Source organism: Nocardia sp. NPDC004278 (assembly GCF_053602975.1).
In genome coordinates, this window is the sequence record NZ_JBSGEQ010000006.1 from 56897 (window position 1) to 97857 (window position 40961).

The following is a 40961-nucleotide window of genomic DNA, read 5'->3' on the forward strand; positions in this document are numbered from 1 at the left end:
CAGAACATTATTCGGCTGTTACTTGGCGGGCGGCGGTGTGGAAGGCGGTTAGGACGGTGGCTATGGCGGGGCGGGTGGGGGCGTGGGGGCGGGTGGCCAGTTCGTAGAGGCGGGCGGCGCGGACGCCGGAGAGGCGTAGGACCGCGAGGTTGGGGTGGGCAACAGCCCAGCGGGGCATGAGGGCTACGCCGTAGTTGGCGGCGACCAGGGTTTCGATTACGCGGAAGTCGTTGAGGCGCTGGGCGATACGGGGTTGGACGCCGGTCATGGTGACAATGGAGCGCAGGACATCGTCGACCGGGAAGCCGCCGCGGACGCTCAGCCAGGTTTCCTCTGCGAGTTCGGCGGGCGTTACCTCGGTGCGGCCAGCGAGCGGATGCGTCAGGGCGACAACGACATCGGTGGGTTCGCGCATGATGACGGTGGTACTGACACGCGGGCCCGCGATACCGGGCGAGCGCTCGTCGCGGTGGGTGAGGACGATGTCGTAGTCGGCGAGCAGACGCGGCACTTCGCTCGGCGGAACATCCTCGTCGCGGGCGATGACCTCGACGCCACTGTCGGCGAGAGCGGGCAGCACCCGCGGCAGCAATAGTGCGGCGCCGGATGGAAACAACGCGACGCGGACGCGACCGCGGGCAGAGCCGCGATAGTTGGCCATCTCGGCCACGGCGCGGTCCATCGCGGCGAGCACCTCGTCGGCGCGCACGACGAGGGCGTGCCCCGCATCGGTGAGGCGCACCCGCCGACCATCGGGCTCGAGCAAGGCGACGCCCGCCTCCTTGCCGAGCACCTTGAGCTGCTGCGACACCGCAGACGGCGTCATCGAAAGCGCCTCCGCGACAGCCGCGATCGTCCCGCGATCCGCGAATTCGCGCAGCACCCGCAGCCGCTCAACCGCCATCGGCGGCCCTACTCGAACGTTCTCCGACGCTGTGCCCCGGACCGCGCCTGTGGCAGGGGCTCGACGGGATTCAGGATTGGAGACCATTAAGTGATGCTACATTGATAGTGCATATTTATTCGATTGTTCTTATTTGTTTTATTACTCACGATAAAGAACGTGACGAATCGTGATCGACTGCTCGGGCTCGCTGTTGTGGTGCTCTGGGGGCTGAACTTCATTGCTATTCGGGTGGGGCTGGACCACTTTCCGCCGTTCTTTTTCGCTGCGCTGCGGTTTGTGGTGATCGCGGTGCCGGTGGTGGTGTTCGTTCCGCGTCCGGAAGTACCGATGCGATGGTTTCTGCTGTACGGCATCGGATTCGGGATTCTGCAGTTCGCGTTCCTGTTCACGGCGATGCGGGCGGGGATGCCGACCGGGTTGTCCTCGCTGGTGCTGCAGTCCTCGGCGCCGTTCACGGTTGTGCTCGGTGCGCTGTTGCTGCGGGAGCGGTTGCGGGGGACGCAGCTGTTCGGCCTTGCGGTCGCGGTGGCGGGCATCGTGGTGATCGGGGTCGATCGGGCACAGCATGCCGCACTGCTGCCGGTGGTGCTGACACTGGCGGGCGGGCTCGGTTGGGCCTTCGGCAATATCGGGTCCCGGCTGGCCACCACATCAGGTGGCGTCAACCCGCTGCACCTCACGCTGTGGATGACGGTTGTGCCACCGATCCCGCTCTTCGCACTCTCCGCACTCACCGAGGGACCGACAACCGGTCTGCGCGCACTCACCGACGCCACCTCCCCCAGCGGCTGGCACGCACTGCTCGGGCTCGCCTATATCGTCGCGCTCGGCACCATCACAGGCTCCGGTCTGTGGACCTACCTGATGAGCCGCTACCCGGCCAGCACTGTTGCGCCGATGTCCCTGCTCGTCCCGGTGGTCGGCATCCTCGCCGCCTGGGCCGCATTCGGTGAGGACCCGACGCCGCTATCGCTGCTCGGTGGAGCAATCGTGATCGCAGGCGCGTTCGCGGCAACGAAAGCCGGGCGCCGCGCTGCGCCCGCGACAACGGAATCGGTTCCAACCGTTCCGGCATCGGATCGGCCTCTCGGCGGGCAACCCCGATTGGTCGAGGCCTGACCCACCAGCGACAACGAACCCCGGCCCGGGTCCGTTTCGGTTTGCCGACGCAGCCACGACACCCGCGAGCGAGCGGCACCTCGCCCAGCGCCACGCAAGTGCCGACTCGCGGCGATCTCGCCGAAATTCCCACCGAAGGAATCGAATTCGGCCACCAACGCGGCGTAGACCTTTCGGCGACGGCAATGTGCAACAGCGCACCGTCATCACGGCAATGGGTTGCCGCACCGCGTCGCACGCCGGGGCGAACCGGTTACGCCGAGCCATCGGCATAGTTGAGAGTGACACGCAGCACACCATGGCCTGCAACAGCACTGCCACAGCCAGTCGCGCCATGACGAACCGGTTACGCCGAACAGCACTCGACACAGCCTGCGATAAGCAACACACGCCCACCGCAAGCGAGCTACCTGGCGCTTTCGCCGAAGACCGAAAGCACCGCCCACCGCAACGCCTCGACCTGCGAAGGTTGCGTACAACCTCGGTTCCAGGAACTAACTCGGGTCGCTCGCACAGCCCGGTAATGTCTGCCCCGCTGTAATCGCGCACCTGCCGAAAGTCAGACCGATCGGGGTTCGGGTGGCGGCGTCAGGGGTGGGTCGGGGTGCCCGCCGGTTGCCGCTTTACAGTGTTTGCGGCGGTAGAGGTCAGGTCCCGAGGCTAGGCACAAACAAGCGCATGGCAGATCAACGGTGGGCCGTTTCGCGGCGGGCAATGCTTCGCGGGACGGTCGCGATGGGGGTAGCGACGGCGGGGACGCTGTCGGCCGGTGCGCTGAGACCGGCGCCTGCCGCGGGGAGTCCCGGCGGCAGGCGGGTCGCGGTATTCGGCGGCGGGGTCGCGGGTTTGACCGCGGCGCACGAATTGGCCGAGCGTGGATTCCAGGTCACCGTATACGAGAGACGCGCGCTCGGCGGCAAGGCGCGCAGCATTCCGGTGCCGGGCACCGGATCGGGGGGACGGCCGGACCTGCCCGGTGAGCACGGCTTCCGCTTCTTTCCCGGCTTCTACCAACATATTCCGGATACGATGCGGCGAATTCCGTACGCGGGCAATCCGAATGGCGTCTGGAACAATCTTATCGGCGTGCCCGAGGCACGTTTCGCGCGACGCGACGGCGACGATTTCCGACTACCACTCGGCCCGAAGGCCCGCACGAGTTTCACTCCGGAGTCGTTCCGCGAAACCGTGGGCGCGACGATTTCCACGGCACTGAAAATGCCCGCCGATGAGGGCGCCTACTTCGCCGATCGACTATTGGTCTTCAATTCCAGTTGCGACGCCCGCCGCTACGGCCAGTGGGAATACACCTCGTGGCGCGATTTTGTCGGCGGGCACGAGCGCTCCCACGAATTCCGTGCACTGCTCTCGCGCACGTTGACCAGCATCATGGTGGCGGCGAAGGAGGATGTCGCCAGCGTCCGGACCATCGGCACTATGGGCGAACAGTTCCTGGGCAACCCCTTCGAGGTCGGCAACGATGGCGCACTGGACCGGGTATTGAACGGCCCGACCAATTCGGTCTGGATCGATCCGTGGGTGCAGCGGTTGCGCGAACTCGGTGTGCAATTCGCGATGGGCACCGAGGTGCGCGGGCTCGATGTGCGCGATCGGCGCATCGCCTCGGCCCGCGTCGTCGATGAGACCGGTACCACGCACGGTGTCGACGCCGACTATTTCGTGGTGGCGCTGCCCGCCGAACAGGCCCGCGCACTGTGGTCGCCCGACGTGCTCGCGGTGCGTCCGGAACTGGCCGCGATGGATCGACTGTTCGTCGATTGGATGAACGGTATCCAGTTCTATCTGCGCAGGCCGATGGATATTTCGCGCGGTCACACCGCCTATATCGATGCACCGTGGTCGCTCACCTCGATCACCCAGAATCAGCTCTGGACGCGCAAACTCACCGAATTCGGCGACGGCACCGTGCAGGATTGTCTTTCGGTCGATATCTCCGACTGGAACACCCCCGGAATGCTCTACGGCAAACCCGCCAAGGAGTGCACACACGAGGAGATCGCCCGCGAGGTATGGGCCCAGCTCACCGCCCATCTCAACGATCGCGGTGAGCTGCTGCGCGATAGCGATCTGCATTCGTGGTTCCTCGATACCGGCATCAGCTGGCAGGAATCGCAGCGGCGCAATGCCAATGCCGACCCGCTGCTGATCAATACCGCCGGTTCCTGGGATTGCCGACCGGAGCCGCACGGCGCGCTCGAAAATCTTTTTCTGGCAGGCGATTACGTGCGCACCAATGTCGACCTCGCGACCATGGAGGGCGCCAACGAATCCGCGCGCGACGCCGTCAACGCCATTCTCGAGGTATCCGGCTCGAATGCCGAGCGCTGCCGCAAGTTCACCCTCTACCGGGTCCCCGAGTTGGAACCACTGCGCCGCATCGACGCCGAACGCTACGCCGCGGGCCAGCCGAACCTGTTCGACGTGCGTCTCTAGCCCTGGACTCGCTACGCGAATCACCTTAGAGTGCCAACGTAATCACTGATTTCGTCAGCACATGGGTAACTCGTCGGGTACGCCCAAGAGTCGTTCAGCATGTATCCGGCGGCCCGGAACAGGAGTCTGCACGTGCTCAACGACCGGCAAAAGTTCCGGGGAGGCGGGGGAGTGATCACCGAACCGGCCGACCTGCGGCAGCTGCTCGGGGAGGTGCTGCCGCGAGCCGCGACCAAGGAGCGCATCGCACTCCATCCGCGCGACCGCGACTGGATCGCCGCCACCCCGTTCATCGCCCTGAGCACCAGTGATGCCGCGGGCAACTGCGATACCTCGCCGAAGGGCGATCCGCCCGGATTCGTGAAGGTGCTCGACGACACCACCATCGCCATCCCGGAACGACCAGGCAACCGCAGGGCCGACGGCTATCTGAATATCCTCAGCAATCCGCATGTCGGGCTGCTGTTCATGATTCCGGGCCGCCGCGAGACGCTGCGCATCAACGGCCGGGCCCGGCTGGTCCGCGACGCTCCGTATTTCGATGACATGGTGGTGCGGGGACACCGCCCGATCCTGGCCATCGAGGTCGATATCGAGCAGATCTTCTTCCACTGCGCCAAGGCGTTCATCCGCAGTCACCTGTGGGAACCGGAGCTGTGGCCGGAGGACAACCTGCCCAGTCCGGCCTGCCTGGTCAAGGAGGTCCAGACCAACGTGACGGAGTCGGTGGAGGAACTGGAGCGCCACTACTCGCCGGAGAATTACAACGCCAAGCTGTACCAGGAGTGAGCGCCGTCACTGCCGGCCAGCGTGCGGCCCGCAGCGAATGCGTCGGCGAGCAGAACACATAGACTCGCGGCGTGGCAGACATAACGGTGCGCGGGCGGCTCGCCCTGCGGGCAGCGGCGGCGGCGTCGTGGGCCTCGCAGAAGGCGGGACGCGGTAAGGGATCGATGATCGGCGGGCTCATCGCGCTGCAGATCGATAAGACGATCATGGATCAGCTCGGCCGCGGGCGGCGCACCGTGCTGGTGACCGGCACCAATGGCAAGTCGACCACCACCAGGATGACCACCGCCGCACTGAGCACACTCGGCAAGGTCGCCACCCAGGCCGACGGCGCGAATATGGACGCGGGCATCGTGGCCGCGCTGAGCGCACACCGCGGCACACCGCTGGCCGCGATCGAGGTGGACGAGCTGCATCTGCCGCATGTCACCGATTCGCTGAACCCGTCGGTGGTGGTCCTGCTGAACCTCAGCCGCGACCAGCTGGACCGGGTCGGCGAGATCAATATGATCGAACGCAGGCTGCGCGCGGGGCTGGCACGGCATCCGCAGACCGTGGTGATCGCCAACTGTGACGATGTGCTGGTCACCTCCATTGCCTACGACCATCCGAATGTCGTTTGGGTGGCGGCGGGCAGCGGCTGGTCGATGGATGCGACGAGCTGTCCGCGCAGCGGTGAGCCGATCGTGTGGGAGGGCGCGCACTGGCGCAGCACCGGCACGGATTTCGAGCGGCCCGAGCCGAATTGGTGGCTCGATGGCGATGAACTGGTCGGGCCCAACGGTATCCGGCTGCCGCTGAAGTTGGCGCTGCCCGGACGGGCCAATAAGGGCAATGCCGCACAGGCGGTCGCCGCGGCGGTCGCACTCGGTGCGGATCCGGCGGCAGCGGCGACCGCGGCGGGTACGGTGCGCGAGATCGCGGGCCGCTACCGGACCGTGCAGGTCGGCGAGCATGCCGCCCGGCTGCTGCTGGCGAAGAATCCGGCGGGCTGGCAGGAGGCGCTGTCGATGATCGAGCCCGATTCGGCCGGTCTGGTGATCGCGGTCAACGGGCAGGTGCCCGACGGCGAGGATCTGTCCTGGCTGTGGGATGTGCGGTTCGAGCATTTCGAGGGCGTGCAGGTGGTGGCCGCCGGTGAGCGGGCCACCGACCTCGCGGTGCGCCTCACCTATGCCGGGGTCGAGCACACCATGGTGCCGGATCCGTTGCGCGCCATTGCATCCTGTCCGGCGGGACGGGTCGAGGTGCTGGCGAACTACACCGCGTTCCGGGATCTCAACCGCGATCTGGAGGAGCAGGCATGAGCGCATCGCGCAGCGAATCGACCGTACGTATCGGCTTGGTGTTGCCCGATGTGATGGGCACCTACGGCGATGGCGGCAATGCGCTGGTCCTGCGCCAGCGGCTGCGCATGCGCGGCCATGACGCGGAGATCGTCGAAATCACCCTCGCCGACCCGGTTCCCGAATCACTGGACATCTATACCCTTGGCGGAGCGGAGGATTCGGCGCAGCGGCTGGCCACCCGGCATCTGCAGCGCCACCCCGGTCTGCAGCGGGCCGCCGCGAAAGGCGCTCCGGTACTTGCCATCTGCGCCGCCATCCAGGTGCTCGGCCACTGGTACGAGACCTCCTCCGGCGAGCGTGTCGACGGTGTCGGCCTCATCGATGTCACCACCTCGCCGCAGCCGAAGCGCGCGATCGGCGAGGTGACCACGACCCCGCTGCTCCCCGGCCTCACCGCCGCCCTCACCGGATTCGAAAACCACCGTGGCGGAACCAAACTCGGCGGCGACGCGACCGGTCTCGCGCACGTCACCCGCGGCGTGGGCAACGGTGTCGGCGACGGCCTGGAGGGTGTGGTCCAGGGCTCCACCATCGGCACCTACATGCACGGTCCAGCCCTGGCCCGCAATCCAGAACTCGCCGATCTGCTCCTGCGCCGCGTCCTCGGCGTCGACGAACTCCCGCCACTGCACCTGCCCGAGGTCGACCAACTGCGCCGCGAACGCCTGCGCGCCTGATCACCGCTGCGCGGCCGGCCGTGGGTGATCGCTCCGCGCACAGCGGGACAGCCTGCGTGGCCGGGTGGTCGCCCGGCGTGCTATGGGCGCAACACAAGGCGCTTTTCGCCTAGGGCTTCAGCGGAATACCGAGTAATGCACGATACGCTCCCGCTATGGCGACGATCACATCAGCGAGATCGGATCGGCTCGAGGAGCATTCGGCACCGGAGGACTACCGGCTGTCGCTGGTTACCCGACTACGGGCTTGGCGGCCGCGTCCGCTACATGCCTCGGCGATCGTCACCGGCATCGTCGCACTGACGTCATTCGAAATGTCGTTTGCCGCATTGCACGACCTGTCGGTGCGAAACCTGGTGGCGCCGGCGCTCGCCGCGAATGTGCCGATCGCCATCGACGGCTTGGTCATCGGTTCGATCATCGCCACCGCCACCTTCCGCAGGGGTAGTTCGGCCTGGTGGTACGCGACGGGACTGTTCGTTGTCTGGACCCTGGTTTCGGTTGCCGGAAATATCGAGTACGCGCGCGAAATCGGGGGTAGCCCCGTGTCTTTGTCGCTGTACGCGGGCATGCCGCTGACGATGCTGTTCGCGGTGCATCTCACCCTGATGCTGTTCGGGCGCGGACGCGAGCGGGCACGGGCCGCGGATCCCGCCCCGACGCACGAGGACCACGACCCGGCACCGCACGAGGACCACGCCCCGGCACCGCACGAGAATTTCGACCGAGCGCAACAGGATCACGACCGAGCACCGCTACCGGATGAAGCCGAAGTGGCGGAGGAGGATTGGGACCCAGCGGAAGCGGAGGATTGGGACACCGAGGACGATTCGGACCCGACACCGCCGCCCGAGCGCGTCGTGCCGACGCGGATTCCCGTGATCCTGGCGACGACCGACCCGCTGCTCGTCGCTCCCAAGAAGATGCTGACCAGCGCACAGCCCGGGACCGTCCACTCGGCATCGCCGCGAATCACGCCGACGTTCGCGACCGCCGGGCCGAACGGCCAGACCAAGATCGACCCCATCTAGCACAGGCGAGAGCGGACCGCTCGTCTGGGCGGTAGACCGCGCCTGAGCTGCTCACCCTGCTCGAACTGCTCCAGCCACAATCGGACACGTCGATGGAGAAACGATGGCTTTCCACGTTTGGCAAGACCAGGGCATAGATCAATTCCGGGAGATCGCAGGCCGACTCGCGTCGGTGATCCAGAGCGGTATCGATCGATCGGGCGCATTGAACCAGTTCGCCGAATCGGTCAACAACGGCGAAGCATTCACCGAGCTGATGATCGAATACTCGTCCCGGTGGTTCACCGAAACCGGCGGACGCTCCATTTTGATCGGGCCGGAGCTGTTCTGGCTGCTATCGGAGCCGAGCCCGCGCCGGGCATCCGGCACCGGCCTGCGAGCCCAGGAATCCTATTTGGATACCGAATTGACGGCCGGACAGCGGGCCCGGATTCTGCTACTCGTCTGCGTATACGAGGCGCTGGCGCAAAACCAGTGGGCACCGGAAGGCATTGCGGAACATATGATCGCGACCAATGGCGTCGGCTAGGTAGCGCGCAGCACGGCGTAGAACCGCGCGCGCACGGTGCGCGCGGTCAGCGGGGGTCGGCAGTGGCACAGAGGTCGTGGACCAGCCGCATTTTCTCCAGCACCGGGTCGGGCAGGACGAAGGGGTAGAGGTCGTCGTGACCCATGGAGCGGTTCACCATATTGAGTGACCAGGCCAGTGGGAGCCAGAGGTCGATGATGCGGTCGAAGCCGGCGCGGCCCACCTGGGGCCGGTCCAGCGTGGCGCCCGCCGGAGCGAACCCGAAAGCGGCCGCGGTGTCGAGGGTGTCGCGGATGTGCAGGTAGTGGGCGAAGGTTTCGGCCCAGTCCTCGGCGGCGTGCATGCTGGCGTAGGACGAGACGTAGTTGATCTCCCAGCCCGCCGGCGCGCCCTCGGCGTAGTGGCGGTCCAAGGCCGCTTGGTAGTCCGCGTTCGGATCGCCGAACAGGTTCCGGAAGCGTTGCCCGGCATCGTCATCGGCGATCAGCACGTCGAAGTAGTAGTGGCCGATCTCGTGGCGGAAGTGGCCGAGCAGGGTGCGGTAGGGCTCATCCATTTCGATGCGCAACTGTTCGCGATGGGGGTCATTGGCCTCGGCCAGATCCACCGTGATCACACCGTTCTCATGGCCGGTGATGACGTGGTCGGTGGCGCTGGAGAGCAGATCGAAGGCCAGGCCGGTCTGCGGATTCCTATCGCGACCGACGATCGGCAGACCCAGTTCGACCAGTTCCATGATCAATCGTCGCTTGGCCGCCTCGGCTTCGGCGAAGGCCTGCATACCCGCGGCGTCGAGATCATTGGGCCGGGTCCGGGTCAGGCGGCAGGACTCGCAAAGTCGCGGTCCCCCAGTGTCATCGGGTGCCGGTGTGGCGGTGCTCTGCCAGGCATTGGGTGCCGCACCGGATTCGGTCCCGGGCGGCGGCTCGACCGCACCGGCCGAGACGCCCGACTCGCCCGGTAGCGGCACCAGCCAATTGCACTCCGCCACATGCAGGTTGTCGCAGAGACGGAAGCGCTCGCGATCGACAACCCCGGCCGACCGGTCCACCGCCGCGTCACCGGGCGGATCGCCGATCACCACCAGCGCGCGGTCGGCGAGACTGAAACCCAGTGGGCTGAAACAGGACAGGCATACGGAGTTCTCGAAGGCCAACTGCTGTCCACAGTTCGGGCAGGTGAAATCGCGCATTTCGCTACACCTCCACCGGCGCGACGTCGACGGATACGGTGATGGAGCTCTCCTTGGCGTCGGTATAGATGATGCCACGCAGCGGCGGCACATCGGCGTAATCGCGGCCCCAGGCGACGGTTACGTACCGCTCGTCGGCGAGCTGGTCATTGGTCGGGTCGAAGCCGATCCAGTGACCGGTCCGGTCGTGCGCGGTATCACCGGGCATCCACACCGCCGACCAGGCGTGCGTCGCATCCGCGCCGATCATGCGCTCCTTACCGGGCGGCGGATCGGTTGCCAGATAACCGGATACATAGCGCGCAGCGAGGCCGTGTGAGCGCAGGCAGGCGACACCGATTCTGGCGAAGTCCTGGCAGACGCCCGCACGGACCGCGAAGACGTCGGCGACCTTGGTGGATACCGTCGTCGAGCCGGACTTGTAGGTGAAGTCCCGGTAGATGCGGGTATTGAGTTCGGTCACCGCGGCCAGCAGTGGCCGACCGGGGGTCAGAGATTCGGCGGCGTATGCGGTGACCTCGGCGGTGATTTCGGGCGGATGCAGGTCGAGGGTGAATTCGACCACCAATGGGCCGTTCGCGGTGTTCGGACGCGCCTGCTCCCACGGTTTGTCGGTCGCGCTGATCGCGCTCCGGTCCGGTACCTGCACCTCGACCGTCGAGGCACCGATGACCACCAGCTTCGTATGTTCTGCCGTGACATGGAAATACGAGGTGGTGTTGCCGTACACGTCGGTGCCGATCGACCGGTCCGATGGCATCGGATCGATATGGATCTCGTGGGCGAGCAGGCGCTGCCCGGGAAACTCCCGCGGCGTCAGATACGCGCGACCGTAGGAGCTGCTGACCTCGTCGGAATATTTGTAATTAGTGCGATGCTCGATCCGATAGCGCCGGACCGCGTCATTGGGCGCCATCATCCAACGACCCTCGTGCTACCCCACAGCGGCTGGATACCAACCGGCAGGGCCAGTCTCGTCGTCTCGAACGATTCGGAGACCTTGCGCAACCGCAAGTGCACACCCTCCAGCAGCTCGGCCAGTTCGGTACGCCTGCCCTCGGCGTCGGTGCTATCCAGATCGGCCGGGTCGACGCGGCTCAGCATGCGCTGTGCGTCGGCAAGTAACCGTTGCGGGCGTGCGGATCCCGACGCGCCGGGCAGCGCCTGGAAGTCGGCCTCGAGCTGATCGAGTTGATAGGCCAGCGAACGCGGGTTGCTCGCATCGAAGAGCAGCAGTCCGGCCACGGCCGATACCCGCACCGAATCCCGGTACCGCCGACGGTAACTCACCGATGATTCGGTGGCCTCCAGCACCGCTTCGGTGACCACGCGCTCGGCCGCCACCGGATAGGTCTTCGTCAGCGCGGCCGCCAGCAATGCGGTCAGCGACAGCCCCCGTTCGATGCGCTTGCCGATATCCATGACATACCAACCGGTATCGCGCACCAACGATTCGGCACCGATTCCGGACAGTGACAGCAGCGCCGCCAGTGACAGCGAATGCACCGCCGACAGTGCCGACTCCTGATCGTCGCCGGTGAATCGATATTCGGACAGCGCCCGTTCCATCGAACCCAGGATCATCCAGGTATCGGCCGACAACTGGTCCCGCACGGCCCGCGCCGCCGACCCGTACCGATCGATCGCGAAGGCCATCGAACCGGACATATACCGATCGACGGTCAATTCCACCAGATAGTCGTGCCCCTCTCGGCCCGCCCCCGGCACAACCTGCTCAGCGGCAGCAGCCTGATCCGTATCCGCCCCTGCGGCAACATCATTCGTCCCAGCTGGCTCGGATTCACCAGCGCTGGACTCGGGCCTCGGTTCATCCGGATGTTGTTCGGACCCCGAAGTAGGTTCCGTACCGGGCGCGCCCGCCGCCTGTGACCGCGCCGCACCCGAACCTGTCACTCCCACAGCAGAACTCGGCTCGATCTTCGCCACCACAGCGGGCCCGTGTACACCGCCGGGCAGCTCACTCAGTGGCGCCGAGGTACCGGTGGTGCGGGCCAGGGCGGCCATGAGCGCAGGCAACGCGTCGGCGCCTTCCAGCCACGGCTGGTAGCGGTAGTCCTGATAGCGGATGTGGGTCGCGATCAGCAGGCGCACCACGGCTTCGGCGCGTTCGCTGTAGCGGCCCATCCAGAACAGGTCATTGAGCACGCGGGGTGAGCTGACCGGTTCGAGTGCGGGGGCACGGCGTTCGCGTTCCTCGTGCGCGAGTTCGGTGCCGATCGCGGCGACGGCGGTGGGAGCCGCGCGGACCCAAATGTCCTTGGCGCCAACCTTGATGACCACTCGCTCGGGCAACAACCGCTGACGCAACTGCCCCAGACCACCCTCCATCGCGGTATAGCCGCCGCGCCGGGCCAGCGAGAACAGCCGCATACCGACCGGAGCCGAGGCCAGCCCGCCATACCCCTGGACGGCAGGTGCGACCGAGAACTGCGCCGGCTCCTGCCCGACCCACTGCCAGCCGCTGTCCTCGATCCGGGTGGCGAGTTCGGCGCGCTGGGCATTGGACAGTTCCGGCCCGAACAGCGTCGCCCCGTCGACCGCCGAACGGATGATCAGCCGATCCAGATTGGCGATCAGATGCGAGCGTTCGCTGTCGTGGCCGCCCCAGTAGGTCGGCGCGCTCTCCAACGCCAACTCCTCGCCGAGCAGGGCCCGCGATATCCGGGGCAGGAATCCGGCCAGCGCCGGATTCTCCAGCAGCCCGCTGCCGAGGGTATTGACCACGGTCACCGCACCGCGCCGCAGCACCTCCACCAGGCCGACCACCCCGAGCCGCGAATCCGGCCGCAGATCCAGCGGATCGGAGAATTCGGCGTCCACCCGGCGCAGCACCACATCGACCCGCTTCAAGGTGCCGAGCGAGCGCATCCACAGCGCGCCGTCGCGCACCACCAGATCCGCGCTCTCCACCAGCGGAAAACCCAGTGTCGAGGCCAGATGGGCCTGATCGAAGGCGGTTTCGGAGTGCACACCTGGACTCAGCACCACCACGACCGGATCCTCGTCATCGGCCATCGGCGCGGATTCGATCAACATCAACCGCATGGCCCTGGCGAACGGTGTCAACGGCCGGGGATTGGAGCGCTCGAAGGCCTCCGGAATCGCCGTCGACACCACCCGGCGGTCGGCCAGCGCGTAGCCGGCGCCCGACGGGGCCTGTGCCCAGTCCGCGATCACCCGGAACTGTCCGTCACTCCACCGGCTCAGATCGCAGGCGTGCAGGAACAGCTGATGCCGTCCGGGAATCGTGATGCCGTGCGCAGCCCGCACATATCCGCGGTTGCCGAATACCAATTCCGGCGGCAGCAGGCCGGTGGTGATGGTGCGGCGCGCGCCGTAAATATCGGTGAGCACCTCGTCGAGCACCCGTGAGCGCTGCACCAGTCCGGCCTCGAGCCGGGTCCAGTCGTCCGCGGACACCAGCAGCGGAATGGGATCCAGGCGCCAGGCCGTCGGCGGGGCCGGTTCGCCCGCCGCGCCCACTTCGGTGTAGTAGATGCCATCGTCATCGATCAGCCTGCGCACCCGGCTGTCCAGCCGCCCGAGTCCGCTCGTGCCCAACTCGACGAAGTCGGCGGACAGCTCCGACCAGATATGCCGCACACCGCCGTTGGCATCGACCAATTCGTCGTAGTGGCCGCCCATCGGTCGACCGCATTCGTCGAAGGACCCGCTATCGGCCCCCTCGGCGCGGTATATGGCGAACTGTTCGGCGATCTGCTCGCGCACGCCGAGACGTCCGGCATTCGGCGGCGTCGACTCCCCCCGCGCGCCGGATTCCCGGGCGCCCGAGCCGCGCGCCTCGTCGCGCATAGTCACCGCGCCGACCTCGCTTCCCCTGTCAGACGTTGTCCAGTGCGCCGCGGACACATGTCCGACCTCGCCTTACCGATCGCTGACCAGTCCCCACACCGTCCGCGCCCGGCGCAGATCGAGAATGCCCGGCGCTCCGATATCAGTGGACTGTGCTGTCATCTTCGCACGTAGTTCCCCCAGGTCGACCCGGGCCGTGGTGTGCCCGGCCGCCTCGAACCTGCGGTTGCGGCGCGATTGCGCGACCACCGCGTTGACCGGCGGCTCGTCGAAGGCCATGCCGCCCGGATGTGAGACGTGATACGTGCAGCCGCCGCGGGACAGCCCGGTCTCGGCGTCGATGAGATCGAAGACGAGCGGCGCGTCGACGGTGATCGACGGGTGCAGCGAGTTGGGTGGCTGCCATGCGCGATAGCGCACCCCGGCCACCTGGACGTCGGCCTTATCGGTGGCCAGCAGCGGCACCGGCATCCCATTGCAGGTCACCACGAAGCGGTCCCGGTCCGCGCCGACCACCCGCACCTGCAGCCGCTCCACCGAGGAGTCGACATAGCGGGCGGTGCCGGTCGCCGCGGTCTGCTCGCCGAGGGTGTTCCACGGCTCGATCGCGCCGCGCAGTTCGAGTTCGACATCGCCGAGCACCACGGTGCCGATGCGTGGGAAGCGGAATTCGGTGAACGGGTCGAGCCAGGAGGTGTCGAAATCGATACCGTGCGCGCGCAGGTCGGCGGCGACATCGGCGATATCGGTCATCAGGAAATGCGGCAGCAGATAGCGGCCGTGCAGATTCGCACCGTGTCGAATCAGCCTGGCCCGCAACGGCTCCGACCAGAATCGCGCGACCAGGCCGCGAACCAGCAGCGACTGCACCAGCGCCATCTGGAAATGCGGCGGCATCTCGAAACCGCGCAGCTCGACCAATCCCAGTCTGCCCCTTGCGGTTTCCGGGCTGTACAGCTTGTCGACGCAGAATTCGGCGCGGTGGGTATTGCCGGTGAGATCGGTGAGCAGATGCCGCAGCGCCCGATCGATATGCCATGGCGCGGACCGCCCATCCGAATGCTTGCTCAACCTCGCGATTTCGGCGAAGGCGATCTCCAATTCGTACAGTGCGTCCTCGCGCCCCTCGTCCACCCGAGGGGCCTGCGAGGTCGGCCCGACGAACCGACCGGCGAACAGATACGACAGCGACGGATGCCGCTGCCAGTACGTCAGCATCGACACCAGCAGATCCGGACGGCGCAGCAGCGGTGACCGCGCGGGGGTCACCCCACCGAGGGTGATGTGATTGCCGCCGCCGGTCCCGCTGTGCGTACCGTCCACATCGAAGGATTCGGTGCTCAGCCGGGCCAGCCTCGCCTGCTCGTACAGCGTCGAGAGCAGGTCGGACTGTTCGGCGAAGGACGCGCTCGGCTGCACATTCACCTCGATAACGCCGGGGTCCGGCGTCACCGAAAGGGTGCGCAGCCTGGCATCGACGGGCGGGGCGTAGCCCTCGAGTACCACCGGCTGTCCCAGCGCGATCGTGGCGGCCTCGACGCGCCGGAGCAGATCGAGGAAGTCGTCGAGTTGCTCCAACGGCGGCAGGAAGACGTGCAACCTGCCATTGCGCACCTCACCGACGAGTGCGGTGGTCGGCTCCCAGTCCGCGTCCGCCACCACCGCGGGTGGTTCGGTGCGTTGGGCCCGCAGCGGTCCCATGAACAGCGGGTCGCTGTCGGGCCGTGGCCGCGGCGGCTGCCAGGAGATGGTATCCAGCGGTAACCGCAATCCGGCGGGCGAATCGCCCTCCGACAATACGATTCGCCCCTCCGGCTGGTCGGGTGACTTGCCGCGACGCATCCGCCAGTCGGCACTGGCCCACCCGGATCCGTCCGCACGCCGATACAGCGAAAGCACATACGCGACGGGCGCGGTCACCGGATCGTCGAGCCGCGCCAGCAGCTCCTTGCGAGCCTGCGCCGAATCCTGACCCGGTTCCAGATCATCGCTCGGATCCACCGGATCCCCCTGCGGCGCACGGACACTGCCCGCCAGCCGGGCCAGCGGGTCCTCGAAGGCGGGGCGCACCTGGGTATCCGGGAGGCCGAGACCCGCGGCGACATGTGCGATCAAAGCGCGCGCCGACTCCGCATCGGCACGCATCGGCCATTGCGTACGCCGGACCGCCGCATCGTCCGCGGTCACCGCACCGTTGCCATTTCCGGCCGACGCGGGCGACGAATCCGAAAGGTGCTGTGCCCCAGTAGGATTCTCGACGCCAGCGGCCGAATCACCGGCCGCATCCACCTGCTGCCGGGCCACGCTCCCGGCATGCTCGGCCATCGGCTCGACGCCAACGCCATGCCCCTCCGGCACCACGGCGACCAGCTTGGGCGGCAGCCACGGATCGGTCAGCAGATCCTGGCGCGTCCAGACCGGTTCCCCGTCGGCACGCCAGGCAACCGCGATCTCCCAGCGCGGCAACGGTTCTCCCGGATACCACTTGCCCTGCCGGTATTGGACGATCCCGGTCGGCGCGTAGATGCGGCGCAGGCGATCGGCGAGATCGACGGCTCGCTCCCGTTTGTGCCTACCGTCGGGTTCGGTGGTCCATTCCGGGCCGGTCTGGTCATCGATCGAGACGAAGGTCGGCTCACCGCCGATGGTCAACCCGATATCCATCGCGGCCATGCGCTCGTCCACCACCGCACCGGCCGCGGTGATCCGCTCCCACTGGGATGCGGTGTAGGGCAATGTGGTTCGCGGATCCTCGTGCACCCGGCGCACCGTATTGGCGAAATCCATGGTCGCCTCGGTGCGCCCGGTCGCCCCGGTGATCGGGGCCGACGAGCTCGGATGCGGTGTCGCGGCCAGCGGTATGTGGCCCTCCCCCGCGAACAGGCCCGAGGTCGGGTCCATCCCGACCCACCCCGCGCCGGGCAGATACACCTCGGTCCAGGCGTGCAGATCGGTGAAGTCGGCGGGCGGGCCCGACGGCCCGTCGAGCGAGGGCACGTCCTGGGCCAACTGCACCAGATATCCGGAGACGAACCGCGCCGCCAACCCGAATTCGCGCAGGATCGACACCAGCAGCCAGGCCGAATCGCGGCACGACCCGATCGCGACGCGCAGCGTATGGTCCGGCGATTGCACGCCCGGCTCCATCCGAATCGTGTAGCCGACGTCATTGCGCAGCGCATGATTGACCGCGACCAGGAAGTCGATGGTGCGCGGCCGATCGGTCGGCGTATGCGCGCGCACCCAATCCCGGACCAGCGCACCGGGGCCGCAACCGGGTTCGGATTCATCCACCGGCCGCAGATATTGCTCCAGATCCGCGACCAGTTCCCGGCCGTAGGCGAACGGGAAATGCTCGGCGTAGTCCTCGACGAAGAAGTCGAACGGGTTGATCACCTCGAGATCCGCGATCAGCCCAACGGTGATCGACAGCTCCCGCGCCGGATTCGGAAAGACCAGCCGAGCAAGGAAATTTCCGAATGCGTCCTGCTGCCAGTTGCAGAAGTGATCGTCCGGGGTGACCCGCATCGAGTAGGCCTCGATCCTGGTCCGCGAATGCGGCGCCGGTCGCAGTCGCACCACGTGGGGATGGACCGCCACCAGCCGGTCGAAGGTGTAGGTCGTCCGGTGTTCGAGCGACACCTTGATGCCCATGCAGCAAGTTCACCACACCCTGGCCGGGTGTGGTGCGGCATGAGCAGTCGGTTTCCGGACAGCCACTGTCCCGATGCCGTCGCGCGACACGCGCCCGACCTCCCACCGGTCCGTGCGGGTGGGTGCTATGACCGATTCACGAACCGATCTCGTCTGGAGGTCATATGCGTGCGCCGAACTGTCCGTCCTGCGAATTCGCCATCGACCACTGCCACGGCACCCTGATCGTTCACCCCGCCCGAATCACCGAATGCACCGACGCCGACTGCATCGATTTCGACCACGCCCGACACAGCTTGGTCATCGATTGCGCCGACGTTGCCGGGGGCTGCACCTGCACCGCACCGACCCGGGATACCGCAAGCACCGCCTGAACACACCCGGCTGCGCCGAACTTGCTGCGATCGCGCCCCCGTAGGCTGGGCTGGTGAGTTACGACCACGTCTTGTTGCCGTCCGGTGCCGCCACGACGATCGCGCAGGTCGACGCGTATCTGGCCACCCAGCAGGGTAGACCCGAGACGGAAGCGGTCGCGGCGATGGCGGCGGAGCTGAACAGACGCAATGCCGAACTACCCGAACAGGACGGTTTCCTGAGCACCGTTCCGGTCGGCGGCGCGGCGACCGGTGCGGTGCTGCCCGTTCCGTGCCCGTACGACGCGATCGGATTCGTCCGGCACCTGCTGTTCGAGATCGCGACGCCGCTGAACTACGCCGTCTACGATCCGCAGCTGGCCTGGTTGTTCGATCCGGCCGGACATGTGCCCGCACTGGTCACCCATGGTGGCGCCGGTGAATTCCCCTATGTGACGAAGGCGCTGACCGACCAGTGGATCGCCGAGCTGGCCCCGCCGAATCCCTATCTGGTCGTCGAACGCGACGAGCAGATCTACATCCAGACCTACCGCGACAAGTCCGGGACCTTCACCCTCGAATATCGAGATGGCGCCCCGGACAAGCACTTCGGCGTGACCGTCACCGACCCGCAGATCGTGGCGGAGCTGATCTGGGATTGGGCCATCGACGACCGCAGCCGCCTGCAAGCCCTGCCCTGGAGCCGAATCACCCTGTGACGGTTACTGGTTCTGCACGGCCAGTCGACCGGCGAGGGCAATGAAGGAGGCCCCGAAGATCCGGCGCATCCACGTGACTACCGCGGGTCGCGATATCACGTGGTTGCGCACGGCGGCTGCGCACGCTCCGTACACCGCGAACACCACGAAGGTGGCGAGCATGAACAGCCCGCTCAGTTCGAGCATGCGCGCCAGCGCATTCGGCGCGCTGTTCGGCACGAACTGGGGCAGGAAGGCGAAGAAGAAGATCGTCAGCTTCGGGTTGAGAATATTGAGCAGCACCGCCGAGGTGATCACCTGCCGCGCCGAGGGCGCACCATGGGTTCCGGTCTGTTCCTCCGGTACGGCGAGCGCGCCCTTGTCCCGGAATGTATTCCACGCCATGTACAGCAGATAGGCGACACCGAGATATTTCAGTGTCTGAAAGGCGACGGCACTCGCGTTGAGCAGTGCGGCCAGTCCGGTCACGGCCGCGACCATGTGCGGAATGATGCCGAGCGTGCAGCCGAAGGCCGCGGTCACGCTGGCTCTTGTCCCCCGGGACAGTCCGGCCGCCAGTGTGAACAGCACGCCGGTTCCGGGGGTGGCAACGATGACGAGCGTGGTCAACAAGAACTCGATGCTCATCCCCGACACAGTAACGCGTGTTCGGTCGGGCGCAAACCCCGATTTACAGTGTGCGCCGACCCGATAGCGCGCGGCCGAGCGTGAGCTCGTCGGCGAATTCGAGATCGCCGCCCATCGGCAGGCCGGAAGCCAATCGCGTCACCGAAAGACCCGGAAAATCGCGCAGCATTCGCACCAGGTAGGTGGCCGTCGCCTCGCCCTCGGTATTCGGGTCGGTCGCGATGATCACCTCGGCGACATCGACGCCGTCCTCCTGATTGCCGATGCGCGCCAACAGTTCTCGAATGCGCAGCTGGTCCGGTCCGATGCCGCTGAGCGGGTCGAGCGCGCCGCCGAGCACGTGATAGCGGCCGCGGAATTCCCGGGTGCGCTCGATGGCCTGCACATCCTTGGGCTCCTCGACCACACAGATCATGGTGCGGTCGCGGCGCGGATCCGAACAGATGCGGCACATTTCGTTATCCGAGACCGTGCCGCAGACAATGCAGAACTGCACGCCGTCGCGCACCTTCTGCAAAGCGGCCTGCAGCCGGTCGATTTCCGGCGGCTCCACCTGGAGCAGATGAAATGCGATGCGCTGCGCACTCTTCGGACCGACGCCGGGCAGCTTTCCCAACTCGTCGATCAGATCCTGGACCGGGCCCTCGTACAAAGACGTCCTCGGATCAGAAGTCGGGCAGACCGGGCAGCGCCCCGCCACCGGCCAACGGACCGAGCCGCTCGGCGGCCAGCTGCTGCGCATTGGACATGGCGTCGTTGACCGCGCCGATCACCAGATCCTGCAGACCCTCGACATCGTCGGGATCGACGATCTTCGGGTCGATCGCCAGCGTGACGACCTCGCCGGTCGCCTTGATCGTGACCTTGACCAGGCCGCCACCGGCCTGACCCTCCACTTCGGTCGCCGCGATCTCGGCCTGGGCCTGCATCACCGCCTGCTGCATCTGCTGCGCCTGGGCGAGTAACTGCTGCATATCGAACTGACCACCGGGCTGCACGGCTTGTCCTCTCTGCGGAAAGTGTCGCCGTCCAGCGTAGTGGGCGCCGCTGCGGGCCGTCCGTCCGGAGCCCGGTGCCCGACCGACGGCCGGGTAACGATTGGATCTTCAACGAATGCGGCGCAGGGCCGCCATGCCTACCATCGATTTGGGTCGGGTGTGGTGATTTCTGGAGACAGCTATGAATGCGAACCGAGTTCTTTTCATCAGCACCCTGGCGCTTTCCTTGGGCTTCCCCAGTGTGCTCCTCGGGGTCGCGAGCCCCGCCGCCGCCGACTCGGGCGTCCCCGATTCCGATGTCGTCGATTCGGGTGTCGTCAACACCGCGCTGGACTACGGCGGCGGCTGCGTACTCTACCCCGACAACCCGACGGCCACCATCGATTCGCTCCGATTCCGCTGCTCGGCAGTGCAGCAGGACGCGATCTTCCACGACGCCCCGCGCGGCAATGTGCCGATCGGCGTGACCAACGGCTGGGTCACCCGGCCACCGGTCATGCAGGCGGTGGCCCCGTCACTGTGGATCGGCAAGACCTTCTATACCGGCCCCGACGGTGGCTTTCTGGTGAACCGGGTCACCAGCGCGGGCCTAGAGGCCTGGAAGGCCGACGTCTACACCGCCCCCGCACTCTCCGATGGCGGACCGGCCTGGGCGCTGAACTACGACCCCTCACCGACACCACCGGTCTACGACGAGATCCGCGAGATCACGCCCAATGTGTGGTTCGGCTACTCCTGGTGGCGCGGCTATTTCCAGACCACCCTGCTGCTGACCTTCGCGCTGACCTACTAGTGCGGTTATTTGACTCTCCCCTCACTGGAGGGTGTTCGCTGGAGACATGACAGCGACAGTCTCCATCGGGGAGTTCGCCCGGCTGACCTACCTCAGTGTGAAAACGCTGCGGTACTACCACGAGGTCGAACTGCTCGAACCCGTCGCCATCGACGCCGGATCGGGATATCGGCGCTATTCGATCGATCAGGTCGCGCAGGCCCATCTGATCCGGCGGCTGCGCGGGCTGGATATGCCGCTGCCCGAGATCAAGGCGGTCCTGGCCGCCTCGGATACCGAATCCCGGGACACGGCACTGCGCGCCCATCTGGCGCGCATGGAAGCGGAGTTGCAGCGCACGCGGTCGGTGGTGGCATCGCTGCGGTTGCTGCTGACACCGTCTGCGCCGATCACCGTCGAATACCGATCGATCCCGGCCTTCCCGGCGCTCGCCCGCGTCGAATCGGTCACCAGGGACGCACTCGGGGACTGGTGCGCGGCCACGTATCCGCTCCTGCACGAGACACTGGCCGCGACGAATATCGCGCCCACCGGTGTCGACGGCGCAACCTATTCGATGGAATTCTTCGCCGACGACGAGGGTGAGGTCGCCGCCTTCGTCCCGATCCCGGCCGCGGCCGATATCGCAGTGCCGGAGGAACTCTCGATCATCGAACTGCCCGCGCGCCGCTTCGCCGTGGCCGTGCACTCTGGCCCCTTCGACGATTTCGACCGCACCTACGGCGCCCTCGGCAGCCATGTCGCCGAACACGACACCGCACTGGCCGAACCGGTCCGGGAGCTCTATGTCCTCGGCCCCGGCGAAATCGACGATCCCACCGCCTACCGCACCGAAGTCTGCTGGCCCATCGGTCAGCTCTGAAATAGGGAGAACCACAATGACACTCACCATCGGGCACATCACCTTCGATTGCGCCGATGCGGCCGCGCTGGCCGGTTTCTGGTCCGAGCTATTGGATCGGCCGCTGGATGCGAACGCGAGCCCCGAGTTCGCCACCGTCGGTATGGCCGAAGGGATTTCGCCGGTGCTGATGTTCATCCAGGTGCCGGATAAGACGCCCGGCAAGAATGTGATCCACCTGGACCTGAAGGCCGCCGACTGGCGCGAGCAGATCGATCGCGCGATCGGCCTGGGTGCCAAGCACATCGGCGACTTCGACGAATACGGCGCGCAGTGGGTAACGCTGGCCGATCCGGAGGGCAACCTGTTCGATATCGCGGCCAGTTGATCGACGGGTAGCCGCATCCAGCGGTCGGACTCTGGTGTCCGGATTCCGACGTCCCGTCGACTACCGCCCAGAACGAATGATCTCTGCGATATTGCGCTCGGCCAGCGCGCTGATCGTCAGCGACGGGTTCACTGTTCCGGTGCTGCCGGGCACGGCCGCCCCGTCCATGACGTACAGGCCTCGATGCCCGGAAACCCGGCCGTAGCGATCTGTCGCGCGTCCGATCACCGCACCGCCCAACGGATGTGGGGTGAACGAGGCGTTCGCCTCCCAAGCCGGTCGGGCGGGCATGCCGGGCACGCCCACCTGCTCGTTGACTTCCCGCGCTCGCGCGAGGTAGCCGGCCGCGCCGTTGTCCGGCCACTGCAGGTTCACGCGCCCGTCGGCCGGGTTGTAGACGAACCGGCCGCGGGTGTCGTCGAGCACCATGCCCAACGATCCGAGAATACCGATATCGAGGGGCGTCACACCGGGGACGAACCAGTTCTCCAGTGATACGGGTGCGCCCGCCTCGTCCAGGATCCGGCTAACGGACGCGGCGCCCTGGGTACCCACGACCGGCGAGCTGGCCGACCGCGCCAAAACGACGTCGCCGTTGCCGCCCCAGCCTTCGCCGATGTGCTCATTCAGGTTCGGCAGCGCGCCGGTCGCCTGCGCGCGCACCAGCAGCTCGGAAGTGCCGACGGAGCCCGCGGCGAGGAACAGCATGTCGCAGGTCAGCGTCCGGGTGCGCAGCATCTCGCCGGTAGGGGCGAGTTTGGTAACGGTGAGGGCATAGCGACCCGGTTCCTCGGCGATGGCATCCACGCGATGGCCGGGATAAATCTGGGCACAGCCGGTGCCCTCGGCATAGCGCAGATAGTTCTGGTTCAGATCGAACTTCGCGCCGTTGGAATTGCCCAGGTTCGAACGGCCGATCGTCGCCGACGGCAGCGACCGTCCGGCCAGCTCGTCGCGGATGATGTTCCAATTCCAACTGCTGTCGATGCGCTGCGGCGTATGCCCGGCCGCGCGGACCTGGTCGTCCCAGGCCCGCGAATGCGCGAACGCCCAAGAGTCATAGATGTCATCCGGTATCGGGCTCAGCCGCAACATCTCTCGGACCCTGGGGTAGTAGACCTCGTGCATCTCGCGGTAGTCGACCACACCGCGGAACACTTGGTCGAAGAACCGCTGCTCCGGCTCGATCATCACCCCGGTGAACACCACCGAGCCACCGCCCACACACGCACCGCGCCACACGTCCATGCCCGGGTAACAGCAAATGTCGAGAACCCCGCCGAACGCATCGAACTGCACCGGAATCCTGTTCGCGCCGGTAAAGGTGGTGCAATGCCAGAAGCCACGGCCATCCGGAATCGTGTCGCCGCAGAAGATGTCGCGCCACGGATCGTTCGGCCAGCGCGACCCGCGCTCGAGCACCGCGACCTGGACTCCGGCCTCCGCCAGGCGCAGCGCGGTGATCGCGCCCCCGAACCCCGAACCGATGACGATCGCGGGCACATGATCGGCCGGATCCGGCAGCGGTGCGAAGATCTCCGGCACCAACATGCGGTACACCGGCGCAATCGGGCTCGGGCTGAAGTCTTCGGCCCGTGCCGCCGACGCGGCCGCCGCAAGCGTGCTGCCACCCGCAAGACCCGTCATCGCGGCCAGGCCAGTGCCCTTAATGAAACCGCGTCTGTCCATGGTGCCCCTCACCTGATCTGAACGTCGCTCCATCACCTCCGGGGCCCGAAGTTAACCCTTTTGGGGGAGCGTTCGAAAACACGGTTACAGGCGGAGGAGTCGTCGAGGGATAGCAGCCGGACCGCGGCAACAGCGACGCTCCCCATAGCAAATATCTATCATAGGGAAGAAACTGGCGTGGGAGGTGACAACGTATTGATCCGCGTGTGGATTCGGTGGCTGCTTTTACATGGCCTGCCACGGTTCTTGCTCCTGTTGACGGCGCGCCGGGGCAATCCCCTCGGGCAGATCGCGGTCGGTCCGGATCGTCTGCTCGGCTCGTCGAGCTACCTCGAGCAGATCCGGCAGCGGGGCCGGATCCCCACGATATCGGGGGCGCGCGTGACCGCGGACTACGAACTGTGCCGACTCATCCTGCGGGACCGTCGCTTCAGCGTGGTCACGCCCAACCATCGAGCCCTGCCCAAGCCGATCCAATGGGTGATGACCAAGACGGATCCGGGGCTGCCCAACCTCACGGAACCGCCCTCGATGCTGGTGACCGATCCGCCGGATCACACCCGCTACCGTCGCCTGGTCGGGCAGGCATTCACCCCGAAGGCGATCGCCGAACTGCGGGAACGGGTTGTCGAAGTGACCGATGATCTGCTCGACAACCTGCAATCGAAGCCGCGGCCGGATCTGATCGTCGACTTCTGCCAACAGCTGCCCGTCGCGATCATCGCCGAGATCCTCGGGTTGCCCGCCGAGATGCATGCGACCCTGCTGAAGTGGGGAGACAGTGGTGCGCCGCTGCTCGAACGCGGTCTGAGCTGGGCCACCTACCGCCACGCCATCGAAGACCTGGCCGAGGTCGAGCGGTACTTCAACCAATACCTCGACAGGCTCACCACCGAACCGGGCGACGACGTGCTCAGCATGCTGGTGCAAGGTGGCGAGCTCACCCGCCGCGAGCAGATGGCCAATGCGGCGCTACTGCTGGACGCCGGGTTCTTGACCACGGTGAATATGCTCGGCAACGGAATCGCCCTGCTGACAAGTCATCCGGACCAGCTGGAACTGCTGGCCGCGCAGCCGGAGCTCTGGCCGCGCGCGGTCGAGGAAATCCTGCGCTACGACGGTCCGGTGCGGATGACGGGCCGGGTCGCGAGCTGCGAGGTCGACATCGCCGATCAGCGCGTCAAATCCGGTGCCCTGATACTGCTGTCGTTGGCGGGCGCCAACTACGACCCCGCAGTCTTCCCCGATCCCGAAAAATTCGATATCACCAGGGCCAACGCCGGGGACCATCTCTCGTTCGGCAGCGGGATGCACGGCTGCCTGGGAGCGACGCTGGCCCGATTGGAAGGCACCGTCGCGCTGCGAGCCCTCTTCGAGCGGTTCCCGGATCTGCGCCTGGACGGCCCGCCGATCCCGCATCCCCTGCGGAACCTGCACGCCTACCGCTCGATGCCCGCCAAACTGTATGCCGCCTGATCGAAAAGGCCCGGCACGCGTGTGGTGCCGGGCTATTCGGTTGTCTCAGGCGAGTTCGCGCGCCAGATTCGCGAGCACCTCGGCCTGAATCTTCTTCAGCCCCAACGGTGCGAAGATGCCCTCGAAGATGCCGGCGACACCGCCCGCGCCCTGCCACGAGGTACGCAGGGTGATCCGCGAACCCGAACCGTCCGGCGTCACCGTCCAGGTGCTCACCAGCGTCGAATTCGAATCCCGTTCGGTCACGATGGAATCGGAAACCGAAACGACCGCATGCACATTGCGGGAACGCTTCTCGGTGGCCTGCAGGGTCCACTCGGCGACGGTGCCTGCACCCTTGCCGCCCTCCACCACCTTGTAGTCGCGGTAGTGCGAGGACAGGATGCGCGGACGCACCGTCTCGTAATCCGCGATGGCCTCGAGTGTGCGCTGCGGATCCGCCGCGACGGTGATCGAACTGCTGGCGCTGACCTGTCCCACAATGAGCTCCTTGTCCGGCTGCGTCTTCTGGTCGCTCCGCGGGCTCGCTCCCCACGGTTCGGTCGCTCCGCGGCTCCGCTCCCGCGGCTTCCCCCTTATCCTGCCCTGTCGGTGACGCTGCGTGGCGTCGAGGGCGGTCCGCGCGGCGCGATGTTGATCACCGCGCGCCGATCGGTCCGCACTGTTAGGCTCCGATCAGATTGCGCCGGAGGGGATCCATGCAATACATCGTGCGAAACGGCTGCTCGACGCGGGAGCGGAGCCCGCGCGACGAGCAGCGAACACGGCCCGGATCACCGCTGCACTGATACGGCGAGTCCTTGATATTCCCGATGCAACGGATCCGTGACATTTATCCCTCGTCTACGTCATGGCAGTGGCTCGGCGAACCGGTGCGTACTAGCGTCGAGGAGTGGCAGTGAGTCTGTTGGGGAAGGCCGGACCCGCGTCGGCCGCACACGAATCAGGTTTCGCCGCGCATCGGGCGGGTGTGGACCGACTGTTGGCCAGTTATCGCGCAATACCCACCGATGCCAACGTCCGACTGGCGAAGAAGACCTCGAATCTGTTCCGGGCCAGGGCCAAGAACACCGCACCCGGACTCGACGTCTCCGGACTGGCCAAGGTCATCGCGGTGGACGCCGAGGCCAAGACCGCCGAGGTGGCCGGGATGACCACCTACGAGGATCTGGTCGCCGCCACCCTGCCCTACGGACTGGCCCCGCTGGTGGTGCCGCAGCTCAAGACGATCACCCTCGGCGGCGCGGTCACCGGCCTCGGCATCGAGTCCACCTCGTTCCGCAACGGCCTGCCGCACGAGTCGGTACTGGAGATGGACGTGCTGACCGGCGCGGGCGAGATCATCACCGCGACACCGGATGGCGAGCACGCCGACCTGTTCCGCGGCTTCCCGAACTCCTACGGCACCCTCGGTTACTCGGTCCGCCTGAAGATCGAACTGGAGGCCGTGCGGCCCTATGTGGCGCTGCGCCACATCCGCTTCCATGATCTGCGCGAACTCGAATCCACCCTGGCCCAGATCGTCACCGAGAAGACCTACGACGGTGAACCCGTCGACTACCTCGACGGCGTGGTCTTCACCGCCGACGAGAGCTACCTGACGCTGGGCCGCCAGACCGACGAGCCCGGTCCGGTCAGCGACTACACCGATATGGACATCTACTACCGGTCCATCCAGCACGACTCCGCACAACCCAAGCGTGACCGGCTGACCATCCACGACTACCTGTGGCGCTGGGACACCGACTGGTTCTGGTGCTCGCGCGCCTTCGGCACGCAGAATCCGAAGATCCGCCGGTTCTGGCCGAAGCGCTACCGCCGCAGCAGTTTCTACTGGAAGCTCATCGCGCTGGATCACAAGTACCACATCGGCGACAAGCTGGAGGCCCGCCAGGGCAACCTGCCGCGCGAGCGGGTGGTGCAGGACATCGAGGTGCCGGTCGAGCGGACCGCGGACTTCGTCGAATGGTTCCTGCGCGAAATTCCGATCGAACCGATCTGGCTGTGCCCACTGCGGCTGCGGGAAACAACGGCGGCGAGCGATGCCCGCCCGTGGCCGCTGTATCCATTGGCGCCCAACCGGACCTACGTCAATGTCGGATTCTGGTCCGCGGTCCCGACCGTCGTCGGTCAGCAGGAGGGCACGGCCAACCGCGCCATCGAGCGGACGGTGTCCGAATTCGACGGTCACAAATCCCTGTACTCGGATTCCTATTACGGCGAAGATGAATTCGCGGCCCTGTACGGCGGCGAAACCTACACCGAATTGAAGAAGCGCTACGACCCGGACCAGCGATTGCTGGATTTGTATTCGAAGGCGGTGCAACGCAAATGACTACATTCAAGGACCGTTCCGATGTCTTCGCGGACCTCGGGACAAAACTCAGCATTGCCGAGATCTTCGAGACCCTGATCGACGGCGATGTCCCGATCCGGCTGACCGCCTACGACGGCAGCACGACCGGACCGGAGGATTCGGAATACAGCCTGGAGATCAAGACCCCGCGCGGCATCAACTACCTGGCGACCGCGCCCGGTGACCTCGGCATGGCCCGCGCGTACATATCCGGTGATCTGACCGCCACCGGCGTCCACCCCGGCGATCCGTACAACATTCTGAAGGCGATGGACGGCTTGAAGTTCCGTCGTCCTTCGGCGCTGGCGCTGGTCACCATCGCCCGCTCGCTCGGATGGGAGCGGCTCAAACCGATCGCACCGCCCCCGCAGGAGACGCTGCCGCGGTGGCGCCGGATCGCACTGGAAGGCCTGCGGCACTCCAAGACTCGCGACGCCGAGGCCATCCACCACCACTACGACGTCTCGAACACCTTCTACGAATACGTCCTCGGCCCCTCGATGACCTACACCTGCGCGGTCTATCAGGACGAGAACTGGACGCTGGAGCAGGCCCAGGAGAACAAGTACCGCCTGGTCTTCGACAAGCTGCGGCTGAAGGAGGGCGACCGCCTGCTCGATATCGGCTGCGGCTGGGGCGGCATGGTGCGCTATGCGGCCAAGCGCGGCGTCAAGGTCATCGGCGCGACACTATCCGCGGAACAGGCGGAGTGGGCGCAGCAGCGGATCGCCGAACAGGGACTGTCGGAGCTGGCCGAGGTGCGGCACTCCGATTACCGCGATATTCCGGAGGCCGGCTTCGACGCCGTCTCCTCGATCGGGTTGACCGAACACATCGGTGTGCACAACTACCCGTTCTACTTCGACTACATCAAGAGCAAGCTGCGCGAGGGTGGCCTGTTCCTGAACCACTCCATCACCAGGCCGGACAACACCCGGACCACCAAGGCCGGTGACTTCATCGATCGCTACGTCTTCCCGGACGGCGAACTGATCGGCTCGGGCCGGATCATCTCCGAGATCCAGAATGTCGGCCTCGAGGTGACGCACGAGGAGAATCTGCGCGAGCACTACGCACTCACCCTGCACGAATGGTGTAAGAATCTGGTCGCCAACTGGGATGCCTGCGTCGCGGAGGTCGGCGAGGGCACCGCGAAGGTGTGGGGCCTGTACATGGCCGGTTGCCGACTCGGCTTCCAGCGCAATGTGGTTCAGCTGCACCAGGTACTCGGCGTCAAACTCGACCCGAACGGCGAATCCGGTCTGCCGCTGCGGCCGTGGTGGCAGCCGTAACCATTACCCCGAGACTGCCCGTCCTAGCCGAGGAGTTCATCCAGGAATAGGGCGGGCAGTGCGGTATCTCCGGTTTGTCCCGGTGTGCCACGCATTTCGGTGCGCAGCACCCCCAGGATGGACAGCACACCGGGGCCCGCATCCAAAAGCGGCATGGTCCAGCCGTGTTCGGCACAGGTGGCCGCGGCGGGCAGCAGCAGTCCGGTGGCCTCGCCGACCCAGCCGGAGGCGGCCAGACATTCGGCCAACAGCAGTGCGGTATCCAATTCCGCACGGGGACGCTGCTGTTCGACCATCCGGCCGTGCAGTGCGCGGGCCCGGCGCACCGCACGATCATCCGAACGCAGCTGACGTTCGGCCAGCAGCGCCCGGATGGCGGCGATCTCCTCCGCCTCCGCCGCCAGCGCCGCCGCACCCGTCATCCGATGTGCCTGGTGAATGGTTCCGGAGATATCCGATTCGTATCCGGACGCGGCGTCGGCAGCCCGCCGGGCCGCGGTATCGGTCAGCAGGCCGAGGCGCAGCCGCTCGGCGCGAATATGCGCGGCGAGCCGAGTCAGCCGGTTATCGGTGGCGATTCGATCGCCCTCGTCGAGACGCGCGGTGGCCGTGTAGAGATCGCCGAGCGCGGCCTTGACCCGGGCGCCGATCACGAAGGTGGAGATCAGGAAGTCGACCGGACCGACCCGGGTGACCAATTCGTGGCTGTCGTCGAGCAGCCGATCGGCGGTATCGAGTTCGCCTCGGCGGTAATTCATCTCACCAACCAGCGCGGCAGCCACCCGCACCGCATGTGAGCGCGGCCCCGACCGCTCCCGCGCGGTCTCCCATGCCTGTTGGAAACAGGCTGTGGCGGTGGCGATATCGAGTTGTTCATAGGCCGCGGCACCCTGTCCGCACAGGCCGAATACCGCGCCGAGCGGATCCTTGGATCGGGCGTGATACGGGGCGGCCCACTCCTGGATTTCGCGGGCGCCGTCGAAATCGAATTCGCACAGTCGCACGAACGAGATCAGATTCGCCGCGGTCGATACGGTCCACGCGGGCAGTTCGTCGGGGTTTTCCAGACAGTCGGCCACCCGGTCCAGTACACCCTCGGTGTGGTCGCGTGCGATCTGGTCCGAGGCCGCGAGCACCGCCGCCTCACAGCGCTGCCGGACCACATCGTCATCGCTGGCGGACCCGCGCGCCAGCACATTGGATAATCGGCTCAAAGCGGTCCGGGCCGCACTGGACTGCTGCAGATTCACATTCGCCCTGGCGACTGCCATCAGCAGTTTGGATCGCGAAGCCACCTGCTGCACCGGCAGTTTCGATACCGTGCCAAGCAGCGTCGCGAGCCGGGACTTGTCGATGAGGTCCATGCCGCCGCTCTCGAGCAGGTCGAGGGCCATCTTCAGATCCGTCGCCGCCAGTGCGTGATCGACCGACTTGCGCAATAGCTGGTGTTCGGCGTACCAGCGGGATGCCTTGCGGTGCAGTGCCCGCAGCTCGGCCGGATCGGAACGCTCCAACCGCGCCCGCAGATGTTCGGCGAACAGCGGCTGCATTCGGAACCACTCGGGATCGTGGGCAATGCGCCGCACGAACAACTCTCGCTGTTCGGCCTGCTCCAGCAGCTGTTCACCGTCCGGATCCTCCGACAGCGCCGAGGCCAGCGAACCGCTGACGCGCTCGGTGATCGAGATCGAGGTCAGGAAGTCGAGCATCCTGGGTTCGAGGGTGTTCAGCACATTCTCGGCCAAATACTCGCGAATGCCGTGACTGCCCTCGGCGAGATTGGCGATCAACCGATCCGGATCGATATTGCCGCGCAATGACAGACTCACCAGCTGAATGGCGGCGGGCCAGCCGTCGGTGGCCGCGTGGATCTGCTCCACCTGGTTGTCGGTGAGTGCGAAACCATTGCGCCGCACCAGAATATCCTCGGTCTCCGCCGTGGTCAGGCGCAGCGCCGATGAGCCGATTTCGACCAGTTCGTCGTGCACTCGCATCCGGCTGGTCGGCAGGCCGGACTGCTCGCGGCTGGTCACCACGAAGCGCAGATGGTGACATCCATTGTCCAGCAAGGTATCCATCGCCCGATGCACGCCGGCATCGCCGACCCGATGCCAGTCGTCCACGATCACCACAACGGTGGAGCCGCTGGCATGGATCTCATCGATCAGGGTGGAGATGACGAAGGCGACCGCATCGGCGGGCCGTTCCTCGAGCACCTGGTCCAAACCCTCGCCGATATCCGGGCGGACCCGGCGGATCGCCTGGATGAGGTGGGCCAGAAACCAGATCTCGTTATCGTCGTCCTGATCCACGCCGAGCCAGGCCACCGCGACCCCGCCATCGGAGAGTTCGCTGCGCCATTGCGCGGCCAATGTGCTCTTGCCGAATCCGGCCGGTGCGTGGATCACCGCGAGCCTGCGACGGCCACCGGCGCGCAGCGTATCCAGCAGGCGCGGGCGCGGCACCGGGTCGCGGGCCGGGGTCGGCGGGCGGAATTTCGTCGTCGCCGTCGGCGGCAGTGTCGGCACGGCCGAGCTCGAATTGTCCGGATGCTGAGATACCGCGGGACGCAATGTCAATGGCCAACTGCGGCGTGCGGTGACCGCGGGTCGCGTCGAGGTGGATTCGGCCACGTCCGCATGATCCGGCTCACCCAGAACCACCGTGGTATCCAATAGCGCCATCTCATCGGGCATCTGGTCGTGCGCACTCTGCACCGCGCGCAGCTGCTCACCGAATTCGAATGCCGAGGCGGGCCGCTCACTCGCGTCGGTGTTCATCGCGTACTGAATGGCGTCGACGACATCGTCGGGGATGTCGTGACCGTGCAGATCCGGCACCGGCTGGGTGGTGATCCGCAGGAATTGCGCGATCACCTTCTCCCCCGACTGCCGCTCGAAGGCGGCATGTCCGGTCAGCAATGCGAACAGCGTCGACCCGAGCCCGTACACATCGGAACGGACCGTCGGCTCAGCACCCTTGAGCACCTCGGGGGCGGTGAAGGCGGGTGAGCCGGTGATCAACCGGCTCGAGGTGCGGAAACCACCCGGGATCCTGGCAATGCCGAAATCGGTCAGCTGTGGTTCACCGTAGGCGCTGAGCAGCACATTCGCCGGTTTGACGTCGCGGTGCAGGATCCCGGCACGATGTGCGCTCTCGATGGCACCGGCCAGCTTCACCCCGGCACGCAGGGAATCCGCCCAGGTGAGCGGCCCCTGTTCGCGAATGAGCTGTTCCAGCGATCCGCGGGTGCAGTAGGGCATGACAATGAACGGCTGACCGGTCGGCGTGACATCGACCTGGAGAATGTCGACGATATTCGGATGCCCGGACACCCGTCCCATCGCCTGTTCTTCGCGCAGGAATCGTTCGCGGCTCTGGGCGTCGATCTCCTCGGACAGCACCTTCACCGCGACCACCCGGTTCAGTGCGTACTGGACACAGCGGTACACCACCCCGAACCCGCCCCGGCCGATCTCGACGGCACTCGACAGGCCCATCGCCTCCAGCTCGTCGACCATCTCGATGGGCGCATTTCGCTGAGTGTCCGATTCGGCCGGAGTCGATTCGGGGCTTGCCTTGCCCGAACGCATCTGTGGATTCACGTGACCACCTCGAATTCATATCGAATCGGCGTCACCGGCCATCAACAAACACACCGACATCGGACATCGCGAAACGATCCCGCGATGCCCGATATGCCTGCGCACACTCCAACGTAGCGCGGTATCAACCGGAGTGCGTGGCTTTCGAAACAGCCTGGTTCCGACCACGTGGCGGGTGCCAACCGCTCAGCGCTCGGCGGCGGGCCGCGTCGCCGGATCGTAAAGAAATGAGATCCGCTCCATGACGTTCTTGCGCTGGGTGTTCTGGAAGGCGGCGATCAACCAGCGACCGCCTTGGCAGACGATGGTGTAGGTCTGCGTTTTCGACATATCCGCTGGCTGCGTCTGATCGTCTTGGTAGGTGTCGCCGCGACTGGTGACGACGGCGGTATCGGTGCCGTAGAAGCGGATGCCGAGGATCGAGTCGGTGAGCTCGGTGCCCTTCTTGAATCCCGCGAACAGGGCGCGGTGCCCCTCGATGATGTCGGTGCGGCCCTGGTAGTAGGTGCCGACGAAGCTGGTGTAGGTGGCGTCCTCGGTGAACAGGGCACCGTAGGCATCGGCATCGCCGCGGCCCCAGGCGCTGGTGAGTTCGTCGAGCAGATCGCAGATTTCCTTGGCCGACTGCGGCGCTGCCGTCGGGACGGTGCTGCAGGCGGTGGTGCCGAGGTTGTGCACATCGGAGGTCTGGTCCAGCCAGAGGTAACCGCCGCCCGCGGCGACGCCGAGGGTGATGGCGGAGGCGGCGAGGATGCGGAAAACGATGCGGCGGCGGTTGCGCGGCTTGCGCTCTGGGGCGTTCATGGCAGGTCCATCTGGCGAAAACGGCAGGGGGAGTTCAGCGTTCGGCGGACGGGCGGGCGGCAGGGGTGGACAGGTAGGTGATGCGCTCCATGAGCTTGTTGCGCTTGGTGTTCTGGAAGGCGGCGATCAGCCAGCGGCCCTCGCGACGGACCAGGGTGTAGGTCTGGGTCTTGGTGAGCTGATCGGTGCGCTTGGGCTTGCCCTTGTAGGTGTCGCCGTGACTGTTGACCACGGCGGTGTCCGGTCCGTAGAAGCGGATGTCGACGATGTCGTCGGCCAGCCGGGTGCCCTTCAGGACGCTGCCGAACAGGGCATGGTGCGAGGCGGCGATATCGGCGCGACCGCGGTAGAGCGTGCCGAGAAAGCTTGTGTAGGTGGCGTCTTCGGTGAAGACCGCGCCGTAGGCGTCGGCGTCACCGCGCCCCCACGCCTCGATCAATTCCGTGAGCACGTCCTGGATGGCCTGGGTGTCCGCATTGGTGTCGGTGCCGCGCATGATGGTCCTCCATGTTAGATTTCTTCTTATAAGAGCTTTCTTCGTTGAAGAAGCCTCTTCGTTGAAGAAGAGATTAGAAGATGGAGGTATCCGTGTCAACACCGCCGATGCGCCCCAACGCGAGCGAGGTCTACCGCCGCTATCTGAGCGCGGTCATGCTGCACGGACAGGCGGGCGCCCGAGCCGTCGACCTGGGCGCGACAGACCTCTACGCGCTCAACATCCTGGAACTCAACGGCGCCATGACCCCCGGCGAACTCGGCGCCCGCAGCGGACTGACCACCGGCCCGACCACCCGTCTCATCGATCGCCTGGAGGACGCGGGCTATGTGCGCCGCGTCCCCGTCCCCGGCGACCGTCGGAAGGTCATTGTCGAATTGATCGACAAGCCAGCCGATCTCGACGAGATCCTGGCCCCCGCGCGCCGCCGCATCGGCGAAATCATCGGCGGCTATTCCGCCGAACAGCGCGAGGTGCTGTTCGACTACTTCACCCGCGCCGCCGATGCGTACTACCAGGCCGCCGAGGATCTGCGCCCCAGCTGAGCGCTACCGCAGATTCGATAGCGCTCCTAGCGGAGGGCCAGCGCAACGATCTGGGTGACCTGCTGGTCGGAGAAGTTGTTGTCGCTGACCAGGATCAAGGTTCGCGCACCCGATGGCAGGCGAGGCCCCCAGGTCATGCCCTCGATGTTGTCGATCGGATCCAGGCCGAGATCGGCGAGGTCGACCAACAGACGCTTGGCGACCGGACGGGCATTGTCGAGCGGCGCATCAAGGACATTGGTCGCGCCATTGGTATCGGCCTCGTAGATGCGGATCTTATTGCCGATACCGACCACGAAAGAGCGTTCCAGGACCAGGAATTTCGTGGGATCGAGCGGGTCGGCGGCAAGAATCGACGCAATGCCGTTCATTCCCTGGCCCGAATCGGGCTGCGACTGCGCGAAGACCGGCTCCATCGGGTAGGCGTACTGAGCCAGCAGCGGACCGAAGCGGGCCTGAACCGTAATCCGCGAGGTGGCAGCGGCTTTCACCGTGGCGACGGGACCGTCCTGTAGCAGCGGGCCCTCCACGGACGTTACGAACAGAGTGCCGCCCGCCGCGAAGGTCGCGCCTTCCAGGGCGAGATTCTGGCGCGGGCCGGTGCTCGGGCGCATCCGCTCGTTCTCCGGGATCGGGAGTTCGGCGACGAAGGTGCCGTCCGGGTGGGTGATTCGCACCGACGGGTCGGCCAGCACGGTATCGGTGCGCTCACCTTCCTGAGTCCAGAAGTAGTCACCGGTCCACGGGTCGACGCGAATCTCCTCGGGATCCAAGGACTTCGGTGCGTACAGGGAGCCGCCCGAGGTGCGCAGCGGGTGGGTACCGGTGAACGTCACCGGACCAACGCCGCGGTCGTCCACACCGAATCGCGCGGTGTAGAACCGCGCCGGATCCCGCTCCGACCTGTCATCACTGATCAGCACGTATTCGCCGGTACCCGGCTGGAAGTCGATGCCGGACAGGCCACCGACCGTGGTGCCTCGGAAGTCGGCGTCGAACGGAATGATCTGCTCGCCGAGCAGGCGTACCGGGGCGGCATCGCCCGCGACCGGCCGGGGCGCGGCGGTGGCGACCGGGGCGAGGGCACCCGCGACCGCGACAGTCGCTACGAGCAGGGATCGGCTACGTCTGACCACAATCGGCAACGGTATCGGCCAGGTCGATCACGCGGGTTAACGGCACCCGAAATCGACGCTCGAAACGGCGAAAGCCCGCCACCGCGAAAAGCGGTGGCGGGCTGACCTTTTCGAGCGACCTGCAAGCAGTCGCTACGGCACGTTGCGAAGTACCGCGAGACTACTTGCGCAGCGAGGCCGGAACCTCGAAGCGCTCGCCGTAGGTCTTGGCGAGGTAGTCGGCGCGCTCGACGAAGGCCGCCTGGCCACCCGGGTAACCGACGATGAACTGGTGCACACCACCGGTCCAGGCCGGGAAGCCGATGCCGAAGATCGAGCCGATATTGGCGTCGGCGGTGGTGATCAGCACACCCTCGTCGAAGCACTTCTGGGTCTCGATCGCCTCGATGAACAGCATGCGGTCGATCAGATCCTGCAGCGGCACACCGAAACCGGCGGTCGTCTTGAAGTGCTCGCGCAGACCCGCCCACAGGCCGAGGCGCTTGCCATCCTCGTCGTACTCGTAGAAACCGGCCTTGCCCAGGCGACCCGGGCGACCCTGCTCGACCAGGTAGTTGATGACATCCTGCGCCGGGTGGCGCTTGACGCCCATGGTGGCGTCGCCCTGCTGCGCGGCCTCGAGGGTCTCCTTGGCGATCTTCTGCATCAGCGTCAGGTTCAGCTCGTCCGACAGCTGCAGCGGCGCGGCCGGGTAGCCCGCCTGCAGACCCGCCTGCTCGATGGTCGCGGGCTCGATGCCCTCGTTGAGCATGGCGATCGCCTCGTTGACGAAGGTGCCGATCACCCGCGAGGTGAAGAAGCCGCGGCTGTCGTTGACGACGATCGGGGTCTTCTTGATCGCGAGGGTGTAGTCGAACACCCGGGCCAGCGCCTCGTCCGAGGTCTTCTCACCCTTGATGATCTCCACCAGCGGCATCTTGTCGACCGGCGAGAAGAAGTGGATGCCGATGAAGTCCTCCTGGCGCTTCACACCGGTCGCGAGACCGGTGATCGGCAGGGTGGAGGTGTTCGAGCCGAGCAGCGCGTCCGGGGTGACGATGTCCTCGATCTCCTGGAACACCTTGTGCTTGAGCTCGGTGTTCTCGAAGACGGCCTCGATGACGAAGTCGACACCGGCGAAGTCGGCCGCGTCCGCGGTCGGCTTGATCCGGTCCAGCAGCGCCTTGGACTTGTCCTCGGTGGTCTTACCGCGGGACAGCGCCTTGGCCTCGATCTTCTCGGAGTAGTTCTTGCCGCGCTCGGCCGCCTCGATGGTGACGTCCTTGAGCACGACCTCGTAGCCCGCCTTGGCCGAGACGTAGGCGATACCCGCGCCCATCATGCCCGCGCCGAGCACGCCGACCTTGCGGATCTCCTTCTTCGGGACATCCTTGGGCCGCGAACCACCGTTGTTGATCGACTGCAGGTCGAAGAAGAACGCCTGGATCATGTTCTTCGCGACCGGGCCGGTCAGCAGCGAGACGAAGTAGCGCGATTCGATCAGCGACGCGTTGTCGATATCGACCTGCGCACCCTCGACCGCGGCCGCCATAATGGCGCGCGGTGCGGGCATGTTGGTGCCCTTGAGCTGCTTGCGCAGGTTGGCCGGGAAGGCCGGGAGGTTGGCTGCAAATGCGGGCGTAGACGGCGTGCCGCCCGGGATCTTGAAGCCCTTCTTGTCCCACGGCTGCACGCCGCCCTCGGGGTTGGCCTTGATCCACGCCTTGGCGGCGGGCACCAGCTCCTCGATCGAGCCGACGACCTCGTTGATCAGGCCGATCTCCTTGGCCTTGCCCGGGCGGTACTTATTGCCCTGCAGCAGAACCTGCATGAGCGCGCCCTGCAGACCGAGCATGCGCACGGTGCGGGTGACACCGCCACCGGCGGGCAGCAGGCCCAGGCTCACCTCGGGCAGACCGAGCTGCACGCCCGGCACGTCGGCCGCGATGCGGTAGTGGGTGGCCAGGGTGATCTCCAGGCCGCCGCCGAGGGCCGCGCCGTTGATGGCGGAAACGACCGGCTTGCCGAGGGTCTCCAGCCGACGCAGCGCCGACTTGATGGTGCCCAGCTCTTCCATGAGGGCCTGGCCGTCTTCCGGGCCGACCTTCATCATGTTCTTCAGGTCGCCACCCGCGAAGAAGGTCTTCTTGGCCGAGGTCAGCACCACACCGGTGATGTTGTCCTTCTCGGCCTCAAGCCGGTCCACGGTCGCGGTCATGGACTTCTTGTACAGCTCGTTCATCGTGTTGGCGCCCTGGTTCGGGTCGTCCATCGTCAAAACGACGATGCCGTCCGAATCCTGCTCCCAACCGATCATGTTGGTCTCGCTCACAGCTCTGTGTCTCCTTGAATTCTCAGCTGTCGGTTGGGGTTAGACGCGCTCGATGATGGTGGCAACGCCCATGCCGCCGCCGATGCAGAGGGTGATCAGCGCGTAGCGGCCGTTGCGGCGCTCCAGCTCGTCGACCATGGTGCCGGTGATCATCGCGCCGGTGGCACCGAGCGGGTGGCCCATCGCGATGGCGCCGCCGTTGACGTTCAGCTTCTCGTCCGGGATCTGCAGATCCTTCTGGAACTTCAGCACCACCGAGGCGAAGGCCTCGTTGATCTCGAACAGGTCGATGTCATCGACCGACAGACCGGCCTTGGCCAGCGCCTTGTGCGCGGCCGGGGTCGGGCCGGTGAGCATGATGGTGGAGTCGGCGCCGCTGGTGGCGGTGGCGACGATGCGGGCACGCGGGGTCAGGCCCGAGGCCTTGCCCGCCTCTTCCGAACCGACCAGCACCAGCGCGGCACCGTCGACGATGCCCGAGCTGTTGCCGCCGTGGTGGACGTGGTTGATCTTCTCGACGAAGTAGTACTTCTGCAGCGCGACCGCGTCGAAGCCGCCCATCTCACCGACCACGGCGAACGACGGGTTCAGCTTGGCCAGGTCCTCGGCGGTGGTGCCGGCGCGGCGGTGCTCGTCGTTGTCGAGCACGATGATGCCGTTCTGGTCCTTGACCGGAACCACGGACTTGGTGAAGTAGCCGCCGGTCCACGCCTTGTCAGCGAGGTCCTGCGAACGCACCGCGTAGGCGTCGACGTCGTCGCGGCTGAAGCCCTCGATGGTGGCAATGAGGTCGGCCGAAACACCCTGCGGCACAAAGTAGGTGTCATAGTTGGTGGCCGGGTCCAACGCCCAGGCGCCGCCGTCGGAGCCCATCGGCACCCGGGACATGGACTCGACGCCACCGGCGATGACCAGGTCGTCGAAGCCCGAGCGGACCTTCTGCGCGGCCAGGTTCACGGCCTCGAGGCCGGAGGCGCAGAAGCGGTTGATCTGGAAGCCGCCGACGGTATCCGGCAGACCGGCCACGGTGACCGCGGTGCGGGCGATATCCATGCCCTGGTCGCCGACCGGGGTCACGACGCCGAGGATGATGTCGGAGATCCGGTCCTCGTCGAGGTTGGGGAAGCGAACGCGCAGCTCCTGGATCAGACCAACCGTCAGATCAATCGGCTTCACCGAGTGCAGCGAACCGGTCTTCTTGCCGCGGCCACGTGGAGTGCGGATGGCCTCGTAAATGTAGGCCTCTGTGGTCATATCGGAGTATTTCCTTCCTTGGGGTGCGGCGGGGGCGAACATGCGTCCATCCACGCTCTATGCAGCGTCCGAACGTCATCCGTTCGAGCGCGTTGTGCAGCGACACCACGTTTGCGGCGTGGCCGCGGGGGACCTCGCCGACCGGGCCGGAACCCGGTCGTCCTAACGCTGTACAAAAGCCGACAAGCAGCGGTAATCGCGAGTCCTACCGCCCAGTAGCCCTGGGCATACGATAGAACGTCGCGATACCGCAGTTCGCGGCCACCCGTTCATACTACCGTTGTGTGCGAACTCCGGTTAACTTAACGTCTTGTGAACGCCGGTTGTCAACCATCGAGTCGTGTGGCACCCAGCTCACTTTTGAGCAACTCCAAGGCGACCTCATCCGGGTCGCGCCGATCCCCCGGCGCCACCGGGGTCTGCGATTCGGCCAACATCTCCTGCTCCTCCTCCGGCGTGGAGGGCGGCGGGACACCGTCGATCGGCGGGTAGTCCATCGGACCCGGGTCATCCGGTAGATCGGGGTAGTCGGGCGGCGGAATATCGTCGTCGCCGCGGAACTGCCGGGCTTCGCCGCCCGGCGCGGGTCGCTGCCCACCGCCGGTCGCGGTATCGGCGGCCCTGGCCTGACTCGGTCGCGAGAATCGCGGCGGCGCGGGCGCATCCGAACCGCGGGTGGTCGCGTTGCCGGATTCACGTCCCGGCACACTCCCGGCCGGCTGCCCGGTCTGGCCACGCCCCCGGCCCGTCTTCTGCGGTGCGGCGGGCCGCGGCGCGGCGCCACCGGCCTCCCAGCGCACCGGATGATCACTGCCGAGCACGGCCCGCACCGCCGACCGCACCGCCTCCACATTCCGCGGATCCGACAGCCGCTGCGCCAATGGTGCGTGCTGATGCGCGAAAACGATCGCATCCCCCTCGATCCGCGCCACCGAGGCCCCCGACAACAACGCCTGCACGGTAGGCCCGAACTCCCGAACCTTCGCCCGAATATCCGCCCAGGCCCCCTCCACTGCCCGCAACAGATCCGCGTCCCCCTGCTGCTCCCCAACAGCATTCGCACCACCCTGGTCCGCCGCACCACCCCGGTCCGCAGCACCACCCCGGTCCGCAGCACCACCCCGGTCCGCCGCGCCCCCATGCTGCGCCGCGACACCCTGTGGGGCAGCACCTTGCGGCACGGCAGCACCACCCGCACCTGCACCGGTCGTCGGCGCGCTCGCTTGCGTCGATGCCCCGGTCGCGGACGCCACCCGTTCTGCGTCAGCCTGGTCGGACCGTTGAGCCGACAACGACGCCGCGCCAGCACCGGTGGCCCCTGCATAGTCGCGCCCTGCGGGTGCGGTTGTCTCGGAAACCGCCTGCGCCCCTTCGGATTCCAGCAGTCCGGCACCGGCCGACGAACCCGCCGCACCAGCAGACTCGCCCCCGGTCGGATCGGCGACGACGCGGTCTCCGGACTCGGCCGCCAGCGGCGGCGCGGCCACCTCCGGTCCAGCCGTATCGACCGGCACAAAGGCGAACTCCGGCCCCGCGTCGCCATGCTCGCGGTCCGACTGCCGTCCAGCAGCGGCGCTCTGTTCTTCGCCGACAGCTTGCCCAGCAGCCTCCGCAACAGGCTGCGTCACGACGGCAGCGTCCGCACCGACGACCTCATCCGACGCGGCACCGAGCCCGGCGGCCGAATGCCGTTCAGCGGCCGCGGCGCGCTCCGCGGGCAGACTCGGCCCCGGAGCAGCAGCC

At 66.4% G+C, this 40961-nt stretch carries 31 protein-coding genes and 3 pseudogenes; 16 read left to right on the plus strand and 18 right to left on the minus strand.

The window, feature by feature from the left end; genetic code table 11:
- Positions 1 to 7: 7 nt before the first annotated feature.
- Positions 8 to 904, minus strand: a complete 897-nt coding sequence (locus ACWEO2_RS11290; protein ID WP_452405186.1) for a LysR family transcriptional regulator — start codon at positions 902 to 904, stop codon at positions 8 to 10.
- Positions 905 to 1063: 159 nt separating this feature from the next.
- On the opposite strand from ACWEO2_RS11290, the gene ACWEO2_RS11295 reads away from it, so the two are divergent.
- The 7 genes from ACWEO2_RS11295 to ACWEO2_RS11325 all read left to right on the plus strand — a co-directional run bounded on the left by ACWEO2_RS11295 (position 1064) and on the right by ACWEO2_RS11325 (position 8855).
- Positions 1064 to 2026, plus strand: coding sequence for an EamA family transporter (locus ACWEO2_RS11295; RefSeq protein WP_452405187.1), 963 nt, complete (start codon positions 1064 to 1066; stop codon positions 2024 to 2026).
- Positions 2027 to 2761: 735 nt separating this feature from the next.
- Positions 2762 to 4480 carry a hydroxysqualene dehydroxylase gene (locus tag ACWEO2_RS11300; RefSeq protein ID WP_452405188.1) on the plus strand — a complete coding sequence of 573 codons (1719 nt, stop codon included), beginning with the start codon at positions 2762 to 2764 and terminating at the stop codon, positions 4478 to 4480.
- A 171-nt stretch (positions 4481 to 4651) separates the two neighbouring features.
- Positions 4652 to 5269 carry a pyridoxamine 5'-phosphate oxidase family protein gene (locus ACWEO2_RS11305; protein WP_452405189.1) on the plus strand — a complete coding sequence of 206 codons (618 nt, stop codon included), beginning with the start codon at positions 4652 to 4654 and terminating at the stop codon, positions 5267 to 5269.
- 71 nt (positions 5270 to 5340) lie between these two features.
- On the plus strand, positions 5341 to 6576 hold the full coding sequence (locus ACWEO2_RS11310; RefSeq protein ID WP_452405190.1) for a MurT ligase domain-containing protein: 1236 nt from the start codon (positions 5341 to 5343) through the stop codon (positions 6574 to 6576).
- Complete coding sequence (locus tag ACWEO2_RS11315) at positions 6573 to 7295, plus strand: type 1 glutamine amidotransferase (RefSeq protein ID WP_452405191.1); 723 nt, start codon at positions 6573 to 6575, stop codon at positions 7293 to 7295. The genes ACWEO2_RS11310 and ACWEO2_RS11315 overlap by 4 nt, the downstream gene beginning before the upstream one ends.
- A gap of 155 nt (positions 7296 to 7450) precedes the next feature.
- Entirely contained in the window at positions 7451 to 8326 is an 876-nt protein-coding gene (locus ACWEO2_RS11320) for a DUF2637 domain-containing protein (RefSeq protein ID WP_452405192.1), read from the plus strand.
- A gap of 103 nt (positions 8327 to 8429) precedes the next feature.
- A complete protein-coding gene (locus ACWEO2_RS11325) occupies positions 8430 to 8855 on the plus strand; it encodes a hypothetical protein (RefSeq protein WP_355183609.1) in 426 nt (141 codons plus the stop codon).
- Between the two features lie 46 nt (positions 8856 to 8901).
- Here the strand turns inward: ACWEO2_RS11325 and ACWEO2_RS11330 are convergent, their stop codons facing one another.
- From ACWEO2_RS11330 to ACWEO2_RS11350, 5 genes and pseudogenes are all read right to left on the minus strand, one after another.
- Entirely contained in the window at positions 8902 to 10047 is a 1146-nt protein-coding gene (locus tag ACWEO2_RS11330) for a zinc-binding metallopeptidase family protein (RefSeq protein ID WP_452405193.1), read from the minus strand.
- Positions 10048 to 10051: 4 nt separating this feature from the next.
- Entirely contained in the window at positions 10052 to 10966 is a 915-nt protein-coding gene (locus tag ACWEO2_RS11335; protein ID WP_452405194.1) for a transglutaminase family protein, read from the minus strand.
- On the minus strand, positions 10963 to 13881 hold the full coding sequence (locus tag ACWEO2_RS11340; protein WP_452405424.1) for a circularly permuted type 2 ATP-grasp protein: 2919 nt from the start codon (positions 13879 to 13881) through the stop codon (positions 10963 to 10965). Before ACWEO2_RS11340 ends, ACWEO2_RS11335 begins: the two co-directional genes overlap by 4 nt.
- A 72-nt stretch (positions 13882 to 13953) precedes the next feature.
- Positions 13954 to 16155, minus strand: a pseudogene (locus ACWEO2_RS11345) (transglutaminase family protein); the annotation flags it as partial.
- A 108-nt stretch (positions 16156 to 16263) separates the two neighbouring features.
- Positions 16264 to 17535 (minus strand): annotated as a pseudogene (locus tag ACWEO2_RS11350) (transglutaminase family protein); the annotation flags it as partial.
- Between the two features lie 164 nt (positions 17536 to 17699).
- On the opposite strand from ACWEO2_RS11350, the gene ACWEO2_RS11355 reads away from it, so the two are divergent.
- Positions 17700 to 17909 carry a hypothetical protein gene (locus ACWEO2_RS11355; protein ID WP_452405195.1) on the plus strand — a complete coding sequence of 70 codons (210 nt, stop codon included), beginning with the start codon at positions 17700 to 17702 and terminating at the stop codon, positions 17907 to 17909.
- A 53-nt stretch (positions 17910 to 17962) separates the two neighbouring features.
- A complete protein-coding gene (locus ACWEO2_RS11360) occupies positions 17963 to 18607 on the plus strand; it encodes a hypothetical protein (RefSeq protein ID WP_452405196.1) in 645 nt (214 codons plus the stop codon).
- A 3-nt stretch (positions 18608 to 18610) separates the two neighbouring features.
- On the opposite strand, the gene ACWEO2_RS11365 is transcribed toward ACWEO2_RS11360, so the two are convergent.
- The 3 genes from ACWEO2_RS11365 to ACWEO2_RS11375 are packed head-to-tail and all read right to left on the minus strand — an operon-like array spanning position 18611 to position 20232.
- Positions 18611 to 19234, minus strand: coding sequence for a LysE family translocator (locus ACWEO2_RS11365; protein WP_452405197.1), 624 nt, complete (start codon positions 19232 to 19234; stop codon positions 18611 to 18613).
- A 43-nt stretch (positions 19235 to 19277) separates the two neighbouring features.
- Entirely contained in the window at positions 19278 to 19886 is a 609-nt protein-coding gene (gene recR / locus ACWEO2_RS11370; RefSeq protein ID WP_354954554.1) for a recombination mediator RecR, read from the minus strand.
- A gap of 13 nt (positions 19887 to 19899) precedes the next feature.
- Positions 19900 to 20232 carry a YbaB/EbfC family nucleoid-associated protein gene (locus ACWEO2_RS11375; RefSeq protein WP_452405198.1) on the minus strand — a complete coding sequence of 111 codons (333 nt, stop codon included), beginning with the start codon at positions 20230 to 20232 and terminating at the stop codon, positions 19900 to 19902.
- Positions 20233 to 20413: 181 nt separating this feature from the next.
- Here ACWEO2_RS11375 and ACWEO2_RS11380 point away from each other — a divergent pair, with 181 nt between their 5' ends.
- The 3 genes from ACWEO2_RS11380 to ACWEO2_RS11390 are packed head-to-tail and all read left to right on the plus strand — an operon-like array spanning position 20414 to position 22254.
- Positions 20414 to 21025: a hypothetical protein gene (locus tag ACWEO2_RS11380; RefSeq protein WP_452405199.1), complete on the plus strand. Its 612-nt coding sequence runs from the start codon at positions 20414 to 20416 to the stop codon at positions 21023 to 21025.
- A gap of 46 nt (positions 21026 to 21071) precedes the next feature.
- On the plus strand, positions 21072 to 21887 hold the full coding sequence (locus tag ACWEO2_RS11385) for a MerR family transcriptional regulator (RefSeq protein WP_452405200.1): 816 nt from the start codon (positions 21072 to 21074) through the stop codon (positions 21885 to 21887).
- A gap of 16 nt (positions 21888 to 21903) precedes the next feature.
- Positions 21904 to 22254 carry a VOC family protein gene (locus tag ACWEO2_RS11390; protein ID WP_452405201.1) on the plus strand — a complete coding sequence of 117 codons (351 nt, stop codon included), beginning with the start codon at positions 21904 to 21906 and terminating at the stop codon, positions 22252 to 22254.
- Positions 22255 to 22314: 60 nt separating this feature from the next.
- On the opposite strand, the gene ACWEO2_RS11395 is transcribed toward ACWEO2_RS11390, so the two are convergent.
- On the minus strand, positions 22315 to 23943 hold the full coding sequence (locus tag ACWEO2_RS11395; protein WP_452405202.1) for a GMC oxidoreductase: 1629 nt from the start codon (positions 23941 to 23943) through the stop codon (positions 22315 to 22317).
- 198 nt (positions 23944 to 24141) lie between these two features.
- Between ACWEO2_RS11395 and ACWEO2_RS11400 the strand changes: the two genes are divergently transcribed.
- Entirely contained in the window at positions 24142 to 25419 is a 1278-nt protein-coding gene (locus ACWEO2_RS11400; RefSeq protein WP_452405425.1) for a cytochrome P450, read from the plus strand.
- 45 nt (positions 25420 to 25464) lie between these two features.
- On the opposite strand, the gene ACWEO2_RS11405 is transcribed toward ACWEO2_RS11400, so the two are convergent.
- The gene (locus ACWEO2_RS11405; protein ID WP_452405203.1) at positions 25465 to 25899 is read right to left on the minus strand and encodes an SRPBCC family protein; all 435 of its coding nucleotides are present in this window, start codon (positions 25897 to 25899) and stop codon (positions 25465 to 25467) included.
- 418 nt (positions 25900 to 26317) lie between these two features.
- On the opposite strand from ACWEO2_RS11405, the gene ACWEO2_RS11410 reads away from it, so the two are divergent.
- The gene (locus ACWEO2_RS11410; RefSeq protein WP_452405204.1) at positions 26318 to 27754 is read left to right on the plus strand and encodes an FAD-binding oxidoreductase; all 1437 of its coding nucleotides are present in this window, start codon (positions 26318 to 26320) and stop codon (positions 27752 to 27754) included.
- Entirely contained in the window at positions 27751 to 29067 is a 1317-nt protein-coding gene (locus tag ACWEO2_RS11415; RefSeq protein WP_452405205.1) for a class I SAM-dependent methyltransferase, read from the plus strand. The genes ACWEO2_RS11410 and ACWEO2_RS11415 overlap by 4 nt, the downstream gene beginning before the upstream one ends.
- A 23-nt stretch (positions 29068 to 29090) precedes the next feature.
- Here ACWEO2_RS11415 and ACWEO2_RS11420 read toward each other — a convergent pair whose 3' ends face one another.
- The 3 genes from ACWEO2_RS11420 to ACWEO2_RS11430 all read right to left on the minus strand — a co-directional run bounded on the left by ACWEO2_RS11420 (position 29091) and on the right by ACWEO2_RS11430 (position 33972).
- Positions 29091 to 32672: a protein kinase domain-containing protein gene (locus ACWEO2_RS11420; protein ID WP_452405206.1), complete on the minus strand. Its 3582-nt coding sequence runs from the start codon at positions 32670 to 32672 to the stop codon at positions 29091 to 29093.
- Between the two features lie 186 nt (positions 32673 to 32858).
- Positions 32859 to 33476: an SgcJ/EcaC family oxidoreductase gene (locus tag ACWEO2_RS11425; RefSeq protein ID WP_452405207.1), complete on the minus strand. Its 618-nt coding sequence runs from the start codon at positions 33474 to 33476 to the stop codon at positions 32859 to 32861.
- Between the two features lie 34 nt (positions 33477 to 33510).
- Entirely contained in the window at positions 33511 to 33972 is a 462-nt protein-coding gene (locus tag ACWEO2_RS11430) for an SgcJ/EcaC family oxidoreductase (RefSeq protein WP_452405208.1), read from the minus strand.
- 92 nt (positions 33973 to 34064) lie between these two features.
- On the opposite strand from ACWEO2_RS11430, the gene ACWEO2_RS11435 reads away from it, so the two are divergent.
- Complete coding sequence (locus ACWEO2_RS11435) at positions 34065 to 34517, plus strand: MarR family winged helix-turn-helix transcriptional regulator (RefSeq protein ID WP_452405209.1); 453 nt, start codon at positions 34065 to 34067, stop codon at positions 34515 to 34517.
- A gap of 26 nt (positions 34518 to 34543) precedes the next feature.
- Here the strand turns inward: ACWEO2_RS11435 and ACWEO2_RS11440 are convergent, their stop codons facing one another.
- The 4 genes and pseudogenes from ACWEO2_RS11440 to ACWEO2_RS11455 form a co-directional block, all read right to left on the minus strand.
- Positions 34544 to 35653: an esterase-like activity of phytase family protein gene (locus tag ACWEO2_RS11440; protein ID WP_452405210.1), complete on the minus strand. Its 1110-nt coding sequence runs from the start codon at positions 35651 to 35653 to the stop codon at positions 34544 to 34546.
- 160 nt (positions 35654 to 35813) lie between these two features.
- Positions 35814 to 37964, minus strand: coding sequence for a 3-hydroxyacyl-CoA dehydrogenase NAD-binding domain-containing protein (locus ACWEO2_RS11445; protein WP_452405211.1), 2151 nt, complete (start codon positions 37962 to 37964; stop codon positions 35814 to 35816).
- 39 nt (positions 37965 to 38003) lie between these two features.
- Positions 38004 to 39218 carry an acetyl-CoA C-acetyltransferase gene (locus ACWEO2_RS11450; RefSeq protein ID WP_452405212.1) on the minus strand — a complete coding sequence of 405 codons (1215 nt, stop codon included), beginning with the start codon at positions 39216 to 39218 and terminating at the stop codon, positions 38004 to 38006.
- Between the two features lie 326 nt (positions 39219 to 39544).
- Positions 39545 to 40961: pseudogene (locus ACWEO2_RS11455) on the minus strand (hypothetical protein); the annotation flags it as partial.

Coding starts and splice junctions, on each gene's coding strand:
- ACWEO2_RS11290 (WP_452405186.1), bottom strand. CDS start 904: ATGGCGGTTGAGCGGCTGCGGGTGCTGCGCGAATTCGCGGATCGCGGG.
- ACWEO2_RS11380 (WP_452405199.1), top strand. CDS start 20,414: ATGAATGCGAACCGAGTTCTTTTCATCAGCACCCTGGCGCTTTCCTTG.
- ACWEO2_RS11450 (WP_452405212.1), bottom strand. CDS start 39,218: ATGACCACAGAGGCCTACATTTACGAGGCCATCCGCACTCCACGTGGC.
- ACWEO2_RS11415 (WP_452405205.1), top strand. CDS start 27,751: ATGACTACATTCAAGGACCGTTCCGATGTCTTCGCGGACCTCGGGACA.
- ACWEO2_RS11425 (WP_452405207.1), bottom strand. CDS start 33,476: ATGAACGCCCCAGAGCGCAAGCCGCGCAACCGCCGCCGCATCGTTTTC.
- ACWEO2_RS11385 (WP_452405200.1), top strand. CDS start 21,072: ATGACAGCGACAGTCTCCATCGGGGAGTTCGCCCGGCTGACCTACCTC.
- ACWEO2_RS11390 (WP_452405201.1), top strand. CDS start 21,904: ATGACACTCACCATCGGGCACATCACCTTCGATTGCGCCGATGCGGCC.
- ACWEO2_RS11355 (WP_452405195.1), top strand. CDS start 17,700: ATGCGTGCGCCGAACTGTCCGTCCTGCGAATTCGCCATCGACCACTGC.
- ACWEO2_RS11365 (WP_452405197.1), bottom strand. CDS start 19,234: ATGAGCATCGAGTTCTTGTTGACCACGCTCGTCATCGTTGCCACCCCC.
- ACWEO2_RS11340 (WP_452405424.1), bottom strand. CDS start 13,881: ATGCGCGACGAGGCGCGCGGCTCGGGCGCCCGGGAATCCGGCGCGCGG.
- ACWEO2_RS11315 (WP_452405191.1), top strand. CDS start 6,573: ATGAGCGCATCGCGCAGCGAATCGACCGTACGTATCGGCTTGGTGTTG.
- ACWEO2_RS11430 (WP_452405208.1), bottom strand. CDS start 33,972: ATGCGCGGCACCGACACCAATGCGGACACCCAGGCCATCCAGGACGTG.
- ACWEO2_RS11335 (WP_452405194.1), bottom strand. CDS start 10,966: ATGATGGCGCCCAATGACGCGGTCCGGCGCTATCGGATCGAGCATCGC.
- ACWEO2_RS11300 (WP_452405188.1), top strand. CDS start 2,762: ATGGGGGTAGCGACGGCGGGGACGCTGTCGGCCGGTGCGCTGAGACCG.
- ACWEO2_RS11325 (WP_355183609.1), top strand. CDS start 8,430: ATGGCTTTCCACGTTTGGCAAGACCAGGGCATAGATCAATTCCGGGAG.
- ACWEO2_RS11395 (WP_452405202.1), bottom strand. CDS start 23,943: ATGGACAGACGCGGTTTCATTAAGGGCACTGGCCTGGCCGCGATGACG.
- ACWEO2_RS11320 (WP_452405192.1), top strand. CDS start 7,451: ATGGCGACGATCACATCAGCGAGATCGGATCGGCTCGAGGAGCATTCG.
- ACWEO2_RS11330 (WP_452405193.1), bottom strand. CDS start 10,047: ATGCGCGATTTCACCTGCCCGAACTGTGGACAGCAGTTGGCCTTCGAG.